Source organism: Mesorhizobium sp. M0816 (assembly GCF_040320005.1).
Classification (GTDB): domain Bacteria; phylum Pseudomonadota; class Alphaproteobacteria; order Rhizobiales; family Rhizobiaceae; genus Mesorhizobium.
In genome coordinates this window covers 1-57,355 of the sequence record NZ_JAMYOT010000010.1, presented here as the reverse complement: position 1 = coordinate 57,355, position 57,355 = coordinate 1, and the positions used below count along the sequence as shown (strand labels likewise).

Below are 57,355 nucleotides of genomic sequence, written 5' to 3'. Positions count from 1 at the left end.
TCAACCGCTTGGCCTTGTCGCCGAGACCCGCTACACCGTCCTCGCCGATGCCGATGATCGTGAGCCACTTTGAGGTGAGCTTGGCGCCGCGCGGAGCTTCAGCAGGCATGATGACCCACTGCATTCTGATCCTCGGCGGAACCACCGAAGCCCGGCAAATGGCCGGAAAGCTGGCCGCGCGGGCGGATATTTCGGTCATACTGTCGCTGGCCGGCCGCACTGAAAACCCGGCCGCGCAGGGGGTGCCGGTGCGGGTCGGCGGCTTCGGCGGTGCCGGCGGGCTGGCGGCGTATCTCCGCCAGAACAAGATCGACCTGCTGATCGACGCCACGCATCCCTATGCGGCGCGAATCTCCGCCAATGCGGCGGAAGCAGCGCGCATGACCGGCGTGCCTATCGTTGCGCTCAGGCGTCCCGGATGGGAGGCGGTCGAAGGTGATCGCTGGATGTTGGTCGACACCGTTGCCAGCGCGGTGACGGCTCTGGGATCGGTGCCGCGCCGCGTGTTCCTGGCGCTCGGGCGACAGGAGGTCGCTGCCTTCAAGGCCGCTCCCCAGCATCATTATCTCATCCGCAGTGTCGACCCGGTCGAGCCCAGGCTCGCTGTGCCCGACGCGACCTATCTCTTGGCGCGCGGGCCGTTTCGGGAAGTCGACGAACATGCACTGCTTCTGCAACACCACATCGAAGTCGTTGTTTCCAAAAACAGCGGCGGCGAGGCGACCTACGGCAAGATCGCGGCGGCGCGAGCGCTGGGAATCGAGGTGGTGATGATCCGCAGGCCGGCGCTGCCGGACGTCACGTCGGCTGAGACCGTCGAATCTCTTGCCGCGATGGTCGATCATTTTCTGGTCGGTCATGTTCTTGGGCCCGCTGCCGAACGCGGCGTGTAGACCAGCGCTGGTTTTTCACCGCGCTTGATAATCCTGGTTTCCGGTGAACCGATGATGATGCAGGTGGCCATGTCGGCCTTCGCGGCATCGGCGTCGGCCAGCAGAAAAACCTCGATGCGCTCGTCGGGACGGCCGGCGGCACGGCCGAAGATCACCGGCGTGGTGCCGGGCAGGATCGCCGTCAGGCACTCGAAGGCGCGGCCAAGCTGCCAGGGGCGTGCCTTGCTGATCGGATTGTAGAGCGCGATGACGAAGCCGGCGCCCGCCGCGGCAAGCAGGCGCAGCTCGATCAGCTCCCACGGCTTCAGATTGTCGGACAACGAGATGGCGCAGAAATCATGGCCGAGCGGCGCGCCGATGCGGGCGGCGACGGCGAGCATGGCGGTGATGCCGGGCACGATGGCGATGTCGACCGCGCGCCATTCGGGTGGGCCCGCCTCGATCGCCTCGCAGACGGCCGCCGCCATGGCGAAGACGCCGGGATCGCCGCCCGACACGACGGCGACATCGTGGCCTTCCGCAGCCTTCAGCAGCGCGTCCCTGGCGCGCGCGAGTTCCTCGCGATTGTCGGAAGCGACGCGAATCTGGTCGGGGCGCAGATCGAGCCGGTCAAGATAAGGCTTGTAGCCATAGAAGAATTTTGCCTCGGCAACGGCGCGGCTTGCCTCCGGCGTCACCTGGTCGGCGTCGCCGGGCCCGAGGCCGATGACGGTGAGGCGGCCGCTCATGCTTCGGCTCTCAATGCGTTTGGCCGGCCCGACCAGCCGGCCACCAGCACGATGGCGAAATAAGGCGCCTGGTCATCCTTTTTGTCGGCAAGCCGCATCGAGACACCGCCCGGCATGGTGCCGCGCTCGACATAGATGGCCCGCGCCAGCTTGTCGGTTGCCTCCAGCGCGCGCCTGATCTTGGGCAGGTTGCGGCCGACCTTCATGATCACCGCAGCGTCGGTATCGGCGAGGCGACGCGTCAGCTCGAATTCGCTCATGGTGCCCGGCAGCACCGTCAGCACGTCGTCGCCCTGGACGATAGACAGGCCGGTCGCCGACCAGCAGCCGGACATGGCGGTGACGCCAGGAATGACTTCGGTCGGAAAACGGTGCGCCAGCCGGACATGAAGATGCATGTAGGAGCCGTAGAAAAGCGGATCGCCTTCCGAAAGCACCGCGACCATCCTGCCGGCGCTGAGGTGCTCGGCGACCTTTTCGGCCGACTGCTCGTAGAAATCCGTTATCTGCGACCGGTAATCACTGTGGTCCTTGTCGATCTCGGTCGTCACCGGGTAGAGCAGCGGCAGTTCGATCAGATCAGGGCGAAAATGTGCGCCGACAATGGCGCGCGCATTGCTGTTGTTGCCGCGCTTGGCGAAATGCGCAACGACATCGGCCTCGGCCAGAGCACGCACTGCCTTCAGCGTCAAAAGTTCCGGGTCGCCAGGACCGGTGCCGACGCCGACAAGCCTGCCTTTTGCAATCGCATTCATAGGCCCGGCCTCGCCAATGCATTGAGGGCGGCGGCGGTCATGGCGCTGCCGCCCAGCCGGCCGCGCACGATGGCGTAAGGCACGCCATAGGAATTTTCGGCCAGCGCATCCTTCGACTCAGCGGCGCCGACAAACCCGACCGGCATACCGATGATCGCCGCCGGCTTCGGCGCACCGTCGCGCAGCTTTTCCAGCAGATAAAACAGGGCGGTCGGCGCATTGCCGATGGCGACGACCGAACCGGCCATGCGCTCGCCCCACAGGTCGATCGCCGCGGCCGAGCGGGTGTTGCCGATCTTTTTCGCGATGTCGGCTGTCCGCGGATCGCGCAGCGTACAGATCACCTCGTTGCCGGCCGGAAGCCGGGCGCGCGTGACGCCATGCGAGACCATCTGCGCGTCGCAGAAGATCGGCGCGCCGGCCCCCAACGCCGTGCGCGCGGCGGCGACGAAATCGCTCGAGAAAACGAAGTGTCGCACAGCCTCGACCTGGCCGCAGGCGTGGATCATGCGGATAGCGATTTCGGCCTCGGCTTCGGAAAAGCGCGACAGGTCGGCCTCGGCGCGGATAATGGCGAAGGAGCGCTCGTAGATCTCCGTGCCATCATGGATGTAGTCGTAGGCGTTCAGGGCGGGCATGCTCATTCCTGTCGATAGATTTCGGTGATGCCGGCCGCGCCGAGCCTCGCCAGGCAGGCGGCAGCGGTTTCGCCGGGATGTCGTGCGCTGCGGATCACCGCTGCAACGCGGCCGATGCCGTGCGCGGCGTCGTAGCCCGGCCTGTATCCGGCGGGCAATGCCTTTGCCGTCCCGTCCACGACAAGTCCGGCTCCGTTTTCGCCACCGACCAGGGTCAGCGCCGCCGGACCGGGATGGGCGCAACCCTTGGCGCAGCCGGAGATGTGCAGCGTCAGCGAGGAATCGAGGATATCGAGGTTTTCCACGGCGATGGTCTCGGCGATGTCGCGTGTCGCGATGCGGCCCGAGGCACAGGCGGGAGCACCCGGGCAGGCGGCGATCCTGGTGCGCGCGTCGGCTGCGTCGGTGACGAAGCCGAGGGTTGCGGCGGTTTTCTGGAGTGAAAGACATGCGGCTGGGGAGAGGCCAAGCAAAAGCAGCGTGCGACCCGGCGCCAGACGGATTTCGGTGGTGCCGAGGGTGAGGGCGTATTGGGTGAGATCGATAAGTTTTGGCGCTGGTATGCTGCCGAACGGCAGGCCAATACCAAGGGCGATTGCGGTGGTGGCTAGGTTAAGAACTCCGATGGGCTGGCGTTCCGTCGCGCCCCCCTCTGTCCTGCCGGACATCTCCCCCACTTGGGGGGAGATCGGCAGCTTCAGCGGCGGCTCAGGACCTCGGGTGATAGGCGAAAGCCGAGATGAGGGCGCAATCTCCCCCCTTGTGGGGGAGATGTCCGGCAGGACAGAGGGGGGCGCGACGGATCGCCAACTTGCGAGAGATCTCAGCTGCCTCGCCGTCAAATCCCGCGCATGGGCATCGCGGCCCTTTTCGGCAACCATCCTGAGAATGGCGACGGCGATGTCACAAGCCGCATCTTCCTCGGACATCGCCAGCGGCGTGGCACCCTGCGCATCTCCGGCGAGCGATACCCGCCACTTAATTCCGTCGGCGGCCCGCACCCCGACCAGCCTGACATCGGCCGTAACCGCATCCATTGTCAGCTGCCCGCCGCCGTCGACGATCACCGAAACCTTCGGGCCAAGGCGTTGCGTAACACCGGCGTCCTCAATTGCCGCCCGAATCCGCTCCGCCATCGGGCGCGGGTCGGCTATCTCCTCCTGGTCGAGCCCAGCCAGCGGGCCGGTCTCGACCGGCACGCCGGTGCGCACCGCGATGCCGAGCGCATCGACCTCCATCGCCAGCAGCCGCGCGCTTGCCGGCGTCAGGCCGCGGATCTGCAGGCTGCCGCGGGCGGTCACTTCCATGATGCCGTTGCCATGGCGCAAGGCGGATTCGCAGAGTCCGATCAACGATTTCGGCAACAGTCCTCCAGCGACCGGATTGAGCCGCACCAGCAGCCCGTCGCCGGTCTGCATCGGCGCCGACAAAGCGGGGCAGGCGCCACGGCGCGAGAAAGCGTTCATGCCGCCACTCCCAGAGCTTGCGCTTCGGCAATCAGTGCGGCGAGATCGTCATCGATCGAATTGCGCAGCGGATGCCAGAGCCCGCGCCGCCGTGCCGACAGCAAACGCTCGGCAATCACCTTCGCCGCCGCCGGGTTCTCGCGCAGGATGAAGGCGCGGACCACGGGGTCGCCAAGATAGGCGTCGTGCACCGCCTCGATCAGCGTGCCCGATATGGCATGGGTAGTCTCAGCAAAGCCGACAAGCCGGTCGACCGTCTCGGCGAATTCCGAGGCGCCGCGCGGGCCATGACGCATCTGGCCGGCGATGAAGCGCGGATTGACGGCGCGTGCCCGCACGACGCGCGACACGGCCTCACTGATCGAGCGCGGCTTCGGTCTTTGCGGGTCCGTGGTGTCGAGGACGATCACGTCGGCGTTTTTGCCGAGCGCGGCAACCGCTGCCGAAAAGCCGCCGATGAAGGCGACGTCGGCCGAGCCTTCGAGGATGTCGCGGCCGGGGTCGTCGCCGGTATGAACCAGAAGGTCGGCCTCGGCGAGGCGATCCTCGAACGCGCCGGGCGCCGAAATGCCTTTGCCCTCGGAGCCGCCATAGGCGTGCGAGGTGGCGGCGAGATAGGTGCGGCCGATCTCTTCGCGCGCGGCCCAGTCGCCGCTCGACAACAAGTCCTCGACGCCCGCGCCGTAAGTGCCCGGCGAGGTGCCGAAAATGCGCGGGCTGATCTTGCCGTCGATGCGGGTCCTAGCGGCGAGCGGGTTTTCCGAAGCGTCCTCGTCGCGGGTCGCCACCGCGTTGGCCGCGGCGTCGATCAGCGCGATCTGGGTCGGGAACATGTCGCGGAACAGGCCCGATATGCGCCAGGTGACATCGATGCGCGGACGGCCGAGTGTTGCCGGCGGCAGCACATCTATGCCGGTGATGCGGCCGGTGGCGGAATCCCATTGCGGCCGGCAGCCCATCAGCGCCAGGCCTTGCGCGATCTCCTCACCGCCGGTGCGCAGCGAGGCCGAGCCCCACAGGTCGATGACCAGCGAGCGCGGCCAGTCGCCATGCGATTGCATGTAGCTGCGGACCACTTCTTCCGCTGCCACCTTGCCCAGATCATAGGCGGTCGGCGTCGGCATGGTGCGCGGGTCGGCGGTGAACAGATTGCGGCCGGTCGGCAGCACATCGCGCCGACCCCGTGCCGGCGCACCGGCCGGACCGGCAGCGACGTGGCGGCCGTCGAGGGCGGCAAGCAGCGCGGTTTTTTCAGCTGCCGCACTTTGCCGCCGTACCGGATCAGCCTCGCCTTCCGGCGAGCGGCCGTAAATGTGCAGGCCGTCCTTGATGGCGAAATCCTTGAGATCGCAGAGCCAGGCGTCGATGCGGCGCAAAGCCTCGTCGGCTGCGTCGGTCCTGGCGACGCCTGCCTCTGAGGCGAGGCCGGTCTTTTCCGCCGTCTCGACGATCAGCTTCGCCAGGCGGTCGCGGCGGCGGCGGTCGAGCCCGTCGGCCTGAGCATATTCGTCAACCAGTCGTTCAAGCCTGTGCTGGTTTTCGTCCAGCCCGGCGCCGGTCAGCGGCGGCGGCAGATGGCCGAGCGTGACGGCGGCAATGCGCCGCTTGGCCTGCGCTGCCTCTCCCGGGTTGGAGACGATGAAGGGATAGATGACGGGCAGGGGACCGGTGACTATCTCGGGAAAGCAGTTTTCGCTGAGCGCCACGGTCTTGCCGGGCAGCCACTCCAGCGTGCCGTGGGCGCCGACATGGACAATTGCATGGATGCCGAGCGACTTGCGCAGCCAGAGGCCAAAGGCGACCAGCGCATGGCGCGGCGGCAGCGTCGGGTCGTGATAGTCGGCGCGGCGGTCGGCTGAGCGCCCGCGGTCAGGTGCGAGTGCCACGGTGACGTTGCCGAAGGTGGCTGCGCGGAAGGCGAATTTTGCGGCGGCAGACGCTTGAACACCCCCCTCTGTCCTGCCGGACATCTCCCCCTCAAGGGGGGAGATTGGCAGCTTCGGCGCTCTGTCCACCCCTGCGACGTTGGAGATTGGCGAAAACAGAGATGACAGCGCAATCTCCCCCCTTGAGGGGGAGATGTCCGGCAGGACAGAGGGGGGTGCCTCGCACAAACTTGTGTCATCTGCCGCATTCCCCCATGCGGCCGTCACGGCAGCTATCGCTTCAGCAGGCAATTCCGCCGAGTACCCGAGATAGTCCTCAAACCCCAACCCTTCACCTCCACGCTCCAGCACCTCCAGCAACTCGCGCGGCGTTTGCGGAATCCTTTCAACGGCGTAGCCGTGTTCGCTCAGGTCGTGCAGCATTGCCAGCACGCTGGACGGCACGTCGAGACCAACCGCGTAGCCGGTGCGACCGGGGGCGCTCGGATAGTCGGGGATCAGGATGGCGAGCTTGCGCTCCGCACGCGGCGTCCGCTGCAGGCGCACGAAGGCCTCGACACGGTTCGCCACTTGCGCGACGCGATCCGGCTCCGGCCGGTTGGCGAAGGCGCGGAAGGCCAATGCGGGATCGGTCTCGCTTTCGCCCTTGAAGGAGATGGCACCGGCGAGAATGCAGCCGTCGAGCTCGGGCAGGACGACATGCATAGCGAGGTCGGCAGGCGCCAGGCCGCGCTGATTGTTTTGCCAGATGTCACGGCGTGTCGTGGCGACGATGACCTGGAAGACCGGCACCCCGGCACGGTCGAACAGGGTTTCGATGCCGGGTTCCGCGCCGGAGGCGAAGGCCGTGGCGGTGATGATGGCAGCTGGCTTCAGGGCTGAGAGCGCGGTCTCGACAAAGGCGAGCGATGCCGGGTCCTTGAGGCTGGAGACGAAGATTGGCACCGGCGCCATACCACGTTGCCTGAGCGCTGCAAAAAGCGCGTCGATCGGCGCGACATCTGCGGCCAGCAGCATCGAACGGTAGAAGAGGATGGGGATGATGGGCGCGGCGTCTCCCTCCCCCTTGAGGGGAGGGTGGCCCGCAGGGCCGGGTGGGGTCGTCACGGCAGTGCGCGACGTTTTGTGTAGGCGCGCTTCGGAGAGGACCCCACCCCCGGCCTGCGGCCGGACCCTCCCCTCGAGGGGGAGGGGGACGTCGCGTTCTACGACCCCCAGTCCCGGCTCGTAAAATCCCGCCTTTGGCACGCTAACAGGTTCGGCTACCGCCGCACCCGATCCAGCGAGACTTGCCAGCCTCTGCACCAGCGCCGTCATATTTGCCGGCCCGCCCTCGCGGAAATAGCCAAGCAGGGCGTCCAACTCCTCCCGCGGCAGCGTCGAGCCTTCGATCAGTCGCAAATCCTCGTCGTGGCTCTCGCCCGGTAGGAGCGCCAGCTTGATACCGCGATTTCGCGCGATAACGGCGAGCTGGTCGCAGCCATAGCGCCACCAGTCATAGCCGCCGAGGATGCGGACCAGAATGACCTTGGCGTGGCGGGCGACGCTGTCGATCCACAGGTCGACGGACATCGGATGGCGCAGGTCGCGCAAGGCGGCGAGCCGCATCGACGGCAGGCGGTGCGCATCTGCCTTCCACGCCGCCGCCAGCCCGGCCAGGTCGCTGTCGGTGAAGGACAGCGCCACGACATCCGCAGGCGTTTGCCTGAGATCGACAGGCTCGGCGAGATCGCCGAGCGAGGCGGATGTGGTGGTGAGGATGTGCATCGCGGCTCGTACCTGGGGTCAGCCGGCGAGGATACGCTCGATGGCCGGGCGGTTCAGCCCTTTCAGGCCGATGACGACCAGGCGCGAGCGGCGGTCGTCTTCAGCGGTCCAGGCGCGGTCGTAATAGTGGTTGACGCGCGGACCGACGGCCTGCAGCAGGAGCCGCATCGGCTTGCCGCCGACTTCGACGAAACCCTTGACGCGCAACACGTTTTCTTCCTCCGCCGCCGTGGCGACCCGTTGTGCGAGCTCGTCCGGGTTGGACACGGACGCGATGTCGATGACGAACGAGTCAAAATCGTCATGTTCGTGGTCGAGCTCGTCGTCGTGGTGGGTCTTGCGGTTCTCAATGTCGTCCTCGACGGCGAGGCCGAGGCCGAGCAGCACCGACGGGTCGACCTTGCCTTGCGAAGTCGGTACGATCTTCACCGCTCGCGCAACGTGCTTGCCGATGACGGCATTGGCACGGGCCGAGCCGGCTGCGTCCATCAGGTCGCTCTTCGACAGGATGATCAGGTCGGCGCAGGCGAGCTGGTCTTCGAACACTTCCTCGACCGGATCGTCATGGTCGAGCGTCTCGTCCTGCGCGCGCTGGGCCTGCAGGGCGTCCATGTCGTTGGCTACGCGGCCATCAGCCAGCGCCGGTCCGTCGACCACGGCAATGACGCCGTCCACCGTCACGCGGCTTTTCACCGACGGCCACTGGAAGGCCTGGACCAGCGGCTTGGGCAAAGCGAGGCCGGATGTCTCGATCAGGATGTGGTCGACCCTCGGCGTCAGCGACAGGATTTGGTCCAGCGCCGGGACGAAATCATCGGCGACGGTGCAGCAGATGCAACCATTGGCCAGCTCGACGATGTTTTCCTCGGGGCAGGTGTCGATGGCGCAGCCCTTCAGGATCTCGCCGTCGATGCCGATGTCGCCGAACTCGTTGACGATGATGGCCAGCCGCTTGCCTTTGGCGTTTTCGAGCAAATGGCGGATCAATGTCGTCTTGCCGGCGCCGAGAAATCCGGTGACCACGGTGCAGGGAACGCGCGAAGGGGAGGCAGCGGTCATATCAAGTCCTTCAGAAGGTCAAGGGGAGGGATGCGGGCAACCAGGCCGCGCTTCAGGCAATCGGGACGGCCGCGCCATGGAATGAGCCCATCCGTCGAGGTGGCGAACAGCTTTGCCCCGGTGACGAGATCGGCGCCGCTGGTCGTGGTCAGATCACCGAAGACGTAACTCCAGCAGCCGTCGCGCAGCATGGCGGCGCTGAGCCGGCGCTTGCAATTGCCAAGGCATTCGACGGTGCGGATTTTGATGTTTTCGCTGGAAGCGGCGCGGCGCGTGTCCTCTGCGAGCAGTTCGCCGGCGCGCGGATGAGCGTCCGAACCGGTCTCGTCACGGCAGGACGAGCAGACGATGACGGTAACGCCGGCCGGGGAATCACCATGGCCGGACAATAAATCCGCTGTCTCAGCCGGAAAACTGCTGTCGCGTTCCAAATCAGGCTCCTTGCCCGGAAAACCCGCCAGGCGATCGGATTCTTATGTCCTAGACGGCAGGTCTCCTGGCTCGCGGGTCATCGCCTGGGTGCCGCCTTCCCGGGAACATCCCAGTGGTTTTCGGCCTTGGCTCGTCGCTTACAGTTGCGGGGACAGCCGCGGATTTGAAATCGAGATTTCGCACCGCATTCCCTCTTGGCCCTTGCCGTTGCGGGCAGGGGACCGTCTGGAACGGATTTAGGCTTGTGGGGGTAGTCGTGTCAACGCACGTCTATGACGCGGCGATATCCGCGAGCGGCCGGCCGAGGTCGCCGGCAGCGGTCACCTCGATGCGTTCCAGGCCGAGCCAGCCCTGCATCTGCTTCAATTCTTCGAAAAGCTCGGCTGCGGTTTGCAGCGAGGCGCCGGGCTCCGCATAGGCGGCATGGACGCGCAGCACGCCGGCCGGTCGGTCGGCCCTAAGGTCAACGCGCCCGACGATGCTGTCGCCGAGCAGGAATGGCAGCACATAATAGCCATACCGGCGCTTTTCGGCCGGCGTGTAGATCTCGATGCGGTAGTGGAAGTCGAACAACCGCTCGGTGCGCGACCGCTCGAAGACGACAGGATCAAACGGCGCGAGCAAGGCGCGCGCCTCGATCTTGCGCGGCAAACGGGCGTCCTTGTGGAGATAGGCTGTTTTGTTCCAGCCTTCGACGCTCACCGGCAACAGGTCGCCGGCCTCGACCAGTTCCTCGATGCGGCCCTTGATGTCGGCGGGCGACAGCCGGAAATAGTCGCGCAGGTCTCCTGCCGTGGCGATGCCGTGGGCGCGGGCCGAGATGCGCAGCAATTCGCGATGTGCATCCTCGGGACAGGGAACCGGTAGCGCGAGTACCGCCGGCGGCAGCACGCGCTCCGGCAGATCGTAGAACCGCTCGAAGCCGCGGCGATGCGCAGTGGTGATGCGGCCGGCCCAGAACAGCCACTCGAAGGCATGCTTGGCATGGCTCCAGCCCCACCAGCCGCCCGAACCCTTCTGCCCTTCGAAAGCCGACGCCGCGATCGGGCCTCGTTCGGCGACCTCGCGATAGATGTCTTCGATATAGGCGGCGTGCTCGCGGCCCCATTTGGCCAGCCCGCTGTACATTTCGTCGCCGCGCTCGGCCCGCTGCATGCGCCAGCGCATCAGCGGATAGGTCTCGACCGGCAAGAAGGAGGCTTCGTGCGCCCAGTATTCGAAGACCATGCGCTTGCGCGTGACAGCGGCGGCGTCGAGCAGCGCCAGCTTGTAGGGGCCAAGCCGCGAATAAAGAGGCATATAGTGGGCGCGCACCACGGCGCTGACGGAATCGATCTGCAGCAGGCCGGTACGGGCAAGCACGCGGGCCAGATGCCGGCGGTCGGGCGTGCCGGTGGGGCGCGGGTCATTGAATCCCTGTGCCGCGAGCGCAATGCGACGGGCCATGGCAAGCGAGATTTTTTCCTTCATGAAGGCGGTATCCGGACGATTTTAGGACAGAGAAAATGACCTGCGATTCCGCGCTATGCTAGCAGGGTTTTGGCGGCATCCATGTCAGGAGAGAAAAGTGGAGTAAAAAGTGAAGGAAATCAAACAGGAGCGGATCGGACCAGTTTTCCCGGATATGCCGTCCAGCACCGCGATTTGAACAAGGTTTGACTTGCTTCGCCGAAAGCGCTGCGCTAACCCTCGCCGCGTTGCAGCATAGAGCCCTCTTCAAACGGTTCAGTGGTTAAACTGTCACGCTTCCGCAAGTGGGTCCGGTGCTGTAATCAGAGTGGATTGGCCGCAACGGAAAGCTGCAGAATGAACGCATTGTTGAGTTCGTACCTGCCCATCGTCCTGTTCATCGGCGTGGCGCTGATCGTCGGGCTGGCGCTGCTCGCCGCACCCTTCCTGGTGGCCTACCGCAACCCCGATCCGGAAAAGCTTTCTGCCTATGAGTGCGGCTTCAACTCGTTCGACGACGCCCGCATGAAGTTCGATATCCGCTTCTACCTGGTGTCGATCCTGTTCATCATCTTCGATCTGGAGGTGGCCTTCCTGTTTCCTTGGGCGGTGTCGTTCAGTCAGATCGGCATGCTCGGTTTCTGGTCGATGATGGTGTTTTTGGCGGTGCTGACCATCGGCTTTGCCTATGAATGGAAAAAAGGAGCGCTGGAATGGGATTGAACGACAGTTCCGGCACGCTCGTCGCGCCGAAGCCCAAGGGCCTCATCGACCCCAACACCGGCAGGCCGGTAGGGTCTGACGACCCGTTCTTCCTGGAGATCAACAACGAGCTCGCCGACAAGGGCTTTCTCGTCACCTCGACCGAGGCTCTGATCACCTGGGCGCGCAGTGGCTCGCTGATGTTCATGACGTTTGGCCTCGCCTGCTGCGCCGTCGAGATGATCCATACGTCGATGCCGCGCTATGACTCGGAGAGGTTCGGTGTCGCGCCGCGCGCGTCGCCGCGCCAGTCCGACATCATGATCGTTGCCGGCACGCTGACCAACAAGATGGCGCCGGCGCTGCGCAAGGTCTACGATCAGATGCCGGAGCCGCGCTACGTCATCTCGATGGGCTCCTGCGCCAATGGCGGCGGCTATTATCATTATTCCTATTCGGTGGTGCGCGGCTGCGACCGCATCGTGCCGGTCGACATCTACGTGCCCGGCTGCCCGCCGAGCGCTGAGGCGCTGCTTTACGGCATCCTTCTGCTGCAGAAGAAGATCCGCCGCACCGGCACGATAGAGCGGTGAGCGGCATGACCCAGGCGTTGAACGACCTCTCGACCTATCTCGGCGAGAAGCTGATCGGCCGGATCGGCGTGGCGGTGCTCGCCTATGGCGAACTCACCATCTCGGTCGAGCCGCGCGACCTGATCGAGGTGGTCACCTTCCTGCGCGACGATCCGAAATGCCAGTTCATCTCGATCATCGACGTTTGCGGCGCCGATTATCCGTCGCGGGCAAAGCGCTTCGACGTGGTCTATCATTTGCTGTCGCCGAGACAGAATATCCGCGTCCGCATCAAGGTCCAGGCCGACGAAGAGACGCTCGTGCCGTCGATCACCGGGATTTATCCCGGCGCCGACTGGTTCGAGCGCGAGACCTACGATCTCTACGGCGTGCTGTTTTCAGGCCATCCGGATCTGCGGCGGATTCTGACCGATTACGGCTTTGAAGGCCATCCGCTGCGCAAGGACTTTCCGCTGACCGGCTTCGTCGAGGTGCGTTACGACGACGAAGCCAAGCGCGTCATCTACGAGCCGGTCGAGCTCAAACAGGAATTCCGCAATTTCGATTTTCTCAGCCCTTGGGAGGGGACGGATTACGTCCTTCCAGGCGACGAGAAGGCAAAGCAGTGAGTGGTGAATTGTGAATAGTGAATGGAAAAGCGGGATGGAACGTCCGGGAAAATCAACGACTATCGAGATCTGAACGTATGGAAGGATTCGATGGTATTGGCTGCGGACATCTATCTCGCGACGAAAGCATTCCCGCGAGAGGAAATGTTCGGCATGACATCCCAGATGCGGCGCGCGGCATCGTCGATACCGGCAAATATCGCCGAGGGTTTCGGCCGCGGTCAGCGCAAGCCCTTCGTTCAGTTCCTTCGTATTGCGCAAGGTTCGTTGAAGGAACTGGAAACCCATACGCTTCTTTCGATGAGCGTGGGACTGTTGGACGAGAAGAGTGCAGGGCTGTTGTCGGTCAGGTTCGAGAAGTTGGGAAGATGATGCGTTCGTTCATTCGATCGCTGGAGGTCGATTCAGGCCAATGACTATTCACCATTCACCATTCACCATTCACGTGGCGCGCGAGCAACACGCTCATGGCTGAAACCTCCGTTCGCAACTTCAACATCAATTTTGGCCCGCAACATCCAGCGGCGCACGGCGTTTTGCGTCTGGTGCTGGAGCTTGACGGCGAAGTCGTCGATCGCGTCGATCCGCATATCGGGCTGTTGCACCGCGGCACCGAAAAGCTGATCGAGGCCAAGACTTATCTGCAGGCCGTGCCCTATCTCGACCGGCTCGATTATTGCGCGCCGATGAACCAGGAGCACGCCTTTGCGCTCGCCGCCGAGCGGCTGCTCGGCATCGAGGTGCCGAAGCGGGGCCAGTTGATCCGAGTTCTCTATTCGGAAATCGGCCGCATCATGTCGCACATCCTCAATGTGACGACGCAGGCGATGGATGTCGGTGCGCTGACGCCGCCGCTGTGGGGCTTCGTCGAGCGCGAAAAGCTGATGGTGTTCTATGAGCGTGCCAGCGGCTCGCGCATGCATGCCGCCTATTTCCGCCCCGGCGGCGTCCACCAGGACCTGCCGCAGAAGCTGGTCGAGGACATCGGCAGCTGGATCGACCCGTTCCTGAAATCGGTCGACGACCTCGACTCACTCTTGACCGGCAACCGTATCTTCAAGCAGCGCAATGTCGACATCGCGACGGTGTCTCTGGCCGACGCCTGGGCCTGGGGTTTTTCGGGCGTCATGGTGCGCGGCTCGGGTGCACCCTGGGACCTGCGCAAATCGCAGCCCTATGAATGTTACGCCGAGATGGATTTCGACATTCCGATCGGCAAGAACGGTGACTGTTTCGACCGCTATCTGGTGCGCATGGAAGAGATGCGCCAGTCGGCCAAGATCATGCGCCAATGCGTCGACCTGTTGCTCGGTAAGGAGGGCAGCGGGCCGGTGTCCAACCTCGACGGCAAGGTGGTGCCGCCGAAGCGCGCGGCGATGAAGCGCTCGATGGAAGCGCTGATCCATCACTTCAAGCTCTACACCGAAGGCTACCGCGTGCCGGCCGGCGAGGTCTATGCCGCCGTCGAGGCACCGAAGGGCGAGTTCGGCGTCTATCTGGTCTCCGACGGCACCAACAAGCCCTATCGCTGCAAGCTGCGCGCGCCCGGCTTCGCGCATCTCCAGGCCATGGACTTTTTGTGTCGCGGCCACATGTTGGCCGACGTCACCGCCGTGTTAGGTTCACTCGACATCGTGTTTGGTGAGGTCGATCGGTGATGATGGGAATGGCTCGACCGTCAAAGGCGTTTCTGGCCGCGGCATGCCTTGCGGCTTCCGCTGAAGTGTCGCTTGCTGGGTCCGGTGAGGGTCCCTCGTCAACCGATCTTCTCAAAGAGGGGTTCAAGCTTATTGCAGAAGGCGATCTGCTTACAGTCCGTGGCTTGAGCACCCAGACCCCAGCAATGGATGAGGGCATTCTTGTCCATGGCCGGCCGTCGACATCGTCCAACTGCGCGGTTCATGACAACCTCGTAGCGTCATTGATCCCCGAAGAATATCGTTGCAAGCCAATAGCTTGGGTGTATAGCCGCTATGACGGATACATCCGCCTGAAGCGTGGAAATGAAGAGTTCGTATGCGTTTTGGGGCGATCCGAGGATTGCTATCGTGCCTATGGCTCCCGCCAGTAGAAACCGAAGAAGCGAAATCGCAATGTCAGTCCGCCGTCTCGCAGAAGCCAGCCTCCAGCCAGCCTCCTTCGCCTTCAACCGGGCGAATGCGGCGGCGGCGAAGCAGTGGATCAAGAAATATCCGAAGGGACGCGAGCAATCCGCGATCATCCCCTTGCTCATGCTGGCGCAGGAGCAGGAAGGCTGGGTGACCAAGGCGGCGATCGAAACGATCTCCGACATGCTCGACATGCCCTATATCCGTGGGCTGGAAGTCGCCACCTTCTATACCCAGTACCAGCTCAATCCGGTCGGCACCCGCGCGCATATCCAGGTCTGCGGCACCACGCCCTGCATGCTGCGCGGCTCGGAAGCGCTGATGGATGTCTGCCGCTCGAAGATCCATCACGACCAGTTTCACACCAATGACAAGGGCACGCTGTCGTGGGAGGAGGTCGAGTGCCTCGGCGCCTGCGTCAACGCACCGATGGTGATGATATTCAAGGACACCTATGAGGATTTGACGCCGGAGCGGCTTGCCGAGATCATCGACCTTTATGACGCCGGCAAAGGTGCTTCGGTGACGCCAGGACCGCAAAACGGCCGCATCACTTCCGAGCCGGCCAGCGGCCTGACGACCCTCAAGAGCGAAAAGGCGATCCTCAAGGCGACCCGCGACCGGGAAACCAGGGCGGCGACCAAGGCCGCCAAGGATGCAGAGCCGGCGGCTGCCGCCGCAGCATCAGTTCCGCCAGCTGCTCCTGCCGCGCCGGCGCCGGTTGCGCCCTCGAATGCCAGCAAGCCGAAGACCGACGCGGTCGAGACCAACCCGGCGCTGAAATCGCCGTCGGCGACGAAAGTCGCGCCCGCGGCGGAAAGGGCGGCGAGCGTCGCAGCGCCTCTGCATTCGGCCGCCAATGCCAACAAGGCCGAACCGCAGGTCGAGGACGTCTCGAAACAGCGCAGAGGCCCCAAGAACAAGGCCGAGCCGGCGTCTGCTTTCAAAGCGCCGGAGGCCAAGGTTAAACCGGCGAAGGCTGCCGCCAAGGCGACCAAACCGTCGCTCGGAAACAAGAGCCGGCCGACCGGCAAGAAGCCGGTCTGAGGAACGAGCAATGCTTCAGGACAGAGACCGCATCTTCAACAACATCTACGGCCGCTTCGACAAGTCGCTGGCCGGTGCCATGGCGCGCGGCGCCTGGGACAACACGCCCGGCATCGTTGCCAAGGGGCGCGAGTGGATCGTCAACGAGATGAAGGCATCGGGCCTGCGCGGCCGCGGCGGTGCCGGTTTCCCGACCGGGCTGAAATGGTCGTTCATGCCCAAACAAAGCGACGGCCGGCCGAGCTATCTCGTCGTCAATGCCGACGAATCCGAGCCCGGTACCTGCAAGGACCGCGACATACTGCGCCACGACCCGCACACGCTGGTCGAAGGCTGCCTGCTTGCCGGCTTCGCCATGGGCGCGGTCGCCGCCTACATCTATGTGCGCGGCGAGTTCATCCGCGAGCGCGAGGCGCTGCAACGCGCCATAGACGAGGCCTATGCGGCCAAGCTGATCGGCAAGAACAACACCTCCGGCTACGATTTCGACATTTACATGCACCATGGCGCCGGCGCCTATATCTGCGGCGAGGAAACGGCGCTGCTCGAAAGCCTCGAGGGCAAGAAGGGCCAGCCGCGGCTGAAGCCGCCGTTTCCGGCCAATGTCGGCCTCTATGGCTGCCCGACGACGGTCAACAATGTCGAGTCCATCGCTGTCGCGCCGACCATTCTGCGCCGCGGTGCTGCCTGGTTCTCGTCCTTCGGCCGGCCCAACAATGTCGGCACCAAACTGTTCTGCATCTCCGGTCACGTCAACAATCCGTGCACCGTCGAAGAGGCGATGTCGATCCCGTTCCGCGAGCTGATCGAGACGCATTGCGGCGGTATCCGCGGCGGCTGGGACAATCTGCTGGCGGTCATTCCGGGCGGCGCCTCGGTGCCGTTGGTTCCGGCCGAGCAAATCATCGACGCGCCGATGGATTTCGACGCGCTGCGCGATCTGAAATCGGGCCTCGGCACGGCGGCTGTCATCGTCATGGACAAATCGACCGATATCGTGAAAGCGATCGCGCGGCTTTCCTACTTCTACAAGCACGAAAGCTGCGGCCAGTGCACGCCCTGCCGTGAAGGCACCGGCTGGATGTGGCGGGTGATGGAGCGGCTGGTGCGCGGCGAAGCGCAGAAGCGCGAGATCGACATGCTGCTCGACGTGACCAAGCAGGTCGAGGGCCACACGATCTGCGCACTGGGCGACGCGGCGGCGTGGCCGATCCAGGGCCTGATGCGGCATTTCCGCGGCGAGGTGGAGCGGCGCATCGATGAGTTTTCGCGCAACGCGCACCGTGCCGAACCGGTGCTGGCGGCGGCGGAATAGAAGTATTCAAAATGCGGACGAATGTCCGACACGAGGAAACGAGCGCGGGGCAGACGGAAACGACCAGGAGACCACCTATGTCGCTGTTTTCGACACCCGACGATTTTACGCCCGATATGGACCCGTTGTTGAAGATGAACCAGGATCTGACCAGGATGATGCCGAAGGAGATGGCCAATGCCGTCAATCTCCTGGCGCATCCTGTCGCGGGCGCGGCGGCGATGACGGCACTCGGCATCGGTCTTGCCAACCACGCCTTTGGCATCTGGATGGGCGTGCTTTCGGGCGCGGCCGAAACCTCGCAGCGGCTTTGGCAGCCGGTCGCCGAGGATTTCGAGGCCCGGACGGAACGCTTTTCCGCGACCGGCAAAAGCTCCTCGACAAAGGCGCGCGCAGCGACCAAAACCCTGATTGCCGAGGCGCAGTCCTTCGCCAATGACGTGACCGACATTGCGACGAGCACCGCGGCGCGGAGCTTGGCGAATGCCGGCACCGTTGCAGCGGATGCGTCGGCCGGGCTGATGCCGGAGGATTTCAAGCAGCCCAAGCCGATGGATCGGCCAGCCAAGCCCGCCGACCTCAAGGCGATATCGGGCATCGGGCCGAAACTGGAAAAGGTGCTGAACGGCCTTGGCATCTGGACATACGCCCAGATCGCCGCGTGGACGCCGCAAGAGATCGCCTGGGTCGAAGATTACCTGTCGTTGAAGGGCCGCATCGGCCGTGACGGCTGGATCGGTCAGGCGGCCGCGTTGGCCGCGGCCAAAAAGTGAATTCAATATCGTGCGCGGTCTCGGCTGCGCCCGGAAGGAAAGATTGCGGAACGTCCGCAGGGGTTTGAGGCGAAATGGCAAAGCTCAAGGTCGACGGGAAAGAGATCACTGTACCCGACCATTACACGCTGCTGCAGGCGGCCGAGGACGCCGGGGCGGAAGTGCCGCGCTTCTGCTTCCACGAGCGGCTGTCGATCGCCGGCAATTGCCGCATGTGCCTGATCGAAGTAAAGGGCGGCCCGCCCAAGCCGCAGGCGTCCTGCGCCATGGGCGTGCGCGACCTGCGCCCCGGTCCGAATGGCGAGCCGCCGGAAATCTTCACCAACACGCCGATGGTCAAGAAGGCACGCGAAGGCGTGATGGAATTCCTGCTGATCAACCACCCGCTGGATTGCCCGATCTGCGATCAGGGCGGCGAGTGCGACCTGCAGGACCAGGCGATGGCGTTCGGAGTCGATTCCTCGCGCTACCATGAGAACAAGCGGGCGGTCGAAGACAAGTATATCGGGCCGCTGGTCAAGACGATCATGAACCGCTGCATCCATTGCACGCGCTGCGTCCGCTTCACCACCGAGATTGCCGGCATATCCGAGCTCGGCCTGATCGGCCGCGGCGAGGATGCCGAGATCACCACCTATCTCGAAAGCGCGATGACTTCGGAACTGCAGGGCAATGTCATCGACCTTTGCCCGGTCGGTGCGCTGACCTCCAAACCCTATGCCTTCCAGGCACGGCCGTGGGAACTGACCAAGACCGAATCCATCGACGTGATGGACGCCGTCGGCTCCGCGATCCGCGTCGATAGCCGGGGCCGCGAAGTGATGCGCATCCTGCCGCGTACCAACGAGGCGGTGAACGAGGAGTGGATTTCCGACAAGACCCGCTTCATCTGGGACGGTTTGCGCACGCAGCGCCTCGACCGCCCCTATGTGCGCAAGGATGGCAGACTGGCCCCGGCAAGCTGGGCCGAGGCTTTTGCCGCGATCAAGGAAGCGGTGTCGAATGCGGCACCCGAAAAGATCGGTGCCATTGCCGGCGATCTCGCAGCCGTCGAGGAGATCTACGCGCTGAAGCTTCTGATGGCTTCGCTCGGCTCGAAGAACACCGACTGCCGCCAGGACGGCGCCGCACTCGATCCGTCGCTCGGCCGGGCGAGCTATGTCTTCAACCCGACCATCGAAGGCATCGAACAGGCCGATGCGGTGCTGATCATCGGCGCCAATCCGCGCTTCGAGGCCTCCTTGCTCAACACTCGCATCCGCAAGCGCTGGCGGGCCGGCAATCTGCCGGTCGGCGTCATCGGCGATGTCGGCGATACACGCTATGATTACGAGCAGCTCGGCGCCGGGCCAGAATCGCTGAAGGATCTGGCCGACGGCAACGGCAAGTTCTTCCAGCTGCTGAAGAAGGCGACGCATCCGCTGATCATCGTCGGCCAGGGTGCGCTGGCGCGTCCGGACGGCGCGGCCGTGCTTGGCCAAGCGGCGAAGCTCGCCGTCGCCGTCAATGCTGCAAGGGCCGACTGGAACGGTTTTGCCGTACTGCACACCGCGGCGGCACGCGTCGGCGGCCTCGATGTCGGCTTCGTGCCGGGCGAGGGCGGCAGGAACGTCGCCGGCATGCTTGGCGAGACCGATGTGTTGTTCCTGCTCGGTGCCGACGAAATCGACATGGCCAAGACCGGCGGCGCTTTCGTCGTCTATATCGGCACGCATGGCGACAAGGGCGCGCATCGCGCCAACGTCATCCTGCCGGGTGCCGCCTATACCGAAAAGTCGGGCACCTTCGTCAACACCGAGGGGCGCGTGCAGCAGACCAACCGTGCCGGCTTCGCGCCCGGCGAGGCGCGCGAGGACTGGGCGATCCTTCGGGCACTGTCGGATGTGCTGGGCAAGAAGCTACCTTTCGATTCACTGCCGCAGCTACGCGCAAAGCTCTATGCGGAATACCCGCATCTTGCCCGCATCGATCATGTCGCGGCCGGCGACCCGGCCGACATCGCCAGGGTTGCCAAGCTCGGCGGGCGGTTGAACAAGGGCACCTTCACCTCGCCGGTCAAGGATTTCTACCTGACCAACCCGATCGCGCGGGCTTCCGCGGTGATGGCCGAATGCTCGGCTTTGGCGAAGAACGGCTTCAGGCAGGCGGCGGAGTAGACATGGACACCTTCTTCTCCTTCTACGTGCTGCCGGCGCTGCTGATCCTTTTGAAGTCGGTCGTGCTGATCGTCGTTCTGTTGATCTTCGTCGCCTATGTGCTTTACGCCGACCGCAAGATCTGGGCGGCGGTGCAATTGCGCCGAGGCCCGAATGTCGTTGGCCCATGGGGCACACTGCAGGCCTTCGCCGATCTGCTGAAATTCGTCTTCAAGGAGCCGGTCATCCCGTCCGGCGCCAACAAGGGCGTTTTCCTGCTGGCGCCTTTGGTGTCGGCGGTGCTGGCGATCTCCGCCTGGGCGGTCATACCGGTCAATGAAGGCTGGGCGATCGCCAACGTCAATGTCGGCATCCTCTATGTCTTCGCCATCTCCTCGCTCGAGGTCTATGGCGTCATCATGGGCGGCTGGGCCTCCAATTCGAAATACCCGTTCCTCGGCGCACTGCGCTCGGCGGCGCAGATGGTATCCTACGAGGTCTCGATCGGCTTCGTCATCGTCACCGTGCTGCTTTGCGTCGGCTCGCTCAACCTGTCCGACATCGTCTTGTCGCAACAGGACGGGCTGGGCACGCGGCTCGGCCTGCCCAACACCTTCCTCGACTGGCATTGGCTGTCGCTGTTCCCGATGTTCATCGTCTTCTTCATCTCGGCGTTGGCCGAGACCAACCGGCCGCCCTTCGACCTTGTGGAAGCCGAATCGGAACTCGTCGCCGGCCATATGGTCGAATATTCCTCGACGCCGTTCCTGTTGTTCTTCCTCGGCGAATATGTCGCCGTCGTCCTGATGTGCGCACTGGCCACCATATTGTTCCTCGGCGGATGGCTGCCGCCCTTCGACTTCGCACCCTTCACCTGGGTGCCGGGGCTCATCTGGTTCGTGCTCAAGGTCTGCCTGGTGTTCTTCATGTTCTCCATGGTGAAGGCGTTCGTGCCGCGCTATCGCTACGACCAGCTGATGCGGCTCGGCTGGAAGGTCTTCCTGCCGATCTCGCTGTTCATGGTGGTCGCCACCGCCGCCTTTCTCAAACTCACCGGGTTTGCCTGATGTCAGCATTATCCCAGGCCGCCAAGTCACTGCTTTTGCAGGATTTCGTCAGCGCTTTCTTCCTGTCGATGCGCCAGTTCTTCGCGCCGAAGGAGACGATCAACTATCCGCATGAAAAGGGGCCGGTCAGCCCGCGCTTCCGCGGCGAACATGCGCTGCGCCGCTATCCGAACGGCGAGGAACGCTGCATCGCCTGCAAACTGTGCGAGGCGATCTGCCCGGCACAGGCCATCACCATCGAAGCCGGCCCACGCCGCAACGACGGCACACGGCGCACCGTGCGCTACGACATCGATATGGTGAAATGCATTTATTGCGGCTTCTGCCAGGAAGCCTGCCCGGTCGACGCCATTGTCGAGGGGCCGAATTTCGAATTCGCGACGGAAACGCGCGAGGAGCTTTATTACGACAAGGACAGGCTCCTGGCCAATGGCGACCGCTGGGAGCGTGAGCTGGCGCGCAACATCTCGCTGGATGCGCCTTACCGCTGATATTTGACGCATGGACGGGGCGAGGGGCCTGGTTTAAGGAACACGCAACTTGCCGACCGGAGGCGGTGGCAAAAAACAGGACGAACGTCCTGTTCTGACAGGAAACCCGGGGGAACCCATGCTGAGTGGACTAGAGGCGGCCTTTTTCTACCTCTTCGCCTTTGTCGCGGTGGCATCGGCGTTCATGGTCATATCGGCGCGCAATCCCGTGCATTCGGTGCTGTTCCTGATCCTGACCTTCTTCAACGCCGCCGGCCTGTTCATGCTGACCGGCGCCGAGTTCCTGGCGATGATCCTGCTCGTCGTCTATGTCGGCGCGGTGCTGGTGCTGTTCCTGTTCGTCGTCATGATGCTCGACGTCGACTTCGCCGAAATGAAGGAAGGCGCCCTGCAATATGCACCGATCGGCGCGCTGGTCGGGCTGATCCTGGCGGCGGAGCTGATCGTGGTGCTCGGCGGCTATACATTCGCGCCGAAACTGGCGGCGACGGTCGCGAAACCCATTCCGGACCTGGCCGCGCGCTCCAACACGGCAGCGCTCGGCGACATCCTCTATACGGATTACCTCTATTACTTCCAGGTGGCTGGGTTGGTGCTGCTGGTCGCCATGATCGGCGCCATCGTGCTGACGCTGCGCCACAAGCCGGGCGTCAAGCGGCAGTCGATCGCCGCCCAGGTCGGCCGCACGGCGGCAACCGGAGTGGAAATCCGCAAGGTCAAGACGGGCGAAGGAGTCTGAGATGGTCGTCGGCATCGCGCACTACCTGACCGTATCGGCGATCCTGTTTACGCTCGGCGTGTTCGGCATCTTCCTGAACCGCAGGAACGTCATCGTCATCCTGATGTCGATCGAGCTGATCCTGCTTGCGGTCAACATCAATTTCGTCGCCTTCTCGGCGGCGCTCGGCGATCTGGTCGGCCAGGTGTTCGCACTGTTCGTGCTGACGGTCGCGGCGGCCGAAGCGGCGATCGGCCTTGCCATTCTCGTCGTCTTCTTCCGCAACCGCGGCTCGATCGCGGTCGAAGACGTGAACATGATGAAGGGTTGACGGAACCACCATGTATCAGGCCATCGTCTTCCTTCCGCTGCTCGGCTTTCTGATCGTCGGCCTGTTCGGCACCTCGCTCGGGGCCAAGGCTTCCGAATACATCACCTCGGGCTTCCTGGTGATCGCGGCCGTGCTGTCGTGGGTCGCCTTCTTCTCGGTTGGCTTCGGCGGCGGAGAGGTGTTCACCGTGCCGGTGATGCGCTGGATCCAGTCGGGCGGGCTGGAGGCGTCCTGGGCGCTCAGGATCGACACGCTGACGGTGGTGATGCTGGTCGTTGTCAACACGGTGTCGTCGCTGGTCCATATCTACTCGATCGGCTACATGCATCACGATCCGGACCGGCCGCGCTTCTTCGCCTATCTGTCGCTGTTTACCTTCGCCATGCTGATGCTGGTGACGGCCGACAACCTCGTGCAGATGTTCTTCGGCTGGGAAGGCGTCGGCCTTGCCTCCTATCTGCTGATCGGCTTTTGGTACAAGAAGCCGTCGGCCAATGCGGCTGCGATCAAGGCCTTCGTCGTCAACCGCGTCGGCGATTTCGGCTTTGCGCTCGGCATATTCGGCGTGTTCGTGCTGTTCGGCTCGGTCAATCTCGGCACCATCTTCGCCAATGCGGCGACGTTCATTCCGGCGGAAGGCGCGCCGCAAGGCCCGGCCGTGCTGACCTTCCTCGGCTATGCGCTCGACAAGCAGGCTGCGATGACGGTTGTCTGCCTGCTCCTGTTCATGGGCGCCATGGGCAAGTCGGCGCAGGTGCCGCTTCACACCTGGCTGCCGGATGCCATGGAAGGCCCGACGCCGGTCTCGGCACTGATCCATGCCGCGACCATGGTGACGGCAGGCGTGTTCATGCTGGCGCGGTTGTCGCCGCTGTTCGAGCTGTCGCATTCGGCATTGACCGTGGTCACTTTCATCGGCGCCTTCACCGCCTTCTTCGCGGCGACAGTCGGTCTCGTCCAGAACGACATCAAGCGCGTCATCGCCTATTCGACCTGTTCGCAGCTCGGCTACATGTTCGTGGCGCTCGGCGTCGGCGCCTATGGCGCGGCGATCTTCCATCTGTTCACGCACGCCTTCTTCAAGGCGCTGCTGTTCCTCGGCTCGGGCTCGGTCATCCACGCCGTCTCCGACGAGCAGGACATGCGCAAGATGGGCGGCCTGAGGACGCTCATTCCGAAAACGTACTGGATGATGGTGATCGGCACGCTGGCGCTGACCGGTGTCGGCATCCCGGTAACGATCATCGGCACGGCCGGCTTCTTTTCCAAGGACGCCATCATCGAAGCGGCCTTCGCCGGCCACAATGCGGTCGCCGCGTTTGCCTTCATATTGCTGGTCATTGCTGCCTGCTTCACCTCCTTCTACTCCTGGCGGCTGATCTTCATGACCTTCCACGGCGAGCCGCGGGCCAGCCACGAGGTCATGCACCATGTCCATGAATCGCCGCCGGTCATGCTGGTGCCGCTGTTCATCCTGGCGGCGGGCGCGCTGTTTGCCGGCGTGATCTTCCACGGCGCCTTCTTCGGCGAGGGCTATGCCGAATTCTGGAAGGCGTCGCTGTTCACGCTGCCGGACAACCACATCCTGCACGAAATCCACGAAGTGCCGTTGTGGGTCGAGCTGTCACCGTTCATCGCCATGCTGATCGGCTTTGCGATTGCCTGGCAGTTCTATATTCGCGCGCCGGAAATGCCTCGGAGCGTCGCCGCCAACCATCGCCTGCTCTACGCCTTCCTGCTCAACAAATGGTATTTCGACGAGCTCTACGACTTCCTGTTCGTGCGGCCGGCAAAGCGCCTCGGCAGCTTCCTGTGGAAGACCGGCGACGGCACCGTCATCGACGGGCTCGGGCCGGACGGCATTTCGGCGCGCGTCGTCGACGTCACCAACCGGGTCGTCAAGCTGCAGACCGGCTATCTTTACCACTATGCCTTCGCCATGCTGATCGGCGTTGCCGCACTCGTCACCTGGATGATGCTCTGATGACCGCCTGGCCGATCCTATCGCTGGTCACCTTCCTGCCGCTGGTTGGTGTGCTGCTCATCCTTTTCGTGCGTGACGACAGCGAGAACGCGCGCCGCAACATCCGCGCCATAGCACTGTTCACGACCGCGTTCACGTTTGTGATTTCGCTGTTCATCTGGACCGGCTTCGACAATTCGCAGCCCGGCTTCCAGTTCGTCGAGAAGTTTGCCTGGCTGGATTCCGGCATCTCCTATCATATGGGCGTAGACGGCATCTCCATGCTGTTCGTCATCCTGACCACCTTCCTGATGCCGCTCTGCATCCTCGCCTCGTGGGAATCGATCGAGAAGCGCGTCAAGGCCTATATGATTGCCTTCCTGCTGCTCGAGACGCTGATGATCGGCGTGTTCTGCGCGCTCGACATCGTCTTGTTCTATGTCTTCTTCGAAGCCGGCCTGATCCCGATGTTCATCATCATCGGCGTGTGGGGCGGCAAGCGGCGCGTCTATGCCTCGTTCAAGTTCTTCCTCTATACGCTGGCCGGCTCGGTGCTGATGCTGCTCGCCATCATGGCGATGTTCTTCCAGTCCGGCACCACCGACATCCCGACGCTTCTGACCCACAACTTCCCGGCCAATATGCAGACTTGGCTATGGCTTGCCTTCTTCGCGTCCTTCGCGGTGAAGATGCCGATGTGGCCGGTGCACACCTGGCTGCCGGACGCGCATGTCGAGGCGCCGACGGCCGGCTCGGTGATCCTGGCCGCCATCCTGCTCAAGATGGGTGGGTACGGCTTCCTGCGCTTTTCGCTGCCGATGTTTCCGATCGCATCCGAAATGTTCGCGCCGCTGATCTTCACGCTCTCCGTCGGCGCCATCATCTACACCTCGCTGGTGGCGCTGATGCAGGAGGACATGAAGAAGCTGATCGCCTATTCGTCGGTCGCTCACATGGGCTTCGTTACCATGGGCATCTTCGCGATGAACCAGGAAGGCGTCCAGGGTTCGATCTTTCAGATGCTGTCGCACGGCCTGGTCTCCGGCGCGCTGTTCCTCTGCGTCGGCGTCGTCTACGACCGCATGCATACGCGTGACATCGACGCCTATGGCGGGTTGGTCAACAACATGCCGAAATATGCAACCGTGTTCATGATCTTCACCATGGCCAATGTCGGCCTGCCCGGCACCAGCGGCTTCGTCGGCGAGTTCCTGACCATGCTCGGCGTGTTCCGGGTCAACACCTGGGTAGCGTTCTTCGCCGCCACCGGCGTCATCCTTTCGGCGGCCTATGCGCTCTGGCTCTACCGCAAGGTGATCTTCGGCGCGCTGACCAAGGAAAGCCTGAAAGGCCTGCTCGACCTGTCGACGCGCGAGAAGGTGATCATCTATCCGCTGGTCGCGCTGGTCATCTTCTTCGGCGTCTATCCGGCGCCGATCTTCGACGCGACCGCCGAATCGGTCAAGGCGCTCGTTACCAATGTCACCGCATCCATCGGCGCCGCGCAGACCGCGGCGGCGAACTGACTGGGGGTTTTGCGAACCATGACGCCGGACCTTCTCTCAAGCCTGTCGCTCTCGACGCCAGAGCTGATCCTCGCCATCGGCGCCTTGGCGCTGTTGATGCTCGGCGCCTATTCGCGCGCCAACACCACTGTCACGGTGAGCGGCCTTGCCGTCGCCGTGCTGGTGATCGCCGGCGCCTGGCTGGTCTTTTCGCCGGGACAGGGCAACGCCTACAGCGAAGCCTTCATCCAGGATCCGTTCGCCCGCTTCATGAAGGTGCTGGCGCTCGTCGGCTCGGCGGTGACGCTGGTCATGTCGGTCCGCTTTGCCCAGGCGGAGCGTTTCGACAAGTTCGAATATCCGGTGCTGATCCTGCTCTGCACGCTCGGCATGATGCTGATGATCTCGGCCAACGGCATGATCGGGCTCTATCTCGGCCTCGAGCTGCAATCGCTGGCGATCTACGTGCTGGCGGCGATCAACCGGGACAATCTGCGCTCGACCGAGGCCGGGCTGAAGTATTTCGTCCTTGGCGCCCTGTCGTCGGGCATGCTGCTTTACGGTATCTCGCTGGTCTACGGCTACACCGGCAACACCGGCTTCCAGGAGATCGCCACGGCGCTGAGCGGCGGTGAGCGCCAGCTTGGGCTCGTCTTCGGCCTGGTTTTCGTGCTGGCCGGCCTTGCCTTCAAGATCTCGGCGGTGCCGTTCCATATGTGGACGCCCGACGTCTATGAAGGCGCGCCGACGCCGGTGACGGCTTTTCTGGCGGCGGCACCGAAGATGGCGGCGATGGCGCTGATGGTGCGCGTCACCATGGGCGCCTTCAAGCCGATCGCCGCCGACTGGCAGCAGATCATCGTCTTCATCTCGATCGCCTCGATGGCGCTTGGTGCCTTTGCGGCCATCGGCCAGACCAACATCAAACGGCTGATGGCCTATTCCTCCATCGGTCATATGGGTTATGCGCTGGTCGGCCTTGCCGCGAACAGCCAGGATGGCGTGCGCGGCGTCGCCATCTACATGCTGATCTATCTGGTGATGACGCTCGGCACCTTCGCCTTCATCCTCGCCATGCGGCGCAAGGAGGGCAATGTCGAGCAGATCAGCGATCTCGCCGGCCTGTCGGCGACCAATCCGATCATGGCGACGATCCTCACCATCCTGATGTTCTCGCTGGCCGGCATCCCGCCGCTCGCCGGCTTCTGGGGGAAATGGTACGTGTTCCTCGCCGCCATCAATGCCAACCTCTACGCGCTGGCGATCATCGGCGTGCTCGCCTCTGTGGTGGGCGCCTACTATTATCTGCGTATCATCAAGATCATGTGGTTCGACGAACCGGTCGGCGGCTTCGTGCCGATGGCGTCCGAACTGCGCGTCGTGCTCGGTGTCTGTGGCGCCTTCGTGCTGTTCTACGTGCTGATCGGCGGCCCGATCGGAACCTACGCCGCAGCCGCGGCCAAGACCTTCTTCTGACGGAATGACTTTCAGGCTGGCTCCAACCGCGGCTTCGGACGGGTTCCGGCTCGAGGCGCACGACACGGTCGGCTCCACCAACGCGCTGGCGCTGGAGCATGCACGGGCCGGCGATCCGGGCAAACTCTGGGTCGTCTCCAAAAAGCAGGAAGCCGGGCGTGGCCGCCGTGGCCGCGCCTGGGCGACGCCCGAGGGCAATCTGGCAGCGACGTTGCTGGTGATCACCAACACCGAGCTTCGGCTTGCCGCGACGCTCGGCTTCGTTGCCGGACTGGCGCTGGCCGACGCGCTCGACGCTGTCGTGCCGAAGGGCAGGATCGCGATCGGCCTCGATGGTGCGAGCCAAGGCAAGAACCGTTTCGAACTGAAATGGCCCAACGATGTGCTTGCCTCGGGCGCCAAGCTCGCCGGCATCCTGCTGGAATCGGCGATGCTGGATGGTGGCCGTTCCGCGGTGGCTGTCGGTGTCGGCGTCAACGTGGTGGCATACCCTGAGGATTTGCCTTATCCAGCGACGTCGCTCAGCGCGCTGGGGTCTGCTTGCGATGCCGAGACGCTGTTCCTGGCGCTGTCGGATACATGGAGCGAGAATGCGCGGCTGTGGAACGAAGGGCGCGGGCTTGCCGCCGTCAGGCGGCGGTGGCTGGCGCGTGCGGCGGGGCTTGGCGGGCAGGTTGCTGTCAGAATTGACGGTAATGTGGTGCGCGGCACCTTCGAGACCATTGACGAGGACTGCCGTTTCGTGATCCGCGACGATCAAGGTTCGGTTCTGACGATCGCCGCCGGCGACGTGCATTTCGGCGCGGTTGCCTCGGCCGGCGTTTGACTGGCCAATACGTTTGACTGGCCAGGTATTTGACCAGCTTGAATTTGACCGGCCGACAATTTTGACCGGCCGACAATTTTGACCGGCCCACAATTTTGACCGGCAAGGAAGGAAAGACCATGGCGATAGCGGAAAACGCCGAACTTGTCTTCGTGCCGCTCGGCGGTGTCGGCGAGATCGGCATGAACTTCGCCCTCTACGGCTATGGGCCGGCCAATGCGCGCGAATGGATCGTGGTCGACGTCGGCGTCACTTTTCCCGATGCAACCCTGCCCGGCGTCGACCTGGTTCTGCCCGACACGCGTTTCATCGAGGAGAATGTCGCCAATCTGCGCGGCATCGTCATCACCCATGCGCATGAGGACCATTACGGCGCGCTCCACGACATCTGGCCGAAGCTCAAGGCGCCGGTCTGGATGACGCCGTTCAGCGCCGGCCTGCTGGAAGCCAAGCGGCAGGGCGAGCAAGGGGCGCCGAAGATCCCGGTGACGATCTACCGGGCCGGCGAGAAATTCACCGTCGGCCCGTTCGAGATCGAGGCCATCCCTGTTGCGCACTCCATTCCCGAACCGATGTCGCTGGCGATCACGACGCCGGCCGGCGTCGTCATCCATACCGGCGACTGGAAGATCGATCCGGCGCCGACGGTCGGGCCGATGACCGACGAGGCGCGCTTCCGAGCCTATGGCGACAAGGGTGTGCTGGCGCTGGTCTGCGATTCCACCAATGCGATGCGGGAAGGGGAATCGCCGTCCGAAGTGGCGGTGGGCGAGGGCCTCAAGAGCGTCATCCAGAACGCCAAGGGCCGGGTCGCCGTCACCAGCTTCTCCTCCAATGTCGGGCGTATCGTCTCCATCGCCAAGGCGGCGCGGGATGCCGGCCGCCAGTGCCTGGTGATTGGCCGCTCGATGAAGCGCGTCATCGATGTGGCTGATGAACTCGGCTATATGGACGGGTTGCCGGAATTCATCGCCGAGGAGGATTACGGCTTCATCCCGCGCGAAAACCTCGTCATCATCTGCACCGGCAGCCAGGGCGAGCCGCTTGCCGCACTTGCCAAGCTGTCGCGCGACGAGATGAAGTCGGTGGCGCTGACGGCCGGCGACACGGTGGTGTTTTCCTCGCGCACCATTCCCGGCAACGAGAAGGCGATCCTCGAAATCAAGAACCGCCTGATCGATCTCGGCATCAAGATCATCGAGGACGGCGATGCGCTGGTGCATGTCTCCGGCCATCCACGCCGCAGCGAATTGCGCAAGATGTATGAATGGGTGCGGCCGCAGATCGGCGTTCCCGTGCATGGCGAAGCGGCGCATCTGGTGGCGCAGGGCTCGCTGATGTCGACGTCCGGCATCGGCCAGGTCGCGCAGGTGCGCGACGGCGACATGCTCAGGCTGTATCCGGGTGCCGCCGCCATCATCGACCAGGTGCCGTTCGGCCGCATCTACAAGGACGGAAGGCTGATCGGCACCGACCAGGCGATGGGCATTCGCGACCGCCGCAAGCTGTCCTTTGCCGGCCATGTCGCCGTCAATGTCGTGCTCGACGACAAATACGAGCTTGCCGGCGATCCCGATCTCGTCGCCATCGGCGTCGCCGAGGCCGACGGCAGCGGCGAGAGCCTGGAAGACCTGATGATCGATGCGGCAATCGGCGCCGTGGACTCCATCCCCCGCCAGCGCCGAAAAGACCTCGACCTGGTCCAGGAGGCAGTGCGGCGCGCGGTGCGCGGCGCGGCCAACGAAGCCTGGGGCAAGAAGCCGCTGGTGACGGTGTTCGTCACAAGGTAAGTGAATAGTGAATAGTGAATAGGATGTTGTGGGTTAGCGGTTTTGCAATGCGCAATATTCCATTCACCATTCACCATTCACTACTCACTACTCACTACTCACTACCCCAGACCTGGAGCACCCTATGCTCGGACGCCTCAACCATGTCGCGCTTGCGGTGCCGGATCTGGCCGCGGCTGCGGCGGTCTATCGCGATACGCTTGGCGCTCGCGTGACCGCGCCGCAGGCGCTGCCGGAGCATGGCGTTACGGTGGTGTTCGTCGACGTCGGCAACACCAGGATCGAGTTGCTCGAGCCTCTCGGCGAAGCCTCGCCGATCGCCGCATTCCTCGCGAAGAATCCGTCCGGCGGCATGCACCATGTCTGCTATGAGGTGGACGACATTGTTGCGGCGCACGACCGTCTCAAGGCCAGCGGCGCGCGCGTGCTGGGCGACGGCAATCCGAAGATCGGCGCACATGGCAAGCCGGTATTGTTTCTGCACCCCAAGGATTTCTTCGGCACGCTGGTCGAACTGGAGCAAGCATGAGTTGGGTTTCGTTTGTCGCCCTGTTCTTCGCCACATGGTGGGTGGTGTTGTTCGCCGTCCTGCCGTTCAGCATGCGGACGCAGGACGAGGATCGGGACGTGACGCTTGGCACGGTTCCGAGCGCACCGCGCGGACCGCACATGCTGCGCGCGGCGCTGCGCACGACGATCGTCACGCTGGTCCTCATGGGTATCTTCTACGGCATCACGAGAGGGCTTGGCCTCGGTATCGACGACATCCCGCACATCGTGCCGGATTTCAACCAGAGCCCAGCGCATTAGCCGGCTACCTACCGTGTCCGACTATCCCAGCCTAAAGCGCGTCGCGTTCGACCGGCCTCATCGGACGCGCTTTAAGTTCTTGTTTGATGCATGTCGTTATCGCAAAACCGCTGCACGCTTTTGCGCGACATGCATTAGCCGACGCTCTGAAATCAAGCTGAGCCAGCAAGGTCAATCCAAAGTAAAGGCCGGGGCGGGTTTGGGCTGACGCAACGTCATGTAGTTTGGTAATCTGTCGTGCTAACCAGATGATTGCACAAAAAAAATGCAAGGCGCGAGGCCTTGCAATTTAAACGCGTCCGATCTGTTTCCGGTGTCCGGCGGCAGCGAGTTACCGCGCCTAGATCGCATCCTCCCAAGACTTTGACCGCGTAGGAGGGCAGATTTTTCTCTACCCTCTCGGTTATGGGGGCACACTAGCCTAAGGCGGGTGAAAATGTCACGAAGAATTTTGCCCGGAAACAGGCAATCTCGTGCTGCAGTGCACAATAGTACGGCAGGCGTTGCTTGCGAAACGCCCAGCAAGCCGCGTGCGGCAATTGCGGCGCCTGTGCAGCGCTTGGGCCGGGTTTCCATTCCGCCATGAAATGGCTATGAAGCCGGGGCAAGCAAGCCTGCGCTGCGCCGATTCCGGCGCCGCCATCCTCTCTCACGGACCAGTCCATGCGTTTGTCGCGCTATTTCCTGCCCATTCTCAAAGAAAATCCGCGCGAGGCCGAGATCGTCTCGCATCGGCTGATGCTGCGCGCCGGCATGATCCGCCAGCAGGGGCAGGGCAGCTTTTCCTGGCTGCCGCTCGGCAAGCGGGTGCTGGACAAGGTCTGCCGGATCATTCGCGAGGAGCAGAATCGCGCCGGCGCACTCGAAATCCTGATGCCGACCATCCAATCGGCCGAGCTGTGGCGCGAAAGCGGCCGCTATGAAGACTACGGCAAGGAGATGCTGCGCATCAAGGACCGGCAAGACCGCGATATGCTCTACGGGCCGACCAACGAGGAGATGGTCACCGAGATATTCCGCTCCTATGTCAAGTCCTACAAGGACCTGCCGCTCAACCTCTATCATATCCAGTGGAAGTTTCGCGACGAGGTGCGCCCGCGCTTCGGCGTCATGCGTTCGCGCGAGTTCCTGATGAAGGACGCCTATTCCTTCGACCTCGATTATGAAGGCGCCAAGGCCGCTTATAACCGCATGTTCGTGTCCTATCTCAGGACGTTTACGCGCCTGGGGCTGCAGGCCATTCCGATGCGCGCCGACACCGGGCCGATCGGCGGCGACCTCAGCCATGAGTTCATCATCCTGGCCGACACCGGCGAGAGCCAGGTGTTTTGCCATCGCGACTATCTCTCGCTTGAGGTGCCGGGGGCGGATACCGATTTTTCGAACGACGCCGAGATCGGCGGCATCGTCAAGACGTGGACGACGCCCTATGCCGCCACCGACGAAATGCATGACGAGGCGGCATGGGAAAAGCTCTCCGAGGGCGACAGGGTCTCGGCGCGCGGCATCGAGGTTGGGCATATCTTCCATTTCGGCGACAAATATTCCAAGCCGATGGGCGCCAAGGTGACCGGGCCGGACGGCAAGGATCATTTCGTTTCTGGCGGTTCCTACGGCATCGGCCCGTCCAGGCTGGTCGCGGCGATCATCGAGGCCAGCCATGACGATAACGGCATCATCTGGCCGGAGGCGGTGGCACCGTTCGATGTCGGCCTGATCAACATGAAGGCTGGCGATGCCGAATGCGACCGCGTCTGCCGCGAGCTGAATGCCGCCTTTGCCGCCGCCGGCAAGGAGGTGCTCTACGACGACACCGACCAGCGGCCGGGCGGCAAGTTCGCCACCGCCGACCTGATCGGGCTCCCGTGGCAGGTGATCGTCGGGCCGCGTGGTGTCGCCGCCGGCGAGGTCGAAATCAAGAACCGCAGGACCGGCGAGCGCGAGACGCTGCCGATCGGCGACGTGAAAAAGCGTTTCGGTGCCGCCGTATGAGTGAAGCGGCAGCAGCCAAACCTTCGGCGGCAGGACCCTTTTCCGGCTTCGAGCGCATGGTGGCGTGGCGCTATCTGCGCTCGCGCCGCAAGGAGACGGTGATCTCGGTGATCGCCTCGATCTCCTTCCTCGGCATCATGCTGGGCGTTGCCACGCTGATCGTCGTCATGGCGGTCATGAACGGCTTTCGCGCCGAACTGCTGACGCGCATCCTTGGCGTCAACGGGCACCTGATCGTGCAGCCGCTCGACATGCCGCTGGAGGACTATGACCAGGTCGCCGGCCGCATCAACGGCGTGCCCGGCGTCAAATATGCCATTCCGCTGATCGACGGGCAGGTGCTGGCGCAAGGCAATGTCGGCGGCGGCACCGGCGCGCTGGTGCGCGGTATACGCGGCGAGGATCTCGGCAAGATCACGATCGTCGCCAACAACATCAAGGCGGGCTCGATCGTCGGCTTCGACACCGGCGAGGGAGTCGCCATCGGCAGCCGCATGGCCGAGAATCTCGGCCTTGTGCTCGGCGATACCATCACGCTGATCTCGCCCGAGGGCGACGTCACGCCGCTCGGCACGACGCCGCGCATGAAAGGCTATCCGATAACCGCGATCTTCGAGGTCGGCATGTCGGAATATGACAGCTCCATCGTCTACATGCCGTTTTCGGAAGCGCAGCTTTATTTCAACATGGACGGCAGGGCGCAGACGATCGAGATCTACGCCGACAATCCCGACAATATCGACGCGCTGAAGCCGAAGGTCGAAGAGGCGGCGCAACGGCCGATCACCCTCGTCGATTGGCGGGAGCGTAACAAGACGTTTTTCGACGCGCTGCAGGTCGAGCGCAACGTCATGTTCATGATCCTGACGCTGATCGTGCTGGTGGCGGCGCTCAACATCATTTCGGGCCTGATCATGCTGGTGAAGGACAAGGGCCACGACATCGCCATCCTGCGCACCATGGGCGCCACGCGCGGCGCGATCCTGCGCATCTTCCTGATGACCGGGGCTGCGATCGGCGTTGTCGGCACCATCGCCGGCGTGCTGCTCGGCATCGTGATCTGCCTCAACGTCGAGCGCATCCGCCAGTTCTTCTCCTGGCTGGCCAACGAGCGGCTGTTCAATCCCGAGCTTTATTTCCTGAGCCAGCTGCCGGCGCGCATGGATGCCAGCGAGACGATCTCGGTCGTTCTCATGGCTTTGGCGCTGTCGTTCCTGGCGACACTGTTTCCGGCGTGGCGCGCTGCCAGGCTCGATCCGGTCGAAGCGCTGAGGTACGAATGATGGCCGAGGCCATTATCGAGCTGAAGAGCGTCGAACGCCATTATGTACAGGGGCCGCGCAAGCTGACCATCCTGAACGGCGCCGATTTTTCGCTGAAGCGTGGCGAGATGGTGGCGCTTGTGGCGCCGTCGGGCACCGGCAAGTCGACGCTGCTCCACACGGCCGGGCTGCTGGAGCGACCGGACGCCGGCGACGTGATCCTGGCGGGGCGCGCCTGCGGCCGGCTTTCCGACGACGAGCGCACGGCGATCCGCCGCAACGATGTCGGCTTCGTCTACCAGTTCCATCATTTGTTGCCTGAGTTTTCTGCGCTGGAAAACATCATGATGCCGCAGCTGATAAAAGGGCTGCCGCGCAAGGAGGCGGCCGAGCGGGCGGCGCAATTGCTCGACTATATGCAGATCGGCAAGCGGGCACAGCATCGCCCCTCCGAGCTCTCCGGCGGCGAGCAGCAGCGGGTCGCCATTGCGCGTGCCGTCGCCAATGCGCCGCTGGTGCTTTTGGCCGACGAGCCGACCGGCAATCTCGACCCGGTGACCGCTTCCTATGTGTTCGAGGCGCTGGCAGCACTGGTCCGGCAATCGGGCCTGGCGGCGCTCATCGCCACCCACAATCACGAGCTCGCCTCGCGCATGGACCGCCGCGTGACGCTGTCCGACGGCAAGGTTGTGCCGCTTTAGGGTGCGCTGCAATTGAGGCGATGACGGCCCGCGAGCTGCCGTGCGCCGTCCCGCCGCTTTCGCGCGCCTGTCGGCCCCGAAACGCTCGGCATCTCCTTCTCAACCCTTTCTTAACCCTGTCGAAATGACCGAGCGCAATTCGGGTGACGCCCGGACTGCGATCGTTGACATTCGAACAAAATTAGAACAAAATACGAACATACTAACAACAGGAGAGAGTTATGACCGATCTTGTTCAGGATGTCGTCTCGCTGGTGTGCATGAGCACGTTCCTCATTTCCATGGCAATCTGGATCGGCGCGATGTGAGGATTGAGCTCAAGGGCGGGCTCGATGCTGATGAGCGAGGGCCGCCTTCGCATATTGGCGCAGGCATTGGGCGAGTGTTTCAGCCGGCCTTGCGGGACACTTCGACAGGCGACACCGCGGCGGGCCCGAACACGTCCTCGAAAGCGGATTTCAGCGCCAGGTCGAGGTCGGCCATGGTCACGGGAAGGCCGAGGTCGACAAGGCTGGTGACGCCGTGATGCTGGACGCCGCACGGCACGATGCCGCTGAAATGGCTAAGGTCCGGCTCGACATTGATGGCGATGCCGTGAAAGCTCACCCAGCGCCTCAGCCTGATGCCGATGGCGGCGATCTTGTCCTCGGCCGCCGAGCCGTCGGGCAAAGCGGGGCGGTCCGGCCGAACCACCCAGACGCCGACGCGGTCCTCGCGGCGTTCGCCGCGTACGTTGAAGGCGGCCAGCGAGCCGATGATCCATTGTTCGAGTGCGGCGACGAAGGCGCGGACATCCTCGCGCCGCCGCTTCAGGTCGAGCATGACGTAGGCGACTCGCTGGCCCGGCCCATGATAGGTGTATTCGCCGCCACGCCCGGCGGCAAAGACCGGGAAACGGTCCGGCTCGATCAGGTCCTCGATGCGGGCGCTGGTGCCGGCGGTGTAGAGCGGCGGGTGCTCGACCAGCCAGACCATCTCGCCGGCGGCGCCGCTGCGGATTGCCTCGGCGCGCGCCTCCATCACGGCGAGCGCATCGGGATAGGCGGTGAGCCCGGGCTCGATGCGCCATTCGACCGGCGCCGAGCCGGGCAAGGGCAGGAACGACGTGGCGATCTGGCTGCGTTCTGTCATGATATCTCGTCTCGCCACTCATATGGCGGCAATCGGTACAAACGTCCAGTTCCGGCACGTTCGGCCCTTGAAGAGTTATGCCGATGTCCGGCCGATTATTGCTGGCCGCGCACTTGTTTCACCGGAAACGATTTGCTACACGCCGCGGGCCGGTTGGTTCCGGCTCCTACCACGTGCGGTCGTGGCGGAATTGGTAGACGCGCAGCGTTGAGGTCGCTGTGGGGCAACCCGTGGAAGTTCGAGTCTTCTCGACCGCACCATCAAATTCGTGAACTTGGCCCTCTAAGCCATTGAAACTCCAGTCCGGCAGAGCACCCGTTGATGAGGGCGCTTGGCGTTCTTGCCGAAATGCGATACAATTTGGGATACAAACTGAGATACATCGCGAGTTTGGCCCATGCGAAAAGAGGCCGTCGCAGAGCCCGCCAGAGACCCGGATCGCTACCTCGTCCAGCGCGACGGAATTTTCTATTATCATCGGCGAATGCCCGCCAAGATGGTCGGCATCGACGATCGCGGCAGGTTCATTCGCAAGTCCCTGGGAACGGACGAACGCCGCCTCGCACGTGCCATGCGCGACAAGCTCGAAGACGCGGACAAGACCCTGTGGGCGGTGCTTCTTTGCGGCGGCGAGACAAGGTCAGCACTCGATCAGTATCGCGACGCCGTTCGCCGGGCTGAAGCCATGGGCGTTTCCTACCTTTCAAATGGACAGGTGGCAGGCTTTCAGAATGTCGATTCAATTTTAAAGCGTGTCGAGGCGCTGGAGCGCGTTCAAGCGGCCCCCGCGGTCGCCGACGCTCTCCTCGGCGGGGTGCAGGTGCCGCCGGTCAAAGTCTCCAAAGCTTTTGATCTCTACGCCGATGAGATCATGGCCCATGAAGTCGCGGGTAAGAGCCAGTCGCAGCGCCGAATGTGGAAGAAGGTAAAGCAGAGAGCCGTAAACAATTTCGTTGCCCTGGTTGGTGACAAGCCGATCGGCGACGTCACGCGTGAAGACGGACTGACCTTCTACCGGTTCTGGCTCAAGCGCATCGCGCCGCCGCCAGACATCGGAGCCGCGACACATTCGGCGTCTGCCGGCAATCGAGACCTCGGCAACATGCGGGATCTCTACAGGCGTTATTTCGCTCATTTGGGCGAGGAACAAAAAGGCACCCCATTCGATGACCTCCGCTTTTCGGAGCGTGGCAAGCGCCGTCGTAAACGGCCGTCATTCGAACCCAAATGGATAACCGATCAGATCATGAGGCCGGGCGCTTTAGCATCCCTGGATGCTCAAGCGCGTCGCTGCGTTCTGGCGCTGATCGAGACAGGCACACGCCCAAGCGAGATATGCAATCTTGATGAGACCGTGATCTTCCTTGACACGCCGGTTCCGTATGTTCGCATTACCCCACGAGAGGACGCCGATGATCCGCGCGAGATCAAGACCGAATGGTCAGTGCGAGATGTACCGCTGGTAGGCGTCGCGCTGGAAGTTTTTAAGAAAAATCCGCAGGGCTTTCCGCGCTACCGCAATCGTGAAGAGGCGCTTTCTGCAAACCTCAATAAATTCTTTAAAACACACAAACTTTTCCCGACACCGAAGCACAAGATTTATTCCCTCCGGCACAGTTTCGAGGATCGTATGAAGGAGGCAGGTATCGACAGCGAGCTTCGCAAAATCTTGATGGGCCATACGATAGAGCGTGTAGAGTATGGTACGGGCGGATCGTTGCAATGGCGACGAGACGAACTCAAAAAAATTGCTTTGCCTTTCGATCCCGAGATCGTTTGAGCCGTTCCTGGACGCGCAGCATTGCGCCCATCTCTGCAATCAATTTCTTCTTCTCCCGTTCAAGACGCTCGTAAATCGGGAGATACGCTCGTCCTTTGTTGCCAGCCTTGTGGATAGCTAGGGCGAGCGTATCCAGAGCGCGGTCAATTCTGTCTAAGGTCACGGGCTCAGGAACAGTGCTTACCTGTGGCAGAACACAGGTCATTGTCTGTCCCGTCTGTTTCCTGTTCGGCGATGACACAGACGAGATAATGGCAGCAGGCGCAGGTGAGAAAAGCGGTTTGCCTCTCGCATCGTGCAGCGGCGATACTTCGACGTAGAAATCGGAAAACACGCTTGCGGCAACTCTGCACTGTCAGATGCAGCTAGCCACATCCGGCCACATGAATTGCTGAGCGGACTCAGACGGGTCGATGCCCTTGAACCGGACACGAGACCGAATCGATCCACAGGCTGTCGGCGGGCCGGAATGCCTCATCCGATCCGACCAAACCGATCGGAGGACGCAGGCAATGCCGGATTTGGTGGGCTATAATTACCTGAGGAGAGGCAATCAGCTGATCCGGATCAGTGCGTGGGAGCGCGAGTATCTCGGGAGGTCGCTTATGATTACCTTATCATTAGCATTCCTCGATATTGCGGCACCTTTGGGGTGAGTTTGACAAGCTTCACACGGCGATCGCTTGGCAGGAAATCGGTTATGAGATTCGTGTCGGTTCAATGATGGGCGGGACCAACTGCGCCGAAAGCGAACAAATTCGAATACTTAATGTAAAGTCTTGGGTCATGCTGTCCGAATGCAGTACTGTGCGGGCGATCAGCCAACGATTGGCGAAATTTTGAACAGGCTACCATTACCGATGGCCTAGACACCGTTTTCGTCCTTCGTTGCCGCAAGAAAGGTATCGCCAACTGCCGGATCAATCCGATCAGCCTGTGGCAACGCGCAACGGCTCCAACGCTCAGCGTTTCGGGCGGGGCTGAAGAGGTCGATGACTGCCGCACCCGGAGCAGTTCGACGTATTCCTTATTTTGCTTGGCCCGCTGAAATGCAGCCGCATCTTTAGAAGGAACGAACCGTCTGGCAGGACGGCGCAAGCAATTGATGGCGACGCCGTCGAGTGGATGGAGAAAGTCAGTGACAAACGATACCGCCGCTGAACGTTACCGGTCCGCAGCGTCTCGCACTTGGCTGCCAACTCACCCCAGCCAATACCTCGGCCCCGGCCCCTTGCGTCCTGCCATATCGGCAGGGTTCGCAAGGCTACACCGGTCGATCGACAGGCAGCCGCAACCGATGCACTCGGTAAGCCCCGACCTCAGGCGCTGCAACTCGGCGATGCGCTGGTCGATGCGCTTGGTCCACTGGCCCGATAACCGCGACCAATCCCGACGCGACGGCACGCGATCGGCTGGCAACTTGGCCAGCTCGCCGCCGATCTCCTCAAGCGTCAGCCCAATTCGCTGCGCGAAGACGATGAAGGCGATCCGGCGCAGCACGGATCGCGGGTAGCGTCTGTGTCCCGAGCCGGCCCGCTCGGACGCGATCAGCCCGCGCTCCTCGTAGAAGCGCAGGGCCGATGATGCGACGCCGCTGCGCCGCGCCACGTCGGTGATGGTCAGCATGGAATCCATGCATGAACGAAAGCACAATTCCCGCTTGACTTCAAGTTAACTTGAACTTGTACCAAGAGGCATACGGATTAAAGGAGCACTGGCAATGCAGACGAATGTCGAACTTCAGGGACTTCGCGTGGCGGTCACAGGCGGCACGTCCGGCCTCGGACTGGCGCTTGTGCGGCAGCTTGCCGCGATGAATGCGTGCGTCGCCTTCGTCGCCCGCACCGCCGCGAATGTCGAACGCATCGCCGACGAGACGGGCGCGCACGGTATTGTCGGCGACGTCGGCAAGAAGGAGGACATCTACCCGATCGCGTTGCAGGTCACTGCCAGCCTCGGCGGGCTCGATGTCCTGATCAACAATGCGTCGAGCCTCGGCCCTGTCCCTCTGGCGCTCCTTGCCGATACCGAGTGCGAGGAGCTGGAAATGGCGCTCGCGGTCAATCTCGTCGGCGCGTTCCGGCTGACGAAAGCCCTGTTCGGTGCGCTTGCCGCGTCCGCACGCGAGGGCCGCGGCGCGCTGGTCATCAACATTTCCAGCGACGCCGCCGTGAACGCCTATCCCGGCTGGGGAGCATACGGCGCGAGCAAGGCCGCTCTTGCCCATGTGACGGCGATTTGGGACGAGGAGGCGAAAGCAGACGGCATCCGGCTCCTCGCGCCTGACCCCGGCGATATGGACACCCCACTGCACGCGCTCGCGATCCCTGATGCTGATCCGGCGACCTTGAAGCGCCCCGAGCAGGCAGCTGCCGAGATCATCGAAAAGATGCTCGACGCGTTGCCGGTCCGCTCTACGCTTCTCGCCGGAGCACATGGATGATTGCCGCCGATCGTCCCGATCGGCGCTCCGCCAGGCTGTTCGTCGTCGAGGCGGACGGCACGATGCGCGACCTGCCGCGAGTTGGACTCGCGACGCTGTTCAACCCCGGCGATCTGGTCGTCGCTAATGACGCCGCGACCTTGCCTGCCAGCTTGCACGGCACGCATGTCCCAAGCGGTGAGGCGATCGAGATCCGCCTGGCGGGCTGGCTGTCACTTCCCGATCCAACCCGTTTCGTGGCGATTGCCTTCGGCTCGGGCGATCACCGCACGCGCACGGAAGACCGGCTGCCTCCACCTCCGCTGTCACCAGGCGATCGCCTCCGGCTCGGCTCGCTTGACGCCGTCGTCGAGCGCCTTCTCGACCATCCACGCCTTCTCGAGTTGCACTTCCCAGGCAACCGCGCAGCGGTGCTTGCAGGACTGGCGCACTACGGCCGGCCGATCCAATACGCGCATGTTCCCGAGCCGTTGGCACTGTGGGATGTTTGGACGAAGATTGCCGCCGGGCCGGTCGCGTTCGAGGCGCCGTCGGCAGGCTTCGCGCTCGACTGGCGCACGCTCCAAGCCTGGCGTCGGCACGACGTTGGCTTTGCAACCCTCACGCATGCTGCGGGCGTCTCTTCCACCGGCGATCCCGCGCTCGACTCGCGCCTTCCCTTCGACGAGCCATACCGCATCCCTGGGCGCACCGCGGCGCAGGTCGCGCGGGCGAAGCTCCGCGGCAGCCGCATCATTGCGATCGGCACGAGCGTAGTGCGCGCACTTGAGGCAGCCGCCAATCCCGGCGGCAATGTGCGTGCCGGAAATGGCATTGCGACAGGGCGCATCGCGCGGGGCACGCGGCTTCGCGTGGTCGATGCGATTCTCACAGGCGTCCACCAGCCCGGCGAAAGCCATTTCGAGCTCCTGCGCGCCTTTGCCGACGATGCTCTGCTCGCCAAGGCCTCCACAGCCTTTGCCGCCTACCGCTACCGCGCGCATGAATTCGGCGATTCCATGCTGCTTAATCGCCAACCGCCGCTTCTATCGCGCGAACAAAATCGGGGCGAGGGGCTCGAGACGAAGGCTTTACTCGAGGTGTGCCATGATGTCGGCAGGATCGGTGGTATTTCGTGCTCGGCGCGCAAGGAAGTCGGAGCTATGTTACAGCGGACCAAATTCGGCATTTGACCCAAAGTCGAAGTTCCGAAGCCCTCACATTGGGTCCGCATTGCGGGCGAAGCGGACAACATGGCTTGCCGGGCGTCAATGCTTCGATACGTGCCACGGCAGGCAGAGCCTAGCAGGGTCCCAAGAATCGCAGGATTTCGGCCGCGAGCGCATCCGGTGCTTCCTCAGCCATGTGGTGACCACAGTCCAGGGCCTTCCCCTGCTGTCTCGCCGCCGTCCACGGTCGCCAAACTTCGAGAACATCGCCGTAAAGCTGCTCAAGGGTCCGAAACCGCTGCTCCTCTGACGCTTCTCCTTCGCACGGAGCTGTCGCAGCCCTCTTGGTGCGCGGACGCGCGGTGCGCACACAACTTGTGGCCCGATAACAGACCCGATAACAGAGTTGACAACTCTCTGCTGGTCAAAAACCTTCAAAGACGCCATCATGCAACAAAAATTGCAAGGATGTGCATCGTGGACGAGAAGGTCGAGGCTCCCAAGGACTATGAGGATCTCATCCGCGTGATACACGACCGGTATGATGGGATGAGCAAGTCGTACCAGAAGATTGCGTTGTACCTCACCCAAAATCCGAATGACGTCGCGGTGCGATCGGTGAACTCGATCGGGGAAGGCAGCGGCGTTCACGCGTCCAGCTTCGTCCGATTTGCCCAAGCATTGGGGTATGAAGGGTTCAAGGACCTGCAGAGCCTCTTCCAGAAACGATTGTCCACCGCGGCTCCCGGCTTCGAAGCCCGCGTCAAGGCGTTGGAGAAGGAACTGGGGGAGCGGACAGATCGCAGCGAGATGGGATTGATGCACGACCTGGTCGTCCGTGACATCGCGTCCCTGAAAGAGATGCTCACCGATCTTCAACCCGAGGATCTGGCAGAAGCCGTTAGCCTGCTCGAGAAGGCCGACGTCATCTATCTGATGGGACAACTTCGCTCGGCACCGGTCGTCGAACTCCTTCGCTATATACTGACCATGCTAGGTAAGCGCTGCGTGCTCCTGGATCCGGGCGGCGGACTGGCCACGCATATGGCCCGCGCGATGCGGAAGACGGACCTGCTGTTTGCGGTGTCGTTCCGCTTCTATGCGAACGAGGTCGTCAATGTTGTGGAAGAAGCCGTGGGGAGAGGTGTACCCATCGTGGCGATCTCGGACAGCACGCTGTCTCCATTGGCCAAGAGCGCGCGCGTTCTGTTCGCCGTACCGGAGCACGAATACACTTTCTCGCGCTCGCTGGCGGCTCCTATGTGTCTTGCGCAGGCTTTGACCGTGGCCTTGGCGGCCAGGCTTCAGAACAACGCTGTCGATCCCCGCATTCCAACGGTTACCGAGCGGTAGGGACTGCGAACCGCGAAACCTGGCCTCATTGCAGCATTTTCGGACCGCCGGCCGTCGATTCTCAATCAGTGTCGGAAGGCGAGAGCGCCATCGCCTTTTCAGGCACGGCCATGGGGCCGGATGCGGCACCGAGGACTGTCTGGTCGTAATCCACCACCGCACCTGTCATGAGCCCGGCATCGTCCGAAACGAGGAAGTTGACGGTGCGGGCGGCCTCGGCCGGATCGACCAGCCGGCCGAAGGGCAGGTTCGCAACGGCTTTCGCTTCCCAATTGGGATCGCCCGTCTCACTCGCCTGCAATTCTCGCTCGTTATCAGACGCCATCCAGCCGACATCCAGCTGGTTGACGCGGATGCGGTTCTTCATGACGGAAAACGCCGTGTTGCGGGTCAGCGTCGCCAGCGCCGCCTTAGTGGCACAGTAAACGTTGATGAAAGGCTGGCCGGCATGTTCCGAGATCGAGCCGATGTTGCAGATGGCGCCTTCAATGCCGTCGCGGATCATGCGGCGGATGGCCTCCTGCATCAGGAAGTAGGGTCCGCGCACGTTGACGGCGAACAGGGCGTCGAAAAGTTCGGGCGAGGTATCGAGGATGGTGCCACGGTCCGTGCGGGCACCGGCGTTCACCAGCACATGTATCTTGCCATAAACGCGCTCGGCCTCCGCCATCACGCTTCGGCAATCCTCGACTTTGCCGAGATCGGCCTTGACAAAGTGGACAGGCACGCCGGTGTCGTGCGTGATCGCCTCGGCCGCGGCACGGCCCTTCGCCTCGTTGCGGCCGAGAGTGACAAGACCGGCAGCGCCGGCTTCCGCCAGCCGGCGCGCAATGGCCGCTCCCAACCCCTGCGTTGAACCCGTGACAACGCAGACCTTTCCATCCATGCGATTCATACTTCAGCTCTCCACAGTGTAGCCAGCCGCGGCCATGACGCGCCGCAATTCCTTATGCCCGATCTTCGCCATTTCGAGTGGCGGACTTTTGACGGGATCCTGCTCGGCTTCAACGACGAACCAGCCTTCGTAACCGTAGGAGGCCAGCCGCTTCACGATCGCCTCGAAGTCGAGCGAGCCGTCACCGGGTACGGTGAAGGCCCCCTTTACCACTGCGTCGAGAAAACTTTCCCGGCTGCGGTCGAGCCCGTCCACGACCGCTTGGCGGATGTCCTTGGTGTGTACATGCGAAATGCGGGCGTGGTGCTTGTCCACCACCCGCAGCACGTCGCCGCCGGCAAAGGCCATATGGCCGGCATCGTAGAGCAGGGGCAGACCCTCGCCGGAATGCTTCATCAGCAGATCGACGTCCTGTTCGCTTTCGATCGGCGCGGCCATGTGGTGGTGGTAGCAAATCGGCATCCCCTGACCCGCGCACCATTCGCCGAAAGTGGTGAGCTTACGGCCGTAGGCCTTGATCTGATCGTCGTCGAGACGCGGGCGCATAGCCAGCGGCGTTCCGCGGTCGCCCTGAATGGTGCGACCCGTCTCGCCATAGACGATGCAGGGTGCGTTGGTCGCCTTGAACAACTCCATCTGCGCGGCGATGCGGTCCTTCTCTTCATCGATATTGCCGACCAGCAAGCGGCCGGAGAACCAGCCGCCACAGACGCTCATGGCATGCTGCCTCAGGATGGGCTCAAGCACCGCCGCGTCCATCGGGAAGCGGCGGCCAGTCTCCATGCCGGTGAAGCCGGCCTCACGGGCCTGCCGCAGGCACTCCTCCAGCGAGACGTCGTCGCTCAGTTCGGGAAGGTCGTCGTTCCACCAGGCGATCGGCGCGATGCCAAGCTTGGCTCTCATCGTCATCTCCAATCATGATTTTCGAATGCTGCTGGCTGCCTGCGCAGCGACAAAAAACTGCCGGAACAATGCTCAGGGAGTTTTGCATCGTTCCGGCAGGGGACGCCCCCGCGCGCCCGAACGGTTCAGACACCCACGCGCTGCTTCTTGCGACCTTCGGTTTGCGCGGCATGCGCGTCGCGGACCTGCTGGCGCCCGCTGATCTCGGGCACGCCGACGTCCCACCATGCATCCCCGGGCGTCCAGCTGAAGGCGTCGGAGACGATGGCAATGACGGTGGTTCGGTCGGTGGTCTTCGCCCATTCGATCGCTTGGCCGAGATCGGCAAGGCTTTCGACACGCCGCGCCAGCGCGCCCATGGCTTCCGCGTGCTTGGCGAAGTCGACCGAGAACGGCTCCTTGACCCGGCAGTCCTTGATAAGGTTATTGAAGGAGGCGCCGCCCTTGGCGTTCTGCAGCCGATTGATCACCGCATAGCCGCCATTGTCGCATACCACGAGAATCATCTTGTGGCCGGCGAGCACCGACGAATAGATGTCGGAGTTCATCATCATGTAGGTGCCGTCGCCGATCATGACGATCGGCGTGCGGGTAGGGTCGGCCATGGCCGCGCCCCAGCCGGCAGAGATTTCATAACCCATGCAGGAGAAGCCGAACTCGCAGTCGAAAGTGTTGGGTTCCTTCACCCGCCAGTTCTTCATCACCTCGCCGGGCAGTCCGCCGGCCGCGGTGATCAGCAGGTCACGCTCGCCCGCCTTGGCGTTCACCACGCCTACGACCTGCGCATAGGTCGGGACCGGCTCGTTGGTCGGCTTCTGGAAGCCGTCAAGCATCGTGTTCCACTTGGCGAACTCGATGCGACCCTTGTCTGTCCAGGCCCTCTCCGCTTTCCAGTCGCCGAGGGCACCTTCGAGTTCGCTCACCGTCTCCAGCGCGTCGCCGACGACGGCGAGCGCCCGGTGCTTGGTGGCATCCCAGCGTGCGGCATTGATCGAGACGAACTTTGCGTCGGCCGAGAAGGCGCTCCAGGATCCGGTGGTGAAGTCCATGAGCCGTGTGCCGACGGCGATGATCACGTCGGCTTCCGCCGCCAGCGCGTTGGCGGAGGTTGAGCCGACGATGCCGATCGGTCCGACATGCGCGGGGTGGTCGTGCGTAACCGTGCCTTTGCCGGCAATCGTCTCCGCGAGCGGGATCCCATGCCTTTTGGCGAAATCGCCAAGAACCTTCTCGGCACCCGAATAACGCACGCCACCACCCGAGATGATCAGCGGCCGCTTTGCGCCTTTGAGGAGGCGCGTCGCTTCGGCGAGCCGGCTGCGATCGGGCCGGGGGCGCGGCACCTCATTCACCGTCTGTTCGAAGAAGGCTTCGGGATAATCCCAGGCGATCTCCTGCACATCCTGCGGCAAAGCGATGAAGGCAGGCCCGCAATCGGCCGGATCAAGCAGCACCGCAACCGCCTGCGGCAACGACGAGATGATCTGCTCGGGATGGACGATGCGGTCCCAGTAGCGCGTGACCGCCTTAAAGGCGTCATTGACGTTGATGGTCGGGTCGCCGAAGTGCTCGACCTGCTGCATGACCGGATCGGGCCGGCGACTGACGAAGGTGTCGCCTGAGAGCATCAGCACCGGCAGCCGGTTCGAATGGGCGACACCCGCCGCCGTCACCATGTTCAGCGCACCCGGACCGATCGAGGTCGCCGCAACCATGATCTGGCGCCGGCGCTTCGCCTTTGCAAAGCCGATCGCTGCAAGCGCCATCGACTGCTCATTCTGGCCGCGCCAGGTCGGCAGCACGTGCTTCACCGCCTCGAGTGCTTCAGAAAGGCACGTCACGTTGCCGTGCCCGAAGATGGCGAAGACTCCCGGAAAAAGCGGAACTTTCTCGCCGTCGACGACCGTGAACTGGTTGCACAGATAGCGCACGAGCGCCTGTGCCATGGTCAGACGGACGGTGGCCCTGGTCATCTTTGTCTCCTCCCTAACGACGGTCTTTCCAAATCTATACGGAATGCCCATTGACAAATCAATATGTTTGCAACGATCATTGCAAAAATTCAAACCGGGAGGACTTCTTGCTCAGGATAGCTGTGCTCGGCTGCGGTCGGATTGGCAGGATGCATGCGGCAAACATCGCCGCACATCCTCGTGCGGAACTAGCCACCGTCTATGACATCGACGAATCGTCCGCGGAGACTGTCGCGGCGCGGCACGGCGTTCGCGCTTCGGGATCCGCGGACGAGGTATTTGCCTCGGCAGATGTAGATGCGGTCCTTGTCGCGACGGTGACTGACACGCATGCCGACTACATCGAAAAGGCGGTGGCCGCTGGCAAACCCGTGCTCTGCGAGAAGCCGATCGATCTTAGCCTGGAAAGGGTGAACCGTTGCGCCGAAGCAATTTTGTCCAAGGGCGTGCCGGTCCAGATCGGCTTCAACCGACGTTTCGACCCCGGTCATCGTGCGGCGTGGAACGCCGTACGATCCGGCGAGATCGGCGACCTGCACCAGGTTATTATCACCTCGCGTGATCCGGGCATGCCGCCCCGTTCCTACTACGAGGTCGCGGGCGGGCTTTTTCGCGACATGACGATCCACGATTTCGACCTGGCCCGCTTCATGCTGGGAGAGGAGCCGGAGGAGGTGTTCGCCATCGGTGGCCGGCTGATCGACCCGGCCATGATGGCGGAGCTGAACGACTACGACAGCGTCATGGTCGTGATGCGGACCAAAAGCGGCAAGCAGTGCCACATCAACAACTCCCGAACCTCCACTTATGGCTACGACCAGCGCGTCGAGTTGCTGGGCAGCACCGGCATGGTGATCAGCGGCAACAGGAAGCCTCACGAACTGCGCCGCTACTCGGTCGCGCAAACCGAAGCCGCCGCGCCTTATCTCGACTTCTTCATCGAGCGATACCGCGAAGCGTTCGATGCCGAGATCGACGCCTTCGTCACCTGCGTCGAGAAGGGCGAGCCGCCGCTGGTCGGTTTTGAGGACGGGCGCCGCGCCCTGATCCTGGCTGAGGCGGCGATGAAATCGGCGGTCGAAGGCCGCTTCGTGAAGGTCAGCGAGATCGGATAAGCCATGTACGCGAATTACGGACTGTTCATCGACGGGAAGTGGCGCAAGGCATCCGACGGCGGGACGGCGCCGGTGACGAGCCCGGTGACGGAAAAGCCGCTGGGCGAGGCTCCGGTCGCCACCCGCGCGGACACGGAAGAGGCGCTGGTTAGCGCCGCCCGTGGGTTTTCCGCATGGAAATCCAAGGGTGGTTTTGAGCGCGCGTCCGCCCTGCATGCTATCGCGGACGAGATGATCCGCCGCAAGGACGAAGCCGCGCGGATGATCTCCAGCGAGACCGGCAAACCTATTGCCCAGTCCGAGCGCGAATGGGGGCTGGCGGTCGATCAGTTCCGCTGGTACGCCGAGGAGGCCCGCCGGATCTATGGGCGCGTCATCGAATCGCGCGTGCCCGGCGGTCGTTTCGAAGTTCTGCACGAGCCTGTCGGGATCGCAGCCGCCTTCACCGCCTGGAACTTTCCGGCGGCACTGGTCGCCCGCAAGGTGGCGCCGGCGCTTGGCGCTGGCTGCTCGACCATCGTCCGGCCGTCAAGTCAGACGCCCGGGACGGCGATGCTGATGGTCGACTGCATCCGCGCCTGCAATCTTCCTGCCGGCACCGTCAGCCTGGTCGTTGGGCCCACGAGCACGACCTATGCGCCGATCATGGCTTCGCCGGCGGTGCGCAAGGTGTCCCTCACCGGCTCGACCCGCGTCGGCCAGCAGATGATCCGCGATGCTGCCGACACGGTGAAGAAGGTGTCTATGGAGCTTGGCGGCAACGCGCCCCTGATCGTCTTCGACGACGCCGATCTGGATGCCGCGCTCAACGTCTCCGTGCCGACCAAATACGCCAATTCCGGCCAGGTCTGCGTCACACCGGATCGTTTCTTCGTCCACGAAAGCCTGCACGACGCCTTCGTCGAGGGCTTTGTGCAACGCGCCAAAGCGTTGAAACTGGGCGACGGGCTCGACCCATCCGTGCAGATGGGCCCGCTCATCAATGCCGGCCGGCTTTCCGAGATCGAAGACATCGTGTCCGACGCTATGAAAGCCGGTGCGAAGCTCGTCGCGGGTGGCCATCGGGTTGCGGCGTTCAATGCCGGCCATTTTCATGAGCCCACGGTCCTGACCGATGTTGCCGACGACATGAGGGTCTTTGCCGAGGAGAATTTCGGGCCGATCGCGGCGATCACCCGGTTTTCCTCGGATGAGGAGGCGCTCGAGCGGGCGAATGCTTCGCCAATGGGATTGTCGGCCTATGCCTTCACGTCGAGCCCGAAGCGTGCGCGCCGCACGGTAGCCGAGCTGAAGGCAGGCATGGTGGGCATCAACAGCTTCGCTCTCGCCGCATCGGAAGCGCCGTTCGGCGGCACGAAATATTCCGGAATGGGTCGCGAAGGCGGCAGCGAAGGTATCGGTGACTACCTCGACACCAAGCTTGCGCAGATCGTGTTCTGAGGAGGCCGCCTTGATCAAGAACGAGCTCAAGCAGATCTGGGCCGAAGGGCGGCCCACGATCAATGGCTGGCTTTCGATCGGCAGTCCATTCACCGCCGAGATCATGGCCGCGCAGGGCTATGACAGCGTGAGCATCGATGTCCAGCACGGCGCGCTCGACTATTCGATGCTGCTTCCCATGTTCCAGGCGATGCGTGCATCCAGGGTGGTGCCCATGGCGCGCGTGCCGTGGCTGGAGCCGGGCATCATCATGAAGGTGCTGGATGCCGGCGCTTATGGCGTGATCTGTCCCATGGTCAACACCTCGGAGCAGGCGGCTGAGTTCGTCAGCTACCTGCGCTATCCGCCGGCTGGCCAGCGCAGTTTCGGGCCGACACGCGCCAACTTTTCGGCGGGCGCCAATTATGCGGCCGAGGCCAATGACGAAATCCTGGCCTTCGCCATGGTCGAGACCGCCGAGGCGATGCGCAATCTCGATGCGATCGCCGCGACTCCCGGGCTTGACGGCATCTACGTCGGTCCCGCCGACTTGACCTTCAGCTTGCACCAGGGACGTCTCGCACCGGCTTTCGACCGCGAGGAGCCTGACATGATCGAGGCGCTGCGGACCATAGTCGCGGCCTGCAAGAGGCATGGCAAACGCGCCGCGCTCCATTGCGGCACGGCCGACTACGCCGCGCGCGCCATCCAATGGGGCTTCGACATGACCACCGTGTCAGGCGACTCCCGCCTGCTCGCAGCAGCGGCCCAGGCGTGTGTTGCCCGCTTTCGCGAATTGACCGGCGCGAAGCCCGCCTCTCTTGAAGCCGGCAAGGGAGGCTATTGATGCCGCACGTTCTGGTCGCCGGAAAACTTCATCCGAGCGGCATCGAACTTCTCGATGCGTCGCCCGGCGTCACCTACGACTATGTCGAAGATGTCTCCGAACCAAGCTACGCACCTCTGATCGGCAAGGCCGATGGCCTCGTCATTCGCACCCAGCCCTTGTCGGCTCCGACCGTCGCACGCGCCGAGAGGTTGAAGATCGTCTCGCGCCATGGCGTCGGCTACGACGCTGTGGATCTATCCTCCCTCAATCGGCGCGGGATCGCTCTCGCGATCGTCGGCGATGTGAACTCGGTGTCGGTGGCCGAGCACGCCATGATGCTGTTGCTGGCGGCAACCAAGCGGCTGATCCGAGCGGATCGTTCGGTGCGCGGTAACGAATGGGGTTGGCGCAACCGGCTGGAGCCAAGCGAACTCTCGGGCAAGCGGCTTCTGATCCTCGGGTTCGGCCGGATCGGCCGCCACCTGGCGCACATGGCGGCGGCATTCGGCATGGACGTGCGTGCCTATGATCCATTCCTTGAGAGGCAAGGCTGGCCGGAGGGGCCGGTCGCGCCGGTGAGCGATTTGCAAACGGGACTCGCCTGGGCCGATGCGATCTCCGTCAACGTACCCAAGGCCGAGCGCCCGGTGATCGGCCCCGTGGAACTCTCGGCGATAAAACCGACTGCTGTTCTCATCAACACAGCGCGGGGCGGCATCGTCGACGAGGCGGCGCTGATTGCGGCGCTGCGAGCGGGGCGCATCGCAGCCGCCGGTATCGACGTCTTCGACGATGAACCACCCGCCGCGGACCATCCGCTCTTCGGCTTCGACCAGGTGATTCTGACGCCGCACATTGCCGGGCTCACCGCCGAGTGCGGCGAGCGCATGGCAATCTCGTCCGTGCAGAACGTGCTCGATTTTTTCGCCGGGCGGATCGACTCAGCGCTGGTGGTAAACGGAGCCGAGTTGAATGGCCGGTGAAAAACCTCAACTCAGAATCGGCCTGATCGGCACCGGCTTCATGGGCAAGACCCATGTGTTCGGCTTTGCTGCCGCACAACGTGTCTTCGATCTTCCCTACGAACTGGTGCTCCACACGGTTGCGGACAGAACCGAGGACCTCGCCGCGCAGGCGGCGCAGGCCTTGGGGTTCGCGCGGGCGAGCGGGGACTGGAGGCGTCTGGTCGAGGACCCGGAGATCGATATGATCGATATCACGGCGCCGAACGGCTTCCACAAGGAGATGGCGCTCGCCGCCATTGCCGCCGGCAAGCACGTCTATTGCGAGAAGCCGCTGGCGCCCCTTGCGGCGGATGCCCGACGGATGGCCGAGGCGGCGGAAGCGGCCGGCGTCAGGACGCAGGTCGGGTTCAATTATCTCTGCAACCCGCTGCTCGCGCTGGCGCGGCAGATGATCCGCGCGGGCGAGTTGGGCGAGATCCGCAGCTATCGCGGCATTCACGCCGAGGACTACATGGCGGATGCGGAAAGCCCATTTACCTTCCGGCACGATCCTGTCGGCGGCGGCGCATTGGCGGATCTGGGCAGCCATGCTCTGGCCACGGCGGAGTTTCTGCTTGGCTCGGTGGAACGGGTCCTCGGCGATTCCGTCACCGTCATAGCGAGCCGTCCGGATGGCCGAGGCGGGCGCCGGACCATCGAGGTCGACGACATCGGTCGCGCATTTCTGCGTTTTGCCAATGGTGCATCCGGCAGCATCGAAGCGAGCTGGGTCGCCACCGGCCGCAAGATGCAGCACGATTTCGAGGTTTATGGCACCAAGGGGGCGCTCGTCTTCAGCCAGGAGCGCTTCAACGAGCTGCATTTCTACAGCACGGCCGATCCCGGCGGCCGGCGTGGCTTTCGGCGCATCGAGGCCGGTCCGGATCACGATCCCTATGGACTCTTCTGCGTCGCACCAGGCCATCAGCTCGGCTTCAACGATCTGAAGGCTATCGAGATTGCGCGGTTCGTCGATGCGATCGCCGGGAAGCGAGACGAGTCTTTCGGCTTCCGGGCCGGCCAACGCATCCAGGAACTCGTGGAGGCAATTCAGGGCTCGGCCCGGGAGAGCACGTGGCTGCGAACAGACTGATGCGAGGGAGAGTTGGTCGCCGCCCCGCATGCGTCTGAAATAAACGTTGCATGTTTGTACATTTTGCAATATAGATTGCAGCCGGAGAGAGGTACGTCGGCTGAGTGCTCAAGTCGACGTCGCACAGGGAGGAGAATGTGTCTGTGCTGGACGTACGAAGCGTCTCGAAAAGCTTTGGTGCTATCCGCGCCTTGTCAGATGTTAGCTTCGCGGTTGCTGCCGGCGAGGTGGTTGGCCTGATGGGCGACAACGGTGCCGGGAAATCGACCATGGTGAAGCTGATTGCGGGGAACTTCCCACCCTCCGACGGCGAAATCGCGGTGGACGGCAAGGTCTGCCATTTCCACAAGCCGATCGAGGCACGGGGCGAAGGGATCGAGGTCGTCTATCAAGATCTGGCCTTGGCCGACAATCTGACGGCCGCCCAAAATGTCTTTCTCGGCCGCGAGATGAAGAAGGGATTTTGGCCGCTCAGCGTGCTCGACAAGCAGGCGATGATCAACCGCTCGGCAAAACTGTTCGCGGAGCTGAAGTCGGAGACGCGGCCGCGCGATCTGGTCAAAAAAATGTCAGGCGGCCAGCGGCAGGCGGTCGCCATTGCCCGCACCCGGCTATCCAACTCCAAGCTCGTGCTGATGGATGAGCCGACCGCGGCGATTTCGGTCCGCCAGGTAGCCGAGGTGCTGGAGCTGATCCGGCGGCTCAAATCGCAAAATGTGTCGGTAATGCTGATCAGCCACCGCATGCCCGATGTGTTCGCGGTCTGCGACCGCATCATCGTGCTGAGACGCGGCTCGAAAGTGGCCGACAAGGCGACGGAGAAGACATCGCCGGAGGAGATCACCGGCCTAATTACGGGAGCGATCCGTGATGCATAGCCAGAGCGACATGCTGAAGGAAGGCCATGCGTCCATCGGTGATGTGGTCGGCATAATAGAGCAGAGCGTTTTCCAGAAGATGATCGCCAGCCAGGCCTTCTGGGTCGCGATCGCGCTTTTCGTGTTGGTGGTCTTCATGACGTGGCTGGAGCCCAGCTTCGGCACGGTCGACAACGTTACCAACACCACCCGCAATTTTGCACCTATCGCCATCATGGGGCTGGGCATGACGGTGGTGCTGATCACCGGCGGCATCGATCTGTCGGTCGGCTCGGTGATGGGGCTGGTCGCGATCGTCGCCGGCCTGCTGCTCACTTGGCACCAGCCTTGGTATGTGGCGTTTGGCGCGGGTCTGCTCGCAGGCATCGCCTGCGGAGCCTTCAACGGTTTCTTCGTGGCCTATATCGGCATGCCGTCCTTCGTGGTGACGCTAGGCATGCTGTCGATCGCGCGCTCGCTGGCGGTCGTGCTGTCCGGCAACCAGATGCTTTACCAGTTCGGACCCGATGCGCCGATCGTCAAGGCCATCGGCCAGGCCAAATGGCCGAGGCACACGCCTGACGGCTGGGTGCCTCATTGGATCCCGGAACTGTCCTCGCAGTTCTGGGTGATGGTGATCCTCGCGCTCATCGTCGGCTCCGTCTTCATTTTCACCGCCTGGGCGCGCCACCTCTTCGCGATCGGCGGCAACGAGAACGCCTCGCGGATGACCGGCGTCCCCGTCGACTGGATCAAATTCCAGGCCTATGTCTTCTGCGCATTTACCGCATCGATCGCGTCCCTGCTGCTGCTCGGCTACAGCGGCTCGGCCATCAACGCGATGGGAACCGGCTACGAGTTGAGGGTGATCGCCGGCACCGTCATCGGGGGGGCCAGCCTGATGGGCGGCTACGGAACCGCGTTTGGCGCTGTGATCGGTTCGGCCTTCCTCGAGGTCATCCGCAACGCGCTGCTGATGGCCGGGATCGATTCGAACTGGCAGGGCGCCTTTGTCGGGGCCTTCATCATTCTTGCCGTGCTTCTCGGCATGCAGACCTCGGGCAAGTCGCTGCGGGCGACGCTGGAGGGTATGTTTACCTGGAAGCGCAAATAGAATCCGGCGGCCGCAAGCCGTCGGGGATAGTGGACGTCAAAACAAAGTGGAGGAACAGGTGAAAAAATACATTCTGACGGCGGCCGTGGCGTTTTCCGCGCTGATGGCAGGGCAGGCCTATGCCCAGCAGAAATACGTCTTCGCCCTTGTGCCGAAGAACATGAACAATCCTTTCTTCGACCAGGCTCGTGACGGCTGCAAGAAGGCCGAAGCCGAATCCAGCGGCGCGATCGAATGCATGTATATCGGCCCCGGCGAGCATGGCGGCGGCGAGGAGCAGGTGCAGATCGTGCAGGACCTGGTGGCCAAGAAGGTCGACGGCATCGCCGTCGCCCCGTCGAACGCCGCGGCAATGGCCGTCGCGCTTCAGGCCGCCAAGGAAGCGGGCATTCCCGTGCTTACCTGGGACTCGGATGTGCTACCGGAGAACAAGGACCTGCGTGTCGCCTATATCGGCACGCACAATTACGAAATTGGCGTCAACCTCGCCAAGATCGTGCAGACCATCAAGCCGAAAGGCGGCACCATCTGTATCCAGTCGGGCGGAGCTGCCGCGGCCAACCACAATGAGCGCATGAAGGGTATACGCGATACGCTGGCCGGCAAGGAGTCGGCCGCCTCGCCAGGTGATGCCCTGACCGGCCAGAACGGCTGGACGGAAGCACCGGGCTGCCCTCTCTATACCAACGACGACTTCCCTCTGTCGGTTCAGCAGTTCCAGGACTTCATGGCGAAGACGCCAAACCTCGACGCCTTCGTGCCGACAGGCGGCTTTCCGCAATTCATACCGGATGCGAATCGCGCTGCGGTCGAGCCGTACAAGGATAAGATCGCCAAGAAGGAGCTGGCTCTGGTCGTCGCCGACACGCTGCCGGTGCAGATGGACCAGATGAAGGAAGGCCTGTCGCTCGGCCAGGTCGGACAGCGGCCGTTCGAAATGGGCTACAAGACCATGCTGGCGCTGAAGGACATCAAGGACGGCAAGCCCGCGCCGGCCGACCCGACCTACACCGGTCTCGACGTCTGCACCCCCGAAACCGCCGACACCTGCATCGGAAAGTAGGCGGGGGGCGCAACTCTGCGGCGGGCGAGGGATGACTCTTGCCCGCCTTTGCCCCTGAGAGGCGACAACAGACCCATCGAGCGACTGGCTCAAATCGACCGCTGCCGTCAGGCCTCAGAGACGCTCCGCTGGCCACGGCGTGACCATTTTTAGACGAGTGCCGGGAGTGATCCCATTCGGGAGGAGCAATTGAGAAAGATACGATATGCCGTGGTGGGCGCGGGCTGGATCACACAGGAAGCCTTTATGCCCGGTGTGTCCCAGACCGGAAACTCGACAATCACGGCGATCGTCAGCGGCTCGGCCAAAAACGCCGCCAAGCTCGCCGAATTCTACGGCGTGGAACACGTCTTCAGCTATGAGCAGTACGACCAGATGCTCGCATCGGACGTCGCCGATGCAGTTTACGTGGCATTGCCGAACTCCATGCATGCCGACTATGCGATCCGAGCCCTGAGAGCCGGCAAGCACGCGCTCGTTGAGAAGCCGCTGGCCACGACCGAGGCGGAATGCGAGGCGATGATCGCCGCCGCCAATGAGAGCGGAGCGTACCTGATGACGGCGTATCGGCTGCACAACGAGCCCGGCACTGTCGAGGTCCTGGAGCGCATCCGCAGCGGTGAGATCGGCGATCCCCGCATCTTTGCCGCGGTCTTCTCCTTCGTAGCGTCGTCCGACAATCACCGCCTCAAGGCCGCCTATTGGGGCGGTCCCTTGCAGGACATCGGCGTCTACTGCCTGAATGCCGCGCGCCATATCTTTGCCACTGAGCCGATCGAGGCAGTCGCGGTAAGGAGTTTCGGCAGCGCCTCAGTCGGGGAGGTAGAGGAAAGCATTGCCGTGACGTTGCGCTTCCCCGAGGGCCGGCTTGCGCAGTTCATTGCCAGCTTCGGCGCGGACAATTCGGATTTTTACCACGTGGCCGGAACGAAGGGGAGCGTAACGGCCGACCCTGGCTTCCGTTTCGAGACTGCCGTGCAAATGAAGCTTCGGCATGGCGACATCAGAACCGAAAAGGCGTTCCCGCAGACAGACCATTTCGCCGGACAGACCGCGTATTTCTCCGACTGCATCCTGAATGCACAACCGCCTGAAGCCGACGGTGGAGAAGGATTTGCCGACGTGCGCGCCCTGCTTGCCATTGAGCGCGCCGCCAGCACCGGTCAGCCTCAGAAGATAGACACGCCGGCACGGCAGGTTCATCCTACTGCGGATATGATCCGCATCTTGCCTACAACTGACCAGCGGCTGCTTCTCTGACGCGCTTTCGCCCGCGGAGCCGGCCAGGATTCATTGCGAGAAGCGTCTCACGAAACGGCATCGCGTACCGCGTTGTACGGTGCAACCGTTCATGCGGAGGCAGTCACGATCTTGTTTCCGAACGTGCTCGACGGGCTGCGCTGGGTGAAATTCATCCAGGCGGCCGCCGACTCGCACGAGGCCGGAAAAGCCCGGACAACCGGCTGGCTTGACTGAACGCATTGGAATAATACGGAGGTCAACTTGAGTATACGCGTTGGAATTATCGGCGTAGGGGTAATGGGTGCGGATCACGCGCGGATGCTCGCATCACCTCAAGCCCGGCTTGCCGCCCGACGGGAGCATTCCGCGCCCATCATCGCTGCCCTGAAACCATGGTTCGAAAAGCAGCTATCGATGATCTCCTCCGGCTCTGGCCTGGCCGAAGACATCCGGCATGGGCTCGGCCACTGGCAAGGCCTGACCCGCTTCCTGGACGATGGCCGCCTGGAACTCGACACCAACCCGGTTGAAAACGCGATCAGGCCAGTATGCCTGACCAGAAAAAAATGCCCTGTTTGCAGGTCACGAAGTCGGGGCCGAAAATTGGGCGCTGCTCGCCTCCATCGTGGCCACCTGCAGGCTCAACGACGTCAACCCGGTCGCCTACCTCGCCGAAACCCTCGACGCCATCATCAACGGCCATCCGC

51 protein-coding genes, 1 tRNA gene, 1 pseudogene and 1 riboswitch (1 of these 54 cut by a window edge) are annotated in these 57,355 nt (G+C 63.2%); of the genes and pseudogenes, 39 read left to right on the top strand and 14 right to left on the bottom strand.

What is annotated here, in order from left to right; genetic code table 11:
• Positions 1-109, bottom strand: partial view of a precorrin-6y C5,15-methyltransferase (decarboxylating) subunit CbiE gene (gene cbiE / locus NKI17_RS17435; RefSeq protein WP_352906415.1) — the start only. Its footprint begins 1,133 nt before the window's first position; 109 of the gene's 1,242 nt are visible here — the first part of the coding sequence; the start codon lies at positions 107-109; its stop codon lies off the left edge, out of view.
• Position 110: 1 nt separating this feature from the next.
• Between cbiE and NKI17_RS17430 the strand changes: the two genes are divergently transcribed.
• A complete protein-coding gene (locus NKI17_RS17430; RefSeq protein ID WP_352755850.1) occupies positions 111-893 on the top strand; it encodes a cobalt-precorrin-6A reductase in 783 nt (260 codons plus the stop codon).
• Here NKI17_RS17430 and NKI17_RS17425 read toward each other — a convergent pair.
• The 8 genes from NKI17_RS17425 to NKI17_RS17390 form a co-directional block, all read right to left on the bottom strand.
• Entirely contained in the window at positions 857-1,621 is a 765-nt protein-coding gene (locus tag NKI17_RS17425; protein WP_352755830.1) for a precorrin-3B C(17)-methyltransferase, read from the bottom strand. The two genes, NKI17_RS17430 and NKI17_RS17425, sit on opposite strands and share 37 nt — an antisense overlap.
• Positions 1,618-2,376: a precorrin-2 C(20)-methyltransferase gene (locus tag NKI17_RS17420; protein WP_352829803.1), complete on the bottom strand. Its 759-nt coding sequence runs from the start codon at positions 2,374-2,376 to the stop codon at positions 1,618-1,620. Before NKI17_RS17420 ends, NKI17_RS17425 begins: the two co-directional genes overlap by 4 nt.
• Positions 2,373-3,005: a precorrin-8X methylmutase gene (locus tag NKI17_RS17415; protein ID WP_352699384.1), complete on the bottom strand. Its 633-nt coding sequence runs from the start codon at positions 3,003-3,005 to the stop codon at positions 2,373-2,375. The genes NKI17_RS17420 and NKI17_RS17415 overlap by 4 nt, the downstream gene beginning before the upstream one ends.
• 11 nt (positions 3,006-3,016) lie before the next feature.
• On the bottom strand, positions 3,017-4,480 hold the full coding sequence (gene cobG, locus NKI17_RS17410) for a precorrin-3B synthase (RefSeq protein WP_352699354.1): 1,464 nt from the start codon (positions 4,478-4,480) through the stop codon (positions 3,017-3,019).
• Positions 4,477-8,133, bottom strand: a complete 3,657-nt coding sequence (locus NKI17_RS17405) for a cobaltochelatase subunit CobN (RefSeq protein ID WP_352906414.1) — start codon at positions 8,131-8,133, stop codon at positions 4,477-4,479. Before NKI17_RS17405 ends, cobG begins: the two co-directional genes overlap by 4 nt.
• Positions 8,134-8,151: 18 nt before the next feature.
• Entirely contained in the window at positions 8,152-9,192 is a 1,041-nt protein-coding gene (gene cobW, locus NKI17_RS17400) for a cobalamin biosynthesis protein CobW (protein WP_352699358.1), read from the bottom strand.
• Positions 9,189-9,623: a DUF1636 family protein gene (locus NKI17_RS17395; RefSeq protein ID WP_352699360.1), complete on the bottom strand. Its 435-nt coding sequence runs from the start codon at positions 9,621-9,623 to the stop codon at positions 9,189-9,191. The genes cobW and NKI17_RS17395 overlap by 4 nt, the downstream gene beginning before the upstream one ends.
• A 38-nt stretch (positions 9,624-9,661) precedes the next feature.
• A riboswitch (cobalamin riboswitch) is annotated at positions 9,662-9,865 on the bottom strand.
• Between the two features lie 29 nt (positions 9,866-9,894).
• A complete protein-coding gene (locus tag NKI17_RS17390) occupies positions 9,895-11,094 on the bottom strand; it encodes a winged helix-turn-helix domain-containing protein (protein WP_352699362.1) in 1,200 nt (399 codons plus the stop codon).
• A gap of 336 nt (positions 11,095-11,430) precedes the next feature.
• Between NKI17_RS17390 and NKI17_RS17385 the strand changes: the two genes are divergently transcribed.
• From NKI17_RS17385 to NKI17_RS17275, 23 genes are all read left to right on the top strand, one after another.
• Positions 11,431-11,796 carry an NADH-quinone oxidoreductase subunit A gene (locus NKI17_RS17385; protein ID WP_352699365.1) on the top strand — a complete coding sequence of 122 codons (366 nt, stop codon included), beginning with the start codon at positions 11,431-11,433 and terminating at the stop codon, positions 11,794-11,796.
• Positions 11,787-12,368, top strand: a complete 582-nt coding sequence (locus NKI17_RS17380) for a NuoB/complex I 20 kDa subunit family protein (RefSeq protein ID WP_023670824.1) — start codon at positions 11,787-11,789, stop codon at positions 12,366-12,368. Before NKI17_RS17385 ends, NKI17_RS17380 begins: the two co-directional genes overlap by 10 nt.
• Positions 12,369-12,373: 5 nt before the next feature.
• Positions 12,374-12,976 (top strand): NADH-quinone oxidoreductase subunit C, encoded by a 603-nt coding sequence (locus NKI17_RS17375; protein WP_023676630.1) that lies wholly within the window; start codon positions 12,374-12,376, stop codon positions 12,974-12,976.
• 21 nt (positions 12,977-12,997) lie between these two features.
• Positions 12,998-13,348 (top strand): four helix bundle protein, encoded by a 351-nt coding sequence (locus NKI17_RS17370; RefSeq protein WP_352699367.1) that lies wholly within the window; start codon positions 12,998-13,000, stop codon positions 13,346-13,348.
• Between the two features lie 95 nt (positions 13,349-13,443).
• Positions 13,444-14,634, top strand: a complete 1,191-nt coding sequence (locus tag NKI17_RS17365; protein ID WP_352699369.1) for an NADH-quinone oxidoreductase subunit D — start codon at positions 13,444-13,446, stop codon at positions 14,632-14,634.
• A 435-nt stretch (positions 14,635-15,069) separates the two neighbouring features.
• The gene (gene nuoE, locus NKI17_RS17360; RefSeq protein WP_352589702.1) at positions 15,070-16,131 is read left to right on the top strand and encodes an NADH-quinone oxidoreductase subunit NuoE; all 1,062 of its coding nucleotides are present in this window, start codon (positions 15,070-15,072) and stop codon (positions 16,129-16,131) included.
• 10 nt (positions 16,132-16,141) lie between these two features.
• Positions 16,142-17,446, top strand: a complete 1,305-nt coding sequence (gene nuoF, locus NKI17_RS17355; RefSeq protein WP_023676626.1) for an NADH-quinone oxidoreductase subunit NuoF — start codon at positions 16,142-16,144, stop codon at positions 17,444-17,446.
• Positions 17,447-17,523: 77 nt separating this feature from the next.
• Positions 17,524-18,219, top strand: coding sequence for a helix-hairpin-helix domain-containing protein (locus tag NKI17_RS17350; protein ID WP_352699371.1), 696 nt, complete (start codon positions 17,524-17,526; stop codon positions 18,217-18,219).
• Between the two features lie 74 nt (positions 18,220-18,293).
• Positions 18,294-20,375: an NADH-quinone oxidoreductase subunit NuoG gene (gene nuoG / locus NKI17_RS17345; protein WP_352699373.1), complete on the top strand. Its 2,082-nt coding sequence runs from the start codon at positions 18,294-18,296 to the stop codon at positions 20,373-20,375.
• Between the two features lie 2 nt (positions 20,376-20,377).
• The gene (gene nuoH / locus NKI17_RS17340; protein ID WP_023676623.1) at positions 20,378-21,421 is read left to right on the top strand and encodes an NADH-quinone oxidoreductase subunit NuoH; all 1,044 of its coding nucleotides are present in this window, start codon (positions 20,378-20,380) and stop codon (positions 21,419-21,421) included.
• Complete coding sequence (nuoI, locus tag NKI17_RS17335; RefSeq protein ID WP_023676622.1) at positions 21,421-21,912, top strand: NADH-quinone oxidoreductase subunit NuoI; 492 nt, start codon at positions 21,421-21,423, stop codon at positions 21,910-21,912. Before nuoH ends, nuoI begins: the two co-directional genes overlap by 1 nt.
• A 118-nt stretch (positions 21,913-22,030) precedes the next feature.
• A complete protein-coding gene (locus tag NKI17_RS17330) occupies positions 22,031-22,651 on the top strand; it encodes an NADH-quinone oxidoreductase subunit J (protein ID WP_023676621.1) in 621 nt (206 codons plus the stop codon).
• 1 nt (position 22,652) lies between these two features.
• Entirely contained in the window at positions 22,653-22,961 is a 309-nt protein-coding gene (gene nuoK, locus NKI17_RS17325; RefSeq protein ID WP_023676620.1) for an NADH-quinone oxidoreductase subunit NuoK, read from the top strand.
• Positions 22,962-22,971: 10 nt separating this feature from the next.
• A complete protein-coding gene (gene nuoL / locus NKI17_RS17320; protein ID WP_023676619.1) occupies positions 22,972-24,945 on the top strand; it encodes an NADH-quinone oxidoreductase subunit L in 1,974 nt (657 codons plus the stop codon).
• On the top strand, positions 24,945-26,450 hold the full coding sequence (locus tag NKI17_RS17315; protein WP_352906413.1) for an NADH-quinone oxidoreductase subunit M: 1,506 nt from the start codon (positions 24,945-24,947) through the stop codon (positions 26,448-26,450). Before nuoL ends, NKI17_RS17315 begins: the two co-directional genes overlap by 1 nt.
• 18 nt (positions 26,451-26,468) lie before the next feature.
• Positions 26,469-27,905: an NADH-quinone oxidoreductase subunit NuoN gene (gene nuoN, locus NKI17_RS17310; protein WP_352589712.1), complete on the top strand. Its 1,437-nt coding sequence runs from the start codon at positions 26,469-26,471 to the stop codon at positions 27,903-27,905.
• Between the two features lie 4 nt (positions 27,906-27,909).
• Positions 27,910-28,731, top strand: a complete 822-nt coding sequence (locus tag NKI17_RS17305; protein ID WP_352589715.1) for a biotin--[acetyl-CoA-carboxylase] ligase — start codon at positions 27,910-27,912, stop codon at positions 28,729-28,731.
• 119 nt (positions 28,732-28,850) lie between these two features.
• The gene (locus NKI17_RS17300) at positions 28,851-30,521 is read left to right on the top strand and encodes a ribonuclease J (protein WP_352589718.1); all 1,671 of its coding nucleotides are present in this window, start codon (positions 28,851-28,853) and stop codon (positions 30,519-30,521) included.
• A 124-nt stretch (positions 30,522-30,645) separates the two neighbouring features.
• A complete protein-coding gene (gene mce / locus NKI17_RS17295; RefSeq protein WP_023676614.1) occupies positions 30,646-31,050 on the top strand; it encodes a methylmalonyl-CoA epimerase in 405 nt (134 codons plus the stop codon).
• Entirely contained in the window at positions 31,047-31,331 is a 285-nt protein-coding gene (locus NKI17_RS17290; protein WP_023676613.1) for a DUF1467 family protein, read from the top strand. Before mce ends, NKI17_RS17290 begins: the two co-directional genes overlap by 4 nt.
• A 663-nt stretch (positions 31,332-31,994) precedes the next feature.
• The gene (gene proS / locus NKI17_RS17285; RefSeq protein ID WP_352570374.1) at positions 31,995-33,323 is read left to right on the top strand and encodes a proline--tRNA ligase; all 1,329 of its coding nucleotides are present in this window, start codon (positions 31,995-31,997) and stop codon (positions 33,321-33,323) included.
• Positions 33,320-34,606: a lipoprotein-releasing ABC transporter permease subunit gene (locus tag NKI17_RS17280; RefSeq protein ID WP_352458234.1), complete on the top strand. Its 1,287-nt coding sequence runs from the start codon at positions 33,320-33,322 to the stop codon at positions 34,604-34,606. The genes proS and NKI17_RS17280 overlap by 4 nt, the downstream gene beginning before the upstream one ends.
• On the top strand, positions 34,603-35,286 hold the full coding sequence (locus tag NKI17_RS17275; RefSeq protein WP_023676610.1) for an ABC transporter ATP-binding protein: 684 nt from the start codon (positions 34,603-34,605) through the stop codon (positions 35,284-35,286). The genes NKI17_RS17280 and NKI17_RS17275 overlap by 4 nt, the downstream gene beginning before the upstream one ends.
• 387 nt (positions 35,287-35,673) lie before the next feature.
• Here NKI17_RS17275 and lipB read toward each other — a convergent pair whose 3' ends face one another.
• Positions 35,674-36,417, bottom strand: a complete 744-nt coding sequence (lipB, locus tag NKI17_RS17270; protein WP_023676608.1) for a lipoyl(octanoyl) transferase LipB — start codon at positions 36,415-36,417, stop codon at positions 35,674-35,676.
• 175 nt (positions 36,418-36,592) lie between these two features.
• Here lipB and NKI17_RS17265 point away from each other — a divergent pair.
• Positions 36,593-36,677, top strand: a tRNA-Leu gene (locus NKI17_RS17265).
• Positions 36,678-36,814: 137 nt separating this feature from the next.
• Entirely contained in the window at positions 36,815-38,197 is a 1,383-nt protein-coding gene (locus NKI17_RS17260) for a DUF6538 domain-containing protein (RefSeq protein ID WP_352458233.1), read from the top strand.
• Positions 38,198-39,397: 1,200 nt separating this feature from the next.
• Here NKI17_RS17260 and soxR read toward each other — a convergent pair.
• Positions 39,398-39,832: a redox-sensitive transcriptional activator SoxR gene (gene soxR / locus NKI17_RS17255; protein WP_352450000.1), complete on the bottom strand. Its 435-nt coding sequence runs from the start codon at positions 39,830-39,832 to the stop codon at positions 39,398-39,400.
• Between the two features lie 85 nt (positions 39,833-39,917).
• On the opposite strand from soxR, the gene NKI17_RS17250 reads away from it, so the two are divergent.
• From NKI17_RS17250 to NKI17_RS17240, 3 genes are all read left to right on the top strand, one after another.
• Positions 39,918-40,640: an SDR family NAD(P)-dependent oxidoreductase gene (locus NKI17_RS17250; RefSeq protein WP_023679409.1), complete on the top strand. Its 723-nt coding sequence runs from the start codon at positions 39,918-39,920 to the stop codon at positions 40,638-40,640.
• Entirely contained in the window at positions 40,637-41,812 is a 1,176-nt protein-coding gene (locus NKI17_RS17245) for an S-adenosylmethionine:tRNA ribosyltransferase-isomerase (RefSeq protein ID WP_352691975.1), read from the top strand. The genes NKI17_RS17250 and NKI17_RS17245 overlap by 4 nt, the downstream gene beginning before the upstream one ends.
• 453 nt (positions 41,813-42,265) lie before the next feature.
• On the top strand, positions 42,266-43,141 hold the full coding sequence (locus NKI17_RS17240; protein WP_245274693.1) for a MurR/RpiR family transcriptional regulator: 876 nt from the start codon (positions 42,266-42,268) through the stop codon (positions 43,139-43,141).
• Positions 43,142-43,202: 61 nt separating this feature from the next.
• On the opposite strand, the gene NKI17_RS17235 is transcribed toward NKI17_RS17240, so the two are convergent.
• From NKI17_RS17235 to iolD, 3 genes are all read right to left on the bottom strand, one after another.
• Positions 43,203-44,036: an SDR family oxidoreductase gene (locus tag NKI17_RS17235; RefSeq protein ID WP_023676598.1), complete on the bottom strand. Its 834-nt coding sequence runs from the start codon at positions 44,034-44,036 to the stop codon at positions 43,203-43,205.
• Positions 44,037-44,039: 3 nt separating this feature from the next.
• Positions 44,040-44,939, bottom strand: a complete 900-nt coding sequence (iolE, locus tag NKI17_RS17230) for a myo-inosose-2 dehydratase (protein WP_023676597.1) — start codon at positions 44,937-44,939, stop codon at positions 44,040-44,042.
• A gap of 125 nt (positions 44,940-45,064) precedes the next feature.
• A complete protein-coding gene (gene iolD / locus NKI17_RS17225) occupies positions 45,065-46,912 on the bottom strand; it encodes a 3D-(3,5/4)-trihydroxycyclohexane-1,2-dione acylhydrolase (decyclizing) (RefSeq protein WP_352541472.1) in 1,848 nt (615 codons plus the stop codon).
• Positions 46,913-47,019: 107 nt separating this feature from the next.
• Here iolD and iolG point away from each other — a divergent pair, with 107 nt between their 5' ends.
• The 10 genes and pseudogenes from iolG to NKI17_RS17175 all read left to right on the top strand — a co-directional run.
• The gene (iolG, locus tag NKI17_RS17220; protein ID WP_352458352.1) at positions 47,020-48,027 is read left to right on the top strand and encodes an inositol 2-dehydrogenase; all 1,008 of its coding nucleotides are present in this window, start codon (positions 47,020-47,022) and stop codon (positions 48,025-48,027) included.
• Positions 48,028-48,030: 3 nt separating this feature from the next.
• A complete protein-coding gene (locus NKI17_RS17215) occupies positions 48,031-49,467 on the top strand; it encodes an NAD-dependent succinate-semialdehyde dehydrogenase (RefSeq protein ID WP_023676594.1) in 1,437 nt (478 codons plus the stop codon).
• A 10-nt stretch (positions 49,468-49,477) separates the two neighbouring features.
• Positions 49,478-50,293 carry an HpcH/HpaI aldolase family protein gene (locus tag NKI17_RS17210; RefSeq protein ID WP_352579550.1) on the top strand — a complete coding sequence of 272 codons (816 nt, stop codon included), beginning with the start codon at positions 49,478-49,480 and terminating at the stop codon, positions 50,291-50,293.
• The gene (locus NKI17_RS17205; RefSeq protein ID WP_352579551.1) at positions 50,293-51,258 is read left to right on the top strand and encodes a hydroxyacid dehydrogenase; all 966 of its coding nucleotides are present in this window, start codon (positions 50,293-50,295) and stop codon (positions 51,256-51,258) included. Before NKI17_RS17210 ends, NKI17_RS17205 begins: the two co-directional genes overlap by 1 nt.
• The gene (locus NKI17_RS17200) at positions 51,248-52,372 is read left to right on the top strand and encodes a Gfo/Idh/MocA family protein (RefSeq protein ID WP_352789087.1); all 1,125 of its coding nucleotides are present in this window, start codon (positions 51,248-51,250) and stop codon (positions 52,370-52,372) included. Before NKI17_RS17205 ends, NKI17_RS17200 begins: the two co-directional genes overlap by 11 nt.
• A 137-nt stretch (positions 52,373-52,509) precedes the next feature.
• Positions 52,510-53,250, top strand: a complete 741-nt coding sequence (locus tag NKI17_RS17195) for an ATP-binding cassette domain-containing protein (RefSeq protein WP_352798294.1) — start codon at positions 52,510-52,512, stop codon at positions 53,248-53,250.
• Positions 53,243-54,343 carry an ABC transporter permease gene (locus tag NKI17_RS17190; RefSeq protein ID WP_156937342.1) on the top strand — a complete coding sequence of 367 codons (1,101 nt, stop codon included), beginning with the start codon at positions 53,243-53,245 and terminating at the stop codon, positions 54,341-54,343. The genes NKI17_RS17195 and NKI17_RS17190 overlap by 8 nt, the downstream gene beginning before the upstream one ends.
• 58 nt (positions 54,344-54,401) lie before the next feature.
• Positions 54,402-55,406, top strand: a complete 1,005-nt coding sequence (locus NKI17_RS17185; RefSeq protein WP_023676588.1) for a substrate-binding domain-containing protein — start codon at positions 54,402-54,404, stop codon at positions 55,404-55,406.
• Positions 55,407-55,616: 210 nt separating this feature from the next.
• A complete protein-coding gene (locus NKI17_RS17180) occupies positions 55,617-56,666 on the top strand; it encodes a Gfo/Idh/MocA family protein (RefSeq protein WP_245274692.1) in 1,050 nt (349 codons plus the stop codon).
• Positions 56,667-56,972: 306 nt separating this feature from the next.
• Positions 56,973-57,355, top strand: a pseudogene (locus NKI17_RS17175) (IS66 family transposase); the annotation flags it as partial.

Excerpts from the sequence above, each read along its gene's own strand:
- NKI17_RS17430 (WP_352755850.1), top strand. The coding sequence starts at position 111 with ATGACCCACTGCATTCTGATCCTCGGCGGAACCACCGAAGCCCGGCAA.
- NKI17_RS17425 (WP_352755830.1), bottom strand. The coding sequence starts at position 1,621 with ATGAGCGGCCGCCTCACCGTCATCGGCCTCGGGCCCGGCGACGCCGAC.
- NKI17_RS17420 (WP_352829803.1), bottom strand. The coding sequence starts at position 2,376 with ATGAATGCGATTGCAAAAGGCAGGCTTGTCGGCGTCGGCACCGGTCCT.
- cobG (WP_352699354.1), bottom strand. The coding sequence starts at position 4,480 with ATGAACGCTTTCTCGCGCCGTGGCGCCTGCCCCGCTTTGTCGGCGCCG.
- NKI17_RS17405 (WP_352906414.1), bottom strand. The coding sequence starts at position 8,133 with ATGCACATCCTCACCACCACATCCGCCTCGCTCGGCGATCTCGCCGAG.
- cobW (WP_352699358.1), bottom strand. The coding sequence starts at position 9,192 with ATGACCGCTGCCTCCCCTTCGCGCGTTCCCTGCACCGTGGTCACCGGA.
- NKI17_RS17390 (WP_352699362.1), bottom strand. The coding sequence starts at position 11,094 with ATGAAGGAAAAAATCTCGCTTGCCATGGCCCGTCGCATTGCGCTCGCG.
- NKI17_RS17385 (WP_352699365.1), top strand. The coding sequence starts at position 11,431 with ATGAACGCATTGTTGAGTTCGTACCTGCCCATCGTCCTGTTCATCGGC.
- NKI17_RS17380 (WP_023670824.1), top strand. The coding sequence starts at position 11,787 with ATGGGATTGAACGACAGTTCCGGCACGCTCGTCGCGCCGAAGCCCAAG.
- NKI17_RS17375 (WP_023676630.1), top strand. The coding sequence starts at position 12,374 with ATGACCCAGGCGTTGAACGACCTCTCGACCTATCTCGGCGAGAAGCTG.
- NKI17_RS17370 (WP_352699367.1), top strand. The coding sequence starts at position 12,998 with ATGGAAAAGCGGGATGGAACGTCCGGGAAAATCAACGACTATCGAGAT.
- NKI17_RS17365 (WP_352699369.1), top strand. The coding sequence starts at position 13,444 with ATGGCTGAAACCTCCGTTCGCAACTTCAACATCAATTTTGGCCCGCAA.
- nuoE (WP_352589702.1), top strand. The coding sequence starts at position 15,070 with ATGTCAGTCCGCCGTCTCGCAGAAGCCAGCCTCCAGCCAGCCTCCTTC.
- nuoF (WP_023676626.1), top strand. The coding sequence starts at position 16,142 with ATGCTTCAGGACAGAGACCGCATCTTCAACAACATCTACGGCCGCTTC.
- NKI17_RS17350 (WP_352699371.1), top strand. The coding sequence starts at position 17,524 with ATGTCGCTGTTTTCGACACCCGACGATTTTACGCCCGATATGGACCCG.
- nuoG (WP_352699373.1), top strand. The coding sequence starts at position 18,294 with ATGGCAAAGCTCAAGGTCGACGGGAAAGAGATCACTGTACCCGACCAT.
- nuoH (WP_023676623.1), top strand. The coding sequence starts at position 20,378 with ATGGACACCTTCTTCTCCTTCTACGTGCTGCCGGCGCTGCTGATCCTT.
- nuoI (WP_023676622.1), top strand. The coding sequence starts at position 21,421 with ATGTCAGCATTATCCCAGGCCGCCAAGTCACTGCTTTTGCAGGATTTC.
- NKI17_RS17330 (WP_023676621.1), top strand. The coding sequence starts at position 22,031 with ATGCTGAGTGGACTAGAGGCGGCCTTTTTCTACCTCTTCGCCTTTGTC.
- nuoK (WP_023676620.1), top strand. The coding sequence starts at position 22,653 with ATGGTCGTCGGCATCGCGCACTACCTGACCGTATCGGCGATCCTGTTT.
- nuoL (WP_023676619.1), top strand. The coding sequence starts at position 22,972 with ATGTATCAGGCCATCGTCTTCCTTCCGCTGCTCGGCTTTCTGATCGTC.
- NKI17_RS17315 (WP_352906413.1), top strand. The coding sequence starts at position 24,945 with ATGACCGCCTGGCCGATCCTATCGCTGGTCACCTTCCTGCCGCTGGTT.
- nuoN (WP_352589712.1), top strand. The coding sequence starts at position 26,469 with ATGACGCCGGACCTTCTCTCAAGCCTGTCGCTCTCGACGCCAGAGCTG.
- NKI17_RS17305 (WP_352589715.1), top strand. The coding sequence starts at position 27,910 with ATGACTTTCAGGCTGGCTCCAACCGCGGCTTCGGACGGGTTCCGGCTC.
- NKI17_RS17300 (WP_352589718.1), top strand. The coding sequence starts at position 28,851 with ATGGCGATAGCGGAAAACGCCGAACTTGTCTTCGTGCCGCTCGGCGGT.
- mce (WP_023676614.1), top strand. The coding sequence starts at position 30,646 with ATGCTCGGACGCCTCAACCATGTCGCGCTTGCGGTGCCGGATCTGGCC.
- NKI17_RS17290 (WP_023676613.1), top strand. The coding sequence starts at position 31,047 with ATGAGTTGGGTTTCGTTTGTCGCCCTGTTCTTCGCCACATGGTGGGTG.
- proS (WP_352570374.1), top strand. The coding sequence starts at position 31,995 with ATGCGTTTGTCGCGCTATTTCCTGCCCATTCTCAAAGAAAATCCGCGC.
- NKI17_RS17280 (WP_352458234.1), top strand. The coding sequence starts at position 33,320 with ATGAGTGAAGCGGCAGCAGCCAAACCTTCGGCGGCAGGACCCTTTTCC.
- NKI17_RS17275 (WP_023676610.1), top strand. The coding sequence starts at position 34,603 with ATGATGGCCGAGGCCATTATCGAGCTGAAGAGCGTCGAACGCCATTAT.
- lipB (WP_023676608.1), bottom strand. The coding sequence starts at position 36,417 with ATGACAGAACGCAGCCAGATCGCCACGTCGTTCCTGCCCTTGCCCGGC.
- NKI17_RS17260 (WP_352458233.1), top strand. The coding sequence starts at position 36,815 with ATGCGAAAAGAGGCCGTCGCAGAGCCCGCCAGAGACCCGGATCGCTAC.
- soxR (WP_352450000.1), bottom strand. The coding sequence starts at position 39,832 with ATGGATTCCATGCTGACCATCACCGACGTGGCGCGGCGCAGCGGCGTC.
- NKI17_RS17250 (WP_023679409.1), top strand. The coding sequence starts at position 39,918 with ATGCAGACGAATGTCGAACTTCAGGGACTTCGCGTGGCGGTCACAGGC.
- NKI17_RS17245 (WP_352691975.1), top strand. The coding sequence starts at position 40,637 with ATGATTGCCGCCGATCGTCCCGATCGGCGCTCCGCCAGGCTGTTCGTC.
- NKI17_RS17235 (WP_023676598.1), bottom strand. The coding sequence starts at position 44,036 with ATGAATCGCATGGATGGAAAGGTCTGCGTTGTCACGGGTTCAACGCAG.
- iolE (WP_023676597.1), bottom strand. The coding sequence starts at position 44,939 with ATGAGAGCCAAGCTTGGCATCGCGCCGATCGCCTGGTGGAACGACGAC.
- iolD (WP_352541472.1), bottom strand. The coding sequence starts at position 46,912 with ATGACCAGGGCCACCGTCCGTCTGACCATGGCACAGGCGCTCGTGCGC.
- NKI17_RS17215 (WP_023676594.1), top strand. The coding sequence starts at position 48,031 with ATGTACGCGAATTACGGACTGTTCATCGACGGGAAGTGGCGCAAGGCA.
- NKI17_RS17205 (WP_352579551.1), top strand. The coding sequence starts at position 50,293 with ATGCCGCACGTTCTGGTCGCCGGAAAACTTCATCCGAGCGGCATCGAA.
- NKI17_RS17200 (WP_352789087.1), top strand. The coding sequence starts at position 51,248 with ATGGCCGGTGAAAAACCTCAACTCAGAATCGGCCTGATCGGCACCGGC.
- NKI17_RS17190 (WP_156937342.1), top strand. The coding sequence starts at position 53,243 with ATGCATAGCCAGAGCGACATGCTGAAGGAAGGCCATGCGTCCATCGGT.